Consider the following 57,144-nt stretch of genomic DNA (forward strand, 5'->3'; position numbering starts at 1 on the left):
CCACCACTGTACTGCGCATCCGTGATACCGCTTAGAAGCCAACTCGGTATCTTCTCGAAATAGTCCATGGCGGTATTTTGAACGGCGATTTAACGCTAGGCACAAGACCGAACATGACTCCTACTTCGCCAATCATTCGCTCGATTAAAGCATTTTGATTCGGCTTGCCTAAGCCGTCCCACCAGATCGGAGACGCGAACACATTCTCAAAATGGTCGAAGAAATAGGCGACAAGTTTAGTGGATAGGTCAACATCATCGATCTGCTCCAGGCTTTTGATCAACGCCATGCAGCATCTGTCATCTTCGACCATCCACGAAAAAACTATCTGCCCCTTCTCTCCCCCAAAGAAGGAAGTAACACTCATAAGCTCAGGCACTAGATCAACATCGGCCATATCCTGTAGCTGCCTTCCCCAAAAGTCCACGCTTGGCGCATAGGTGGCGCTGCACATCACCGGTGGTGCCTGGTCCAATTCGATTATGTATGAGCGGACTGAAGCATAATCTCCAGTGGTTAAGCATCGATCAAAGCGCGCCTTATGAATCTGAATATCACGTAAAGCTGCGTTAATTCCTGCGCCATGAAGGCGCGCAAACGTCTGAATTTCAACCTGGCGCTCTGGTGTACGCCCGCGGTCGAGATCCTTATAAAGTTCAGCCTGCTCCGCTGCAGCTCGCTTTGTATAAATCTCTCGGGCATAGGCGCGATACGCCAGCAGGAAGCACTGTTCCTGACTTCCGACAAAAACACTCTTCTCAACCGGCGCGAAGAGACTGTCGTCGTGCGTCGAGCAAAATCCGCTGAATGTAGAGGCGCGACGGACGCCCACCTTCTCGGGCTTTAAAGCGCCGTTGTGTTTGATAAGCCCCTCTAAAGACGGCATGAAAGACAGAACGTGCCCATCATCCGCAATTTGGTTCAGGCTTCCAGAACGAGGAACGGTATGTGCGGCAATGATTGAACCGGAGCACTGATCATGGAAAAGATCGGGAGCGGAGCACAGCTTCTTTGAGAAATGCTTCCGATGAGTAGCGCTAAGATCCCATGGCTTATGAGGCTCCGCCGACTCCCGAGCAAGGTGGCACTTTTTGTATTTTTTGCCTGAATCGCACCAACATTTTTCGTTTCTTCCGAGCTTTACCATTTTCCTTCCTAGCGAAATCGCGGAATTGAACGCATAAAAAAACCCCACCGCTCTATCGCGCGTGAGGTTTGCTAATCCGCAGCCTGCTTATTGCACCCATCCTGCACCCATGAACGGAAGAGGGAACTGCTAAACAAGGCTACGGCCCTTGATTTTATGGTGTCCCAGGGCAGGTTCGAACTGCCAACCTTCCCCTTAGGAGGGGGATGCTCTATCCAATTGAGCTACTGAGACACAGGATTGTCACGAGCAGACGCTGCGTGACGGACGGCCTGCATGTTAACGGCCAAGTCCTGATTTGTCATGTCATCCGTAGCCATATTAAGTGTAGGCATGCACACCGCAATACTGCGGGAAGTTTTACCGTGCATTTTGCACGCTCTTAAAACGCCACCAATGCAGATTGCAAGCCCTGCAAGTCCAAAAAAGCTCTCAAATCCTTGTTTTTAAAGGACTAAACAGCGGTTAGACTGTTGGCACGACGGCTGCTTTGTCTGTTCTATAGAAGAACAATCGGAGCGCCGCTCATGAATATCACCCTCTTACTTGCAAACACCGCCGCATTGGCGATTTTGGCCAGCTTTCACTTTATGTCTGAAAGCACCACCCAGAAATCGCTAGCCCAACGTATGCCGCATTACCTGCAAGTGCAGAGGCAACCCCAATTGGCAGTTCTTACCGATAAAGACAGCCTTGCTCCAAGAGCTGTCACCACCCGAGAGCAAGCCCAGCCCCTCCAAATGATCGACCGCCTGGTTTTTTGAAATATCTTCAGGAGTACAGCATGTCAAAGTCAGCCGCAGGATTTCTGATTCTTGCCGTTATGAGTGGCGTTATGCATTTTTCGCTGTTCGAAGACACCGTTATCACCCTGCCACTGCTTGCTTGCAGCGTGTTTTCGGTATTGTTTGTCCTGGCACTGATCGCCGGTCGCAAAATCAAGTTCGACCCGGTACTGCGTTAAACCGGATCACATCCAGCAATTGATTCACCGCGTCCGCCAAGTCGCCCGAATTGTCGATTACATGTACCGACTCATCGCTTGATCTTCTGTCCTTGAACAGGGCGTTGCGGCCAAGTCGGGCCTCTATCTGTTCAAGTGTCTCCCGACCTCGTCGAAGAAGACGCTCTCGCAAAACCTCGTCATTTACCGTCAATAGAACAGGGACCAGCGTCGGGTAGCGATCCAACGCTTGGCGAAGGTTTGCGCGGGAGCCGTTGACCAGCACATGTCGCCCCGCTGCCAACAAATGATTCATCTCAATCGGTATTCCATACGCAAGACCGTTAGCATGCCAAGCCAGCGAAAAATCGCCAGCGAGCTGACGATTCTCGAATTCCTCGGGCGTCACACCTACCGCATCCTCGCCCATCGACTCGGCTGATCGAGTAATAACCCGCCGCATGATCTCGCAGTTCATTGCCTGCAGTGGTTCACGTGCAGCGTCAATCAAACTGTCCTTGCCCGAACCGGACGGCCCCATCAAATAAATAAGCTTGCCATCCATCCTGAAAACGCCCTCCGGCAGGTGTCTGCCACTAGTAAATCGGCAATTTGCCACTATCCTGTACAGATAAGGAACAAGGATGCAGAACCCACATAGCATGCACGTTCTGATGCTTGCGGACATCAATTGATGTACCGCAGGAAGCGGCAAAGGATGTGGACAGAGGCGAAGATTTCCAACCAGTCCGCATTTCTGATAATTGGTGCTGGCATTACGCCTTTACCCAGCTCAATATTTGTCACAGAATTGACGCCAATGATCTGGCAATTTTGAGGCATGATGCGGGCCTCTTAACAATTCAGGTTGAACCATTTGGCGCGGATGCTTGTCCTACCACACATCCTGCGGCCAATCCCGAGAACCGCTCCCCTGAACTAACCGGTTAAATATATGCGCCCATTGAAACAGGCAATTTATTCCAGCCGTACGGCTGACAAGTTCGTCGTACGTCTGCCAGACGGAATGCGTGAACGCATTGCCGAGGTGGCTCGCAATCATCATCGCAGCATGAACTCCGAGATCATTGCGCGCCTTGAGCAGAGTCTTATTCAGGAAGGTGCACTGGGCGAAGAGCTGAGCATGCGCCTGGACAGCCCGGAACTTTCGCTGCATGAGCGTGAGCTCTTGCAACGTTTCCGTCAGCTTTCTCACCGCCAGCAGAACGCTCTGGTTTCCTTGATTGCCCATGACGCCGAAATGGCAGCAGACGCGTCCTGAGCCACACCGAACACCTCAAGCCAGCTTAACCGCTGGCTTTTTTTTGCGCGAATTTTGAGTTTTCGCAGACAAGAAAAAGCCCGCCAAAAGGCGGGCTGTTTCGATGCAGCAGATCAGAGCAGGAAGATTGTCGCCAGCCCGAGGAAGATGAAGAAACCGCCACTATCGGTCATCGCGGTAATCATCACACTCGCACCCATGGCCGGGTCGCGCCCCATTTTCGCCAGGGTCATCGGGATCAATACTCCCATCAACGCCGCCAACAGCAAGTTGAGCGTCATAGCCGCTGTCATTACCACACCCAACGACCAACTGCCGTAGAGAAGATAAGCAACTACACCAATCACACCGCCCCAGACCAGGCCATTGATCAGGCCTACCGCCAGCTCTTTGCGCATCAGGCGCGAAGTATTGCCGGTGCTTACCTGGTCGAGCGCCATGGCGCGAACGATCATGGTGATCGTCTGGTTACCGGAGTTGCCACCAATACCGGCCACGATCGGCATCAGCGCTGCCAGCGCTACCAGCTTCTCGATCGACCCCTCGAACAGACCGATCACTCGCGACGCGACAAACGCAGTGATCAAGTTGATCGCCAGCCATGCCCAACGGTTGCGTAAAGACTTCCAGACCGAGGCGAAGATGTCCTCCTCTTCACGCAGACCGGCCATGTTGAGAACTTCGTTCTCACTTTCTTCACGAATCAGGTCAACCATTTCGTCAATGGTCAGACGACCAATCAGCTTGCCGTTCTTGTCGACCACCGGAGCCGAGATCAAGTCGTAACGTTCGAACGCCTGAGCAGCGTCGTAGGCATCTTCGTCCGGATGGAAACTCACCGGATCGCTGGCCATCACCTCGGCAACTTGCTTGTCCGGATCATTGACCAGCAGGCGCTTGATCGGCAGCACACCTTTGAGCACCCCGTCGTAGTCGACGACGAACAGCTTGTCGGTATGACCCGGCAGCTCTTTGAGGCGACGCAGATAACGCAGAACAACTTCGAGGCTGACATCCTCACGGATGGTCACCATCTCGAAGTCCATCAATGCGCCGACCTGCTCCTCGTCGTAAGACAGGGCCGAACGGACGCGTTCACGTTGCTGGTTATCCAGGCTCTCCATCAACTCATGAACGACGTCTCGCGGCAGCTCGGAAGCCAAGTCAGCAAGTTCGTCGGCGTCCATGTCCTTGGCAGCAGCGAGGAGTTCGTGATCATCCATGTCGGCGATCAGCGTTTCACGAACGGAGTCGGATACCTCAAGAAGAATGTCGCCGTCGCGATCAGCCTTGACCAGTTGCCAGAGTGTCAGACGGTCGTCCAGCGGCAAGGCTTCAAGAATGTAGGCGACGTCGGCTGAGTGCAGATCATCGAGTTTGCGCTGCAACTCGACGAGATTTTGCCGGTGAACCAGATTTTCGACGCGGTCGTGATGCGCGCCTTCCTGGCGATGAGTCAGGTCTTCGACGACCCGCTGACGCTGCAGCAGCTCGACGACCTGAGCCAGGCGATCCTGCAGGCTTTCTTGTGTTTTCTTTACTTCGATTTCAGACATAGGCGAACTCCACTCCCAGCAGCGGGGCACGCCGGAAGGATCAATCAGTCAATTCATGATTGGTGAAACGGGGTACTGAGTAACTACTGGGTAAGTCCATGGAGGTTTTCCATAAGCCCCGGCGGGGCTGACGGGCGCAATGATACACCGCCTGACGGTTTAAAACGTTAAAAAATCACGGTCGAAACAAGCGCTTGCGAAACAAACCTGAGCACTGTCCTGATCCCTGCACATGCGACGACTCATCCTGAAAAGAAAACACACCAACACTCGAAAATGTAGCGTCTACCCTTGAGCGTAGATCGTCATGGAGGACGCCGAATGCCATTGAAACCATCCCACCTCGTACTCACTAGCCTGCTCTGCCTGCCGCCTACCGGAGCCGCCCTCACCCTCCATCGCTGCGAAGCCGCCGATGGCAGCATCACGTTCACCTCGATGAGCTGTGCACAAGGTGAGCAACGCTCAGCACAGGAAGTCCACCCCTACTCACCCGGATCAGTTGTAGCAGTGATGCCGGAACACAACCATGAAGAAATATCCGGCATGACAACCAAAGGCCGCGAACCAGGCATCGTTGGCCACACCGAAGACAAATGTGGAAATCTGATCGACGCCAGGCAACGGCGCGCAGCAATCATCAATCGGCGCGTCATTGCCGGCATGAACCAACAAGACGTCGAAAGCGCGCTAGGCAAACCGGACAAGGTGAATACTCGAACATCGACGACCAGCTATCGATACGACCTCAAGCGAGGCCGTAGTGCTCAAATAGATTTTGATGAGAGGGGATGCGTGAAGGCAAAAGCCAAATCCCGGACAGCAAAAAGCCCGCGATAAACGCGGGCTTTTCGGTATATGGTGCACTCGACAGGATTCGAACCTGTGACCGCTCGGTTCGTAGCCGAGTACTCTATCCAGCTGAGCTACGAGTGCATTTTGTGTTTTTAGCCCAGACCACAACTGGATGAAGCCAAGTTATCTGCATTGCTGCAACTAACTCTTAAATGGTGCACTCGACAGGATTCGAACCTGTGACCGCTCGGTTCGTAGCCGAGTACTCTATCCAGCTGAGCTACGAGTGCATTTGTGTTTTTAGACCAGATCACATCTGGTTGAAGCCGAGTTATTTACATCGCTGTAACTAACTCTTAAATGGTGCACTCGACAGGATTCGAACCTGTGACCGCTCGGTTCGTAGCCGAGTACTCTATCCAGCTGAGCTACGAGTGCATTTGTTGCGCCGCATTATAGCCCGTCTAATCTCTATTCCAACCACTTTTTCTATTAATTTCAACAACTTACAGAAAAAGCCAGATTACGACGTACTAAGCAAATAATGGCGGAGAACGGGGGATTCGAACCCCCGACACCCTTTTGAGGTGTACTCCCTTAGCAGGGGAGCGCCTTCGGCCACTCGGCCAGCTCTCCGCAACACGGGGCGTATCTTAACCAACCTTTTCCCCGTTTGCAAACATAAAAATCGATAAAAATTAATGGCTTGGTTCTTCGTCCTTCTCTTTCTTTATACGCAGGTAAATTTCCTCACGGTGCACAGCAACCTCTTTCGGGGCGTTGACGCCGATACGCACTTGGTTTCCTTTGACGCCGAGCACGGTCACGGTGATTTCGCCATCACCGATAATCAGGCTTTCTGCGCACCGACGAGTCAGAATCAGCATACCTTTCTCCTCACGCAATTCAGTTCAGGGACAACAGTCTGCAAAAAAAAGGCACCCGACCTACAACCGGAGCGATCGTAGCCCTACATGCCTGAGTATTGACCAGCGCGAGCAAAAGAACAGTTCAGGGCTCGCGCCATTCAAAAAATAAAGGGCGCGGTCAGACCGCGCCCTTCAAGAAACGGAATTACTCGCCTTGACGGGCCGGAGCATCCAGTTCGAAAGCCGTGTGCAGGGCGCGCACAGCCAGTTCCAGGTACTTCTCTTCGATAACCACGGAAACCTTGATTTCCGAAGTCGAGATCATCTGGATGTTGATGCTTTCCTTTGCCAGGGATTCGAACATGCGACTGGCCACGCCTGCGTGGGAACGCATGCCGACGCCGACGATCGAGACCTTGGCAATCTTGGTGTCGCCTACAACTTCACGGGCACCGATCTCGCGAGCGGTGTTTTCCAGCACGGTCTGTGCGGCCTGGTAGTCGTTGCGGTGCACAGTGAAGGTGAAGTCGGTGGTGTTATCGTGCGCGACGTTCTGCACGATCATGTCGACTTCGATGTTCGCGGCACTGATCGGGCCGAGAATCTTGAACGCCACGCCCGGGGTGTCTGGCACGCCACGGATGGTCAGCTTGGCTTCATCGCGGTTGAAAGCGATGCCGGAAATGATCGGCTGTTCCATGGTTTCCTCTTCATCAATAGTAATGAGGGTGCCCGGACCCTCCTTGAAGCTGTGCAGTACGCGCAGCGGAACGTTGTACTTGCCGGCGAATTCCACCGCACGGATCTGCAACACCTTGGAACCGAGGCTGGCCATTTCCAGCATCTCTTCGAAGGTGATCTTGTCCAGACGCTGAGCGACCGGCACAACGCGCGGATCGGTGGTGTAAACACCATCAACGTCGGTGTAGATCTGGCACTCGTCAGCCTTCAACGCAGCAGCCAGTGCCACGCCGGTGGTGTCGGAACCGCCACGACCGAGAGTGGTAATGTTGCCGTGCTCGTCGACGCCCTGGAAACCGGCGACAACTACCACGCGACCTGCTTTCAGATCACCACGAATCTTCTGGTCATCAATCTGCAAGATACGCGCTTTATTGTGCGCACTGTCGGTCAGGATCCGCACCTGATTACCGGTGTACGACACCGCCGGCACACCGCGCTTGATCAGCGCCATGGCCAACAGGGCAATCGTCACCTGCTCACCGGTGGAAACGATCACATCCAGTTCACGCGGAACCGGTTGGCCGTCGCCACTGATTTGCTTGGCCAGATCGATCAGACGGTTGGTTTCGCCGCTCATTGCAGACAGCACAACCACCAGGTCATCGCCGGCATCGCGGAATTTCTTAACCTTGTCGGCGACCTGCTCGATTCTCTCGACAGTACCGACCGAGGTGCCTCCAAATTTCTGTACGATCAAAGCCATTTCAAAGCCGCCTCTGCCCATGAAGGGCGCCCAATAATCACTCGAACAGCCGCCGGGCCCGCCACTAGACTGCGGGCCCGACGGACCGTCTTATAAACCCTGCTCGACGAATGGAACGGTCAGCGCCAATGCGCCATCCAGTGCGCCGGCATCAACACCGCCGCCCTGCGCCATGTCCGGACGACCACCGCCCTTCCCGCCCACTGCCGCAGCAGCCTGTTTCATCAAATCACCGGCTTTGAGTTGGCCAGTCAGGTCTTTGGTTACGCCTGCAACCAGAACGACCTTTTCCTCATGGACACTGCCGAGCAGGATCACTGCGCGGCCGAGTTTGTTCTTCAACTGATCAACCAGCGCCAGCAGCGCCTTGGCGTCCTGACCATCCAGACGTGCGGCCAGAACCTTCACGCCTTTGACGTCCAGAGCCGAGGACGACAGATCGTCGCCCGCAGCGCTGGCAGCCTTGGCTTGCAACTGCTCGAGCTGCTTCTCCAGTTGGCGGTTGCGCTCCAGCACAGCCGACAGCTTGTCGATCAGGTTGTCGCGGCTGCCCTTGACCAGGCTGGCCGCTTCCTTGAGTTGTTCTTCTGCCGCGTTCAAGTAGGCCAGTGCCGCAGCACCGGTCACTGCCTCGATACGACGCACGCCCGATGCCACACCGCCTTCGCTGATGATTTTCAGCAGGCCGATGTCGCCGGTACGGTTGGCGTGAATACCGCCGCACAGCTCGACGGAGAAATCGCCGCCCATGCTCAGCACGCGCACGTTGTCGCCGTACTTCTCGCCGAACAGCGCCATCGCGCCTTTGTTCTTGGCGGTCTCGATGTCGGTTTCTTCGGTTTCAACAGCGGAGTTCTTGCGGATCTCAGCGTTGACGATGTCCTCCAGCGCTTTGATCTGCTCAGGCTTGATCGCTTCAAAGTGGCTGAAGTCGAAACGCAGACGCTGGCTATCGACCAACGAACCTTTCTGCTGAACGTGCTCGCCCAGAACCTGACGCAGTGCAGCGTGCAGCAAGTGGGTGGCCGAGTGGTTCAGCGAAGTCGCGTGACGCACTTCGGCATCGACGTGGGTTTCCACTGGCGCGCCAATGGTCAGGCTGCCCGAATCCAGCACGCCGTGGTGCAGGAATGCGCCGCCAGTCTTGGTGGTGTCACGTACGTCGAAACGCGCGTTGCCCGCCTGAAGGAAGCCGCAGTCGCCGATCTGGCCGCCGGACTCAGCGTAAAACGGCGTCTGATTCAGAACGATCACCGCCTCTTCGCCTTCATTCAAGACGTCGACCGACTGGCCATCTTTATAGATAGCGACAATTTTTGCCGAACCGCTGGTGTCTTTGTAACCGGTGAACTCGGTGGCCACGTCAACCTTGACCAAGGTGTTGTAGTCCAGACCGAACGAGCTGGCCGAACGTGCGCGAACACGTTGGGCTTCCATCTCACGCTCGAAACCGGCTTCGTCGACAGTCAGGCTGCGCTCACGCGCGATGTCGGCGGTCAGGTCCATCGGGAAACCGTAGGTGTCGTAGAGTTTGAACACTACATCGCCCGGCACCACGGTGCCTTTGAGCTCCAGCAGATCCTGCTCGAGAATCTTCAGGCCGTGCTCCAGGGTCTTGGAGAACTGCTCCTCTTCAGCCTTGAGCACGCGCTCGATGTTGCTCTGCTGCTTCTTCAGTTCCGGGAAGGCTTCGCCCATCTCGGCAACCAGTGCAGCGACGATCTTGTAGAAGAAGCTGCCGGTGGCGCCCAGCTTGTTGCCGTGACGGCAGGCGCGACGGATGATCCGACGCAGCACATAGCCGCGACCTTCGTTGGACGGCAGCACGCCGTCGGCGATCAGGAAGCCGCACGAACGGATGTGGTCGGACACTACTTTCAGCGAGGACTGATCGCCGTTTTCGCAACCGATCGCTTCGGCCGAGGCCTTCAGCAGGTTCTTGAACAGGTCGATGTCGTAGTTGGAATTGACGTGCTGCATCACCGCACTGATCCGCTCCAGGCCCATGCCGGTGTCGACCGACGGTGCTGGCAACGGATGCAACACGCCGTCGGCGGTGCGGTTGAACTGCATGAACACGTTGTTCCAGATCTCGATGTAACGGTCGCCGTCTTCTTCCGGCGAGCCCGGTGGGCCGCCCCAGATATGGTCGCCGTGATCGTAGAAAATCTCGGTGCATGGACCGCACGGGCCTGTATCGCCCATGGTCCAGAAGTTGTCGGAGGCGTATGGCGCGCCTTTGTTGTCGCCGATGCGGATCATGCGCTCGACCGGCACACCGATTTCTTTGGTCCAGATGTCATACGCTTCGTCGTCGGAGGCGTAGACGGTGACCCAGAGTTTTTCCTTCGGCAGTTGCAGAACGCCGGTCAGGAAGGTCCACGCGTAGGTAATCGCGTCCTTCTTGAAATAGTCACCGAAGCTGAAGTTACCGAGCATTTCGAAGAACGTGTGGTGACGAGCGGTATAACCGACGTTTTCCAGGTCGCTGTTCTTGCCACCGGCACGCACGCACTTCTGGCTGCTGGTCGCACGGGTGTACGCACGTTTTTCCTGGCCCAGGAAGCAGTCCTTGAACTGGTTCATCCCCGCGTTAGTGAACAGCAGGGTTGGGTCGTTGCCCGGAATCAAAGAGCTGGAGGCTACACGGGTGTGGCCTTGCTCTTCGAAGAAGCGAAGGAAGGCTTCACGGATTTCTGCGCTTTTCATTAGGTTCTTCCACGGAGGCTGCGGCCAAAGGCCTGTTCGAAACGTCAACAGACGAAGCGACGGCAAAGGGCCGCATTATATCGGCCCTGCGCGCGGGGTACAGCGTGTTTATACGATAGAAACGGTCAATTGGACGGCTAACGCTGTCACTTGCGCGAAAACTCGACGAATGTCGCGATCACTTGCTCGATTTGCGAGCGATTGACGTCCATGTGCGTGACCATGCGCAGACGCGCAGCGGCGCTCAACTTGATCCCGCGTTCGCCGGCAAACGCCTTGATCGCTTCGGCTTTGTCGCCCATTTGCACATAAACCATGTTGGTTTGCACCGGTTCAACGATGAAACCTGCTTCACGCAGACCATCGGCCAAAAACCGAGCATTAGCGTGGTCATCCGCCAGACGCTCGACGTTGTGATCCAGCGCGTACAGCCCCGCTGCTGCCAGCAGTCCGGCCTGACGCATGCCGCCGCCGACCATTTTGCGCAAACGACGAGCCTTGCCGATCAACTCGACCGAACCGCACAACACCGAACCCACCGGCGCGCCGAGGCCTTTGGACAGGCACACCGACACCGAATCAAAGTACTGAGTGATTTCCCGTGCATCGACGCCTAGCTTGACCGCGGCGTTGTAGAGGCGCGCGCCGTCGAGGTGCAGTTGCAAGCCTTTATCCTGAGTGAAGCGGCGGGCGCGGGCCAGATACTCCAGCGGCAGCACTTTGCCCTGCATGGTGTTTTCCAGCGCCAGCAAACGGGTGCGGGCGAAATGGAAGTCGTCTGGTTTGATCGCTGCGGCGACCTGATCCAGATCCAGCGAACCGTCCGCCTGTACTTCCAACGGCTGCGGCTGGATCGAGCCCAGCACCGCTGCGCCGCCACCTTCGTACTTGTAGGTGTGCGCCTGCTGGCCAACGACGTATTCGTCGCCGCGCTCGCAGTGCGCCATCAAACCCAGCAGGTTGCTCATGGTGCCGGTCGGCACAAACAAAGCGGCGGCAAAACCCAATCGTTGGGCCAGTTCGGCCTCCAGGCGATTAACCGTTGGATCTTCGCCGTAAACGTCATCACCGGTGTCCGCCGCAGTCATCGCGTCGAGCATGGCCGGAGTCGGTTGGGTGACGGTGTCGCTGCGAAGATCGATAACACTCATGAACCTGGCCTCTAATCAGCAGGGGAAATCCCTTTACGAAGTGGGATTACTGCGGTCATGACGCGGATTAATCAACCCTTGCGCAAGGAAATTTCGTTTTGAGCCTACGAAAAATTCGATGGCAATCATCAGAAAGGCGCAATGCACAGACACACAATCTGTGTTAAAAACGCTGCGCCGCCCGAAAAAGGGCGGCAAAAACGTTCTCAGGGCGGGGTGCAATTCCCCACCGGCGGTAATTGCGCGCAATGCGTATAGCCCGCGAGCGCTTGGCGACGAACACGGCAAAGGCTGTGATCGGCGGCAAGGTCAGCAGACCCGGTGTGATTCCGGGGCCGACGGTCATAGTCCGGATGAAGAGAGAACGGGATTAACGCCAAAGGGCCGTCCGCGTGCATTCCTGCGTGCGTTCGTACCCTTGAATCCCTTTCGATTCATAACGCCCTGTTTTTCACACAAACAGGAGTCAGAACATGCAACCCACCGCTATCGACAGCAAAAGCAAACACCCTCATGGCGAGCGCGTCGCGTTCATCCAGGCCTGCTGGCACAAGGAAATCGTCGACCAGAGCCGTAAAGGCTTCGTTGCCGAAATGATTGCCCTGGGTTATCAGGAATCGGACATCGATATCTTCGAAGTCGGCGGCGCCTTTGAAATGCCCCTACACGCCAAGTTGCTGGCCAAGACCGGTCGTTATGCCGGCATCGTCGCCGCAGCCCTGGTCGTGGACGGCGGCATCTACCGTCACGAGTTCGTTGCCCAGTCGGTGGTCAGCGGCCTGATGCAAGTGCAACTGGAAACCGAAGTGCCGGTGTTCTCGGTGTCGCTGACGCCGCATCACTTCCATGCCGGTGAAGAACATCAGAAGTTCTTCTTTGAGCACTTTGTGCACAAGGGTCAGGAAGCGGCGCGGACTTGCGCGGATACGCTGCAGAAGGTTCGGGCGCTGCGTCGTACAGAGCCGCGTGCGCTAGCCGTGTAACACGAGGAGTGAGATCTCTGGTCTCACTCATTCCCCTGTGGGAGCGAGCTTGCTCGCGAAAGCGGACTGACAGCCAACTCAAAGGTTGAATGCCAGATTGCATTCGCGAGCAAGCTCGCTCCCACAGGGTTATATGTCAGACCGGAAATCGCTATCAGGCGAGGTTTTCGTCGGTGGTCGGGACGATCAGGATGCCCGCGCGCAAGCCGTTCTTGACCTTGGGATTAGGGAAGATGATCCGTGCGCCCTGCTCTTCGATGATCCAGCGAGTATTGGCCAGATCTTCGGCCAGCACGTAACCCACGTCCAACTCTGAAAAGTTTTCGATGTCCTGCGGCAGGTTCAAGCGGAACGCATCACTGTGCTTGATGATTTCCCGGGCGACACTGAACAGCTGCAAACCGTCCAGCTGCGCTTCAGCCATTTCCGGCTCGGTGCCTTCAATGATCTGCTTCAAACGGGTTTCCAGCAGCGAGACGTTAACCCCGTCGTTCTGCCCGAATGGCCGCGCCTTGCCCAGTTCCAGCGTGAAAGCCTCGGCACCGAGCTTGTCGTAGGTGTACGAGCTGAACACGATCGACGGTTTGTTCTGCAACAGCACCGCTTCCATGCCCGCAGCGCGCAGACGTGCCAGCTCAAGACGCGAATGCTGGCGACCTTCCTTCCACGGATACAAGGCAAACTGCTCGATCTTCGAACCGCGAATAGCGGTGTGCAGGTCGTAATGCAGACGCTGGCGATCCGGCTTGCTGAAAAAACTTGCCGCCAAACGCTCCAGCTCACAGGCACGCAGTGCTTCGCTGCCACTGCTTTGTTCATGACGGCCGTTGAACAGCCGATTGACGTCCTGCTCGACGAAGCGCTCGCCTTTGCGAATCGCTTCCGGATTGCCAAACAGGAACAGAATGCGTGCGCGCGGCTTCAGATCGCCGCGTGCGATGTCGTGCAGCAGCCGATCAAGCAATTCGATCGGTGCTGTTTCGTTGCCGTGGATACCTGCCGACAGCAGCAAGTCCAGGCCGTTGTCGCGCGCTTCCGGTGGCCGGACTTCCAGCGCACCTTCGCTCAACCAGCGCATACGCACGCCTTCGACAGTCAGTTGAGTTTTCTCCGCCGGTTCGCGGCCGGCGAGGGTCAGTTCAAGCAGTTTGCCGAGGGCGAGCATAGAGCGGCTTCCTTAGTGGTCGTGGTTGCAATCCGGGCCGTGCACGTGGTCTTCGTCGTCGCCGACGTCAGCCGGTTCCATCTCCAGTTGCAGACTTACCAGATTAGTCGCCAATGGGCGCAGCAGCAGGTTGGCGTACTCGGCATCACCTTCTTCAACGTCCACGCCGATCAGCAGTTGGCCACGGCCGTCCTGCTGGATCCACAGCTCTTTGCCTTGCCACATGACCGCAACGCGGGTGCAGGAAGTCTCCAGTTGCGTGCCGTCGGTGTCTTCAAGGATCAGCTGCAGGGAATCGCTCATGTTTTTACTCTCTTGGGAGACAAGCCGCGCGCCGCGTTCAGGCGACGCGCCGGCCATCAATTGATCTGGAATGGATAAACCGCGCCCAGTTTAAGGATTTGCGTCAGTTCATCCAGTGCCGTCCGGCATTCAAGCAGCAATTGCGGATCCGCCAGATCGGTTTCGCTCAAGCGGTCGCGGTAGTGCTTTTCAACCCATGCGGTCAACGAACCGTACAACGGTGGCGTCATGATAACCCCTGGGTTGACCGCCGCCAGTTCGGTTTCGTTAAGCGCGACGCGAAGACGCAGACACGCCGGGCCACCGCCGTTCTGCATGCTTTGCTTGAGGTCGAAGACTTTGACTTCGCGGATCAGACCGCCGGAGCTGGTCAGACTTTGCAGATATGCCCAGACACGCTCGTTGGCCTGGCACTCCTGCGGCACGATCAGCAACATCGAGCCATCGGGGCGCGACAGCAACTGGCTGTTGAACAGGTACGAACGCACCGCGTCATCCACGGTGACCGCCGAACGCGGCACACACACGGACTGGAAGTTGCCGCCAACCTTGGCGAGTTTGCTTTGCAGCTCGGCCAGCATCACCTCGGTGTCGAGGAAGGCATCCTCGTGATAGAACAGCACTTCACCGTTACCCACGGCGATCACGTCGTTGTGGAACACGCCCTGATCGATCACGTTCGGGTTCTGTTGGGCGTAGACCACGCCCTCATCACGCAGCCCGTGCAAACGGGCAACCGCTTGCGACGCTTCGAGGGTCTGACGGGCCGGGTACTTCTGCGGCGCCGGGAAACGGTTGTCGAACGCGCTGCGACCAAACACGAAGAACTCGACGCCCGCCTCACCATATTCACGGCAGAAACGTGTGTGGTTAGCCGCGCCTTCATCACCGAACTGCGCTACCGCCGGCAATGCCGCGTGATGAGCGAAGTGCTGCTGATTGGCGAACATCGCGCCGAGCACGCGGCTGGTGGTCGGGTGCTCGATGCTGCGGTGGTATTTGCAGTTGAGGTTGGCGGCGGTGAAATGCACGCGACCGTCAGCGGTGTCGGCGCTCGGGCTGACCGTGGCGGCGTTCGCTACCCACATGCTCGACGCCGAGCAGCTGGCGACCAGCAGCGGCATGGCTTCTTTGGCGGCGCGCTCGATCACCTGTGCGTCAGTGCCGCTGAAACCCAGACGGCGCAAAGCGGCCACGTCCGGACGTTCCTGCGGTGCCAGCACGCCTTGCTGAAAGCCCATTTCCATCAGCGCTTTCATCTTCGCCAGGCCTTGCAGCGCCGCTTCCTTCGGGTTCGAGGATTGCTGGCTGTTGCTCTGCGAGGCAACGTTGCCGTAGGACAGACCACCGTAGTTATGGGTCGGCCCCACTAGACCGTCAAAATTGACTTCATAGGATTTCATCAGCGAGGCTCCACGAGAATCTGTTGTTATAGGCTTCAGTAACTATTCTTTGCGACCGCGGCGCGACCTTCGCGAGCAAGCTCGCTCCCACATTGGAATGCGTTTTCCTGTGGGAGCGAGCTTGCTCGCGAATGGGCATCACGCCATCTTTACGCCAGGCGTCAGGGCCGATGGCAACACCAGGCTTGGAGTCTCCAGCGACGCCACCGGGTACGCGCAGTAATCCGCTGCGTAATAGGCGCTGGCGCGATGGTTACCCGAGGCACCCACACCGCCGAACGGCGCGCTGCTCGCAGCACCGGTCAGCTGTTTATTCCAATTGACGATCCCGGCGCGGCTTTCCAGCCAGAACTGCTGATAACGCGCTTCGGAATCGGACAACAAACCAGCGGCCAGACCATAAGCGGTGTCATTGGCTTCAGCGATTGCCGCTTCGAAATCGACGTAGCGAATCACTTGCAGCAACGGGCCGAACAGTTCTTCGTCCGGACGTTCTGCAACCGCCGTCACATCCACAATGCCCGGCGTCAACAACGCGGCTTGCGCCTGCGGCTGAGTCATCGCCAGCAGCGACACGGCGCCATTGGCCAGCAGATGTGTTTGAGCGTCCATCAGCGCTTTCGCCGCGCCGAGGGAAATCACTGAACCCATGAACGGCGCCGGTTGTTGATCGAATGCGCCGACCTCGATGGTCGAGCTGACTTCCACCAGACGCTTGAGCAGGCTGTCGCCCCACGCGCCTTGCGGCACCAGCAGACGGCGTGCACAGGTGCAACGCTGACCGGCAGAAATGAACGCCGACTGAATGATCGTGTAAACCGCTGCATCCAGATCCGCGACCTGATCAACCACCAATGGATTGTTGCCGCCCATTTCCAGCGCGAGGATCTTGTCCGGGCGCCCGGCGAATTGCTGGTGCAGATGATTGCCGGTGCGGCTCGAACCGGTGAAGAACAGACCGTCGATGCCCGGGTTCGCCGCCAACGCGATGCCGGTTTCGCGAGCGCCTTGCAGCAGGTTCAGAACTCCTGCCGGCAGACCGGCTTCGATCCAGCACTTGACCGTCAGCTCGGCGACTTTCGGGGTCAGTTCGCTTGGTTTGAACAGCACGCTGTTACCGGCCAGCAGCGCTGGAACAATGTGGCCGTTCGGCAAGTGCCCAGGGAAATTGTAAGGGCCGAATACCGCAACCACGCCGTGTGGCTTGTGGCGCAACACGGCGGTGGCGTCGCCCAGCGGGCCGCTCTTCTCGCCGGTACGTTCACGGTAGCTCTGCACCGAGATCGCGATCTTGTTGACCATGCTGGTGACTTCGGTCGCAGCTTCCCACAGCGGTTTACCGGTTTCCTCACCGATAGTGCGGGCCAGTTCGTCAGCGTGGTTTTTCAGCGCGGCGGCGAATGCCTCAAGCACAGTGATGCGCTCTTCCAGCGTACGACGCGCCCAGCCCGGGAACGCCTGACGCGCAGCTTGCACAGCCGACTCGACTTGAGCGGTGGTTGCGCCCTCCCCCGACCACAGCACTTGCTGGGTCACCGGGTTCAGCGATTGAAAAGCTTCGCCCTGACCGGCCAGCCACTCACCTGCAATGTATAGCGAATTCATTATTTCGACTCCCGTGCAGCGGACAACGCCACGGCGCGCACTTGATCGCCAGCGTTGAGTTGAAGACGTTTGGCGGTCTGCGGATCGACCACCAGGGTGCCGGCAGCGAGACGCGCGGGCGCAGCGGTGATGCGGCAGTCTTCGCGCTTGCGGTTATGGATGATGAATGGCGTCGCGTCGTCGCCCGGCGTGCCGACGGCCAGAACCAGCGCTTCGCTGTCACGCACTGCGCGGATCTTGCCGGTTTCGCATTCGATGGCCGGGCCGGCGTCGAAGATGTCGACGTAGCCCTGATAGCTGAAACCTTCGCCCTTGAGCATGGCCAAGGCCGGCTCGGTGTCCGGGTGAACCTGGCCGATTACGCTACGCGCGCCTTCGGACAGGAAGCAGGTGTACAGCGGGAATTTCGGCATCAGTTCAGCGATGAACGCCTTGTTGCCGACACCGGTGAGGTAATCGGCCTGGCTGAATTCCATTTTGAAGAAGTGCCGACCCAGACTTTCCCAGAACGGCGAACGGCCGGCGTCATCGGAGACACCGCGCATCTCGGCGATGATCTTGTTGCCGAACAATTCAGGGAATTCAGCGATGAACAGCATCCGCGCCTTGGACAGCATGCGGCCGTTGAGACCGCTGCGGTAATCGGCGTGCAGGAACAGCGAGCACAGCTCGGAGTTACCGGTCAGGTCGTTAGCCAGGAACAGCGTCGGAATCTCGCGATAGATGTTCAGCTCTTGCGAAGCGCTAACCGTCAGGCCGACACGGAAGTTGTACCAGGGCTCACGCATACCAACCGCGCCAGCGATGGCAGAAATCCCCACCACGCGACCGTCGTCGTCTTCGAGCACGAACAGGTAGTCCGCATCGCCACGGCCGGCTTCACCGCGAAAGGTCTTCTCGGCCCAACCAACCCGGTGGGCCAGACGTTCTTCGTTGGCCGGCAATGTGGTCAGGCCGGTGCCGGTGCTGCGTGCCAGGTCGATCAGCGCGGCTAAATCGCTGCTGCGTACGGGACGAACAATCATGCTATCTCCTCAAACGGGCCGCTTTCGCCACCCGTGAAACTCGCTAAGGCGTTAAACCGCCACCAGGCGCACGCTGGCACCTTCACCGACGCCCAGGGCTTCGGCCGCTTCCAGATCCAGAGTCACCGGTTTACCCGGCGCGTAATCCAGCTCCAGCAATACAGCGCGGTAATCCTGCAACTGCGCGTTGGCCACCAGATACTGGCGCCCGGCACCTTTGACCGGCTCGCCGATTTTCACCGGCACCACACGGCTCTGGGCGATCGAACGAATCCCCGAAACGCGCGCATGCAGGGTCGGGCCACCGTCGAAAATGTCGATGTAATGATCGGTCTCGAAGCCTTCGCGCATCAGGATGTCGAAGGTAATCTGCGCACGCGGATGCACCTGCCCCATCGCCTCTTGGGCGGAGTCCGGCAGCAGCGGCACGTAGATCGGATAATGCGGCATCAGCTCGGCGAGGAACGTGCGGCTTTTCAGCCCGCACAGACGCTCGGCTTCGGCGTAGTTGAGATCGAAGAAGTTGCGACCGATCGCGTCCCAGAATGGCGAGTCGCCGTTCTCGTCGCTGTAACCGACGATCTCGGTGACCACCGAATCAGCGAAACGCTCCGGGTGGCTGGCAACGAACAGCAGTCGGCCACGGGAGTTGAGTTCCGACCACGGCGAACCCACCAGCTCGCGCTGCACGTAGAAACTGGTCAGCAAGCTGTTGCCGGTCAGGTCGTGGCACTGCGAAAGTACGTGGATCTTGTTGTGGATCTTCAGCTCGCGGGAAGCGTGGACGAAGGTCTCATTGCGGAAGCTGTAGAACGGTTCCGAGTAACCGGCCGAAGCGACAATTGCCGAGCAGCCGACCAGCTTGCCGGTAGCGGAATCTTCGAGGACGAAGAAGTAGCTCTCTTCACCGTTGAAGCTCACTTCGGCGGCGAACGAAGCTTCGCTCGCGGCGATCTTGTCGCTCAGACGTTCCACGTCATCCGGCAAGGAAGTGACACCAATCGGGCTGTCCGCAGCCAGACGCTGTACCTCGCCCAGATCAGCCATTTGCGCGGGGCGCATCACCAGCATGGTGTCACTCCTTTTCTCTTATAAATTCACAGAAAAAAACACCGGGCACTGTGGGAGCGAGCCTGCTCGCGAAAGCGGTGTATCAGTCAGCATAGATGGCGACTGAAACTCCCTCTTCGCGAGCAAGCTCGCTCCCACAATGAATTTCACCGGCATCAAAAATTGGGTTCGACGCCTGAAAGACTCCAGGCGCCGAAGGGTCTATCAGGCTTGCGTCAGTGCTGCAGCCGCGCGCTCGAAACGATCCAGACCGGCATCGATATCAGCGTCTTCCACCACCAGGCTCGGGGCGAAACGGATCACGTCCGGGCCGGCTTGCAGAATCATCAGGCCTTCTTTTTCAGCGGCGTTGAAGATGTCTTTGGCCTTGCCTTTCCAGGCATCGCTCAGCACGCAACCGATCAGCAGACCGAGACCACGCACCTGAGTGAACAGGCCGTATTTCTCGCCGATCTGCTCAAGGCGCGCCTTGAACTTGTCGTGCTTGGCATTCACGCCGTTCAGCACTTCAGGGGTGTTGATCACGTCGATCACCGCTTCAGCGACCGCGCACGCCAGCGGGTTGCCGCCGTAAGTGGTGCCGTGAGTACCGACGACCAGATGTTTGGCCAGCGCTTCGGTAGTCAGCATCGCCGCGATCGGGAAACCGCCGCCCAGGCTCTTGGCGCTGGTCAGGATGTCCGGAGTCACGCCGTAATGCTGGTAGGCGAACAGCTTGCCGCTGCGGCCCATGCCGGTCTGCACTTCGTCGAACACCAGCAGCGCGTTGTTCGCGTCGCAGAGTTCGCGGGCACCTTGCAGGTAAGCCAGTTCAGCCGGCAGCACGCCGCCCTCACCCTGGATCGGTTCGAGCACGACTGCGCAGGTCTTGTCGGAAACCGCGGCTTTCAGCGCGGCCAGATCGTTGTAAGGAACGTGAGTGATGCCGGTGATTTTCGGGCCGAAACCGTCGGAGTACTTCGACTGGCCACCGACGTTGACGGTGAACAGGGTACGGCCGTGGAAGCTGTTCAGCGCCGCAATGATTTCGTATTTCTCAGTGCCGAAACGGTCGAACGCCACACGACGGGCCAGCTTGAACGCGGCCTCGTTGGCTTCAGCGCCCGAGTTGCAGAAGAACACGCGCTCGGCGAACGTGGCGTCGATCAGCTTGTGCGCCAGGCGCAGGGCTGGTTCGTTGGTGAACACGTTGGACACGTGCCACAGCTTGTTCGCTTGCTCGGTCAATGCACCGACCAGCGCCGGGTGCGCATGGCCCAATACGTTAACGGCAATCCCGCCGGCGAAGTCGATCAGCTCGCGGCCGGCCTGATCCCAGACACGGGAACCGGCGCCACGCACCGGAATGAAAGCGGCAGGCGCGTAGTTGGGAACCATTACCTGGTCGAAATCGGCGCGTTGTACCGCAGCGTGCTCAACGGACATCGGAGTCTCCTGATGAGGGCCACCCGCCTGAAACTGGCGAGCGATGGGGGGATTGTAAGGACAGTTTTCTGCCCGGCCTTGTCGCCAAGCGACAACTTCTTATAGCGCAAACCCCGGATTTTCCCGGGTTTACGGCAATGCGACATATAGCGTCGCAAAGGCGCAGTTTAACTGGCGCTGCCGATTTGCGGCAGGCTGCAGAGAATACCAACTCAACCTCGCAGCAAAGCTATAAATATGTACCGCACCTCGATCGCCACTTGCTGATTTGCTGGGCATTCCTTTCAACGCCCAAGGAATGGCCAATGAACTTGCCCGAAGGACAACAACCGGCATCCCCGCCCGACACCAACGATGCCCAACACCCCGACGATCATTACCTGCCGCTGAAGAATGCAATCCCCGATTGGCTGGGCAGTGCCTCAGTCGCTCGCCGCGAGGCACTCAAGCGTATTTCGCCGCAGCTCTCGGCCCCGGTGCAATCTGCGCCCGCCACGCAACACGTACAGATGAAAAGCCTCAATGCCGCCCACATGGCCGCCCAAAGTGAGGTCGATAAAAGCCTTGAACACCTGCAAGACGCCAGCGCCTTTGCCGAACCGTTGCTCCAGGCAGAGCTGAAAAAGTGTTTCGATCTGGATCTGGATGTCAGAACCACTTTTGTACGCCTGTACATTCCCGCCACCACGCCGTGGTTTCCGATAAGCACAGGCGCGCGCGTCTGGTCCGTCTCGCTGCTGGATGCCGCGCTGCATAACTTCGAGGAAAAGGAAACCTACGCAGCAGCCTTCGAAGCCGCGTCGACCTACACCACCCGCCCCTCCTCCACAGGCCAGTTCGAAGCGCTGCCGTCGATCAAAGCCAAACTGAGCATTTCAGCGTTCGTCCAGTTGTGCCGACGGCTGGATATCGGCGCGCAGTACAAGAAAAAACTCGAAGACACGCTGGGTTTTACCGATTCGACAGTGAAGGCAGCACTGCGAAAAAAAATAGACGCCAGTGCCAAAGCCTCCATGAAAGCCGCTCTGCAATGGGCGCGAATGAACCGGGACATATCGGAAAGTTACTTTCGTCTGGTTGAAGCGATGCTTGACGGGCTGGGCGGCCTCCATGTCAAGGAAGCGCCGGTACGCTGCCATGACATAACCGTGCTGGGTGCGTCGCTCACCGGTATTGTCGTGTTTGCCCCGGATCTGTATGTGTCTCGCAGCGCCGCCCGCGTGGTGGCCTACGTTCCGGATGATCCCGAGCATCCCTTCAAGGAATATGCCTCAGCGGCCGAAATGGTGGTTGAACTGACACGACAACTGCGCTCGAAGGATTACCAGCAATTCTTCAGCCGATTCGTCAACCACGATCAACGCGGGGCTTTCTTCAGCACGCTGAACAGTCGACTCACCCAGATCAAGTGGCACCCCCACGAGCCAGGCAACGCTCTGCCTACATGGCGTGAAGCGCCGGTCGAGCGCCCCGATCTGCAGTCGGGGCTCGAGCCGTTCGCCGACGATCTGTGGCAGCACCTCTACCAGACCCGACTGAACAAGATCCTCAATGACGCTCAGGTCATTGCTGTTCCCACCGCGGCGGTGGACCAGAAGGCACGCTGGGCTTTCTGGGATTCGGTGGTCAACATCATCACCACGATTGCGCAGACCGCCGCACTGGTGGTCGCGCCATTCGTGCCGGTTCTGGGCGAAGCGATGATGGCGTACATGGCCTATCAGTTTCTCGACGAAGCGTTCGAAGGCATCATCGAATGGGCGCAAGGGCGTAAAACCGAAGCGTTCGAACACCTGATGGGCACAGTCGAATCACTGGTCCAGCTCGGCACTTTCGCCGTCGGTGGTGCGATTGGCGCTGCCGAGTTTCGCAAGATATTGCCCAAGGAGATTGTCGCTTTCATCGACCGCTTCAAACCTGTGCGACTGGCCAACGAGCAAACCCGCTATTGGGACCCGAACCTCGACCGCTATCAACACACAAGCCTTCCTGATACCGGCTCAAAGGCCAATGAGCTTGGCCTGCATCAACATCAGGGCAAGCAATTGCTGCCTCTCGACGACGCACACTTCGCCGTCATCGAAAGCCCGGTCCCCGGCCAATACCGTATCGAACACCCAACCCGCGCCGACGCCTATCAACCCGTTGTGCGACACAACGGTGCCGGCGCCTGGCACACCGAACTCGAGCAACCACTGGAGTGGGACGGCGCCACCGCGTTGCAACGCATCGGGCCTTCCGTAGAGTCGTTTTCCCCCGCCGAGCGCGAGACGATTCTGCAAGTCAGCGGCGTCAACGACGATGCCTTGCGCAAAATGCATGCTGATCAGCAAACCCTGCCCCCGCTTCTGGCCGACAGCATCCAGCGCTTCAAGATCGATCAGGAGCTGCAACGCCTGAGCGACCAACTCGATAGCAGCGAGGCGCAAGAATACCTGCGCGTCGATCCCGTCACGCATCTGCAACTATTGACGGACCATGGTCGCTGGCCACGCAGCCAGCGCCTGCGTTTCATCGATCAACAGGGCGAGCTGATCTGGCAGTCCTCCGCTGACGAAACCCTGCCGCTGACCGAGCTTCGCCAGGAGCCCGACGGCGATGTGCTGAAGACGCTGCTTGGCGCCCTGGACGAGCAGCAAACCAAAAACCTGCTCGCAGAACCCTTCGGTGGGCCGACGCAATCCGTGCAGGTGCGCAGCCAAACGCTGCGCAAGCAACTGGCCCACCTCAGCAGACGCCATCGCACCACGCTGTTCGAATCGCGTTATCAGGCACTGCAACGCATCGACGATCCACTGGCACAGCAACTGGATCGACATCATCCCGGCTTGCCGGCCAGCGTCACCCGCGAACTGCTCGACACGGCCACCGGCGCTGAACTGCGTCAGATCAATGACGGGCAACTGCCGGCGCGCCAGCAGGAACTCATGCAACTGGCCAGCCAGGAAGTGCGCGTCACCCGGGCGTACGAAGGCCTGGAACTGAAAGCCATCAACAATCCCGATTCCGATTCCCTTGCGCTGCACAGCCTCAAGCTGTTGCCGGGCTGGAGCGGCGATGTGCGCCTGGAAATCCGCGACGGACGTTACGAGGGGTCGGTACTCGACAGCATCGGACGCGAAGATGCCCCCGCGCAGAAAGTACTGGTTCGCCAACAGGACGGCCGCTATCAACCTTACGACGACCGCGGCCAGGAGCTGCATTCGGCCACGGATTTCTACTCCAGCCTGTTGTACGCATTACCCGACGGCGAACGCCAGAATCTGAACGTGCAGATCGGCCAGAGCGACGCGCTGAAAGCCGCGATTCGTCAGCGAACACTTGAGCGCGACGAGCTGCGCACCGTGCTGCTCGATGCACCGATCAGCCAACCGCCTGTGGATACGCTGCGCCTGGCAGGCTTCGGCAATGATCGACGGAACGCACCCAGACGCCTCGAAGATGCCGATTTTTTTGAGGCGGGTGAACTCGGTGTGATCGGCATTGAAAACCAGCACGACCTGATCACCACAGGCCAGCGTATCGTTAGTCCCCGAGAGCGCGTGCAGGCGATCTATCGAGGCATGTCCGACGAAGAGGCGCGCAATTTCGTCGCGGTTTTTCAGAACAATACCGTTGAGTTCAACGCAGAGCTGGCCAGGCGCCGCAACGAATACTTCAAGCTCAGTGATGACCTGCGTACCTGGGAAATCGACGTCCCCGCCAATGACCCGGTCAGCGGTCTGCCGTTGACCTACATCGAACGCCGGGCAGCCCTGCAGAATCGCGCGCAGCTCCGAGAGTCGCTACTGCGTTGCTGGCGCAGACAAACCCGGGGGCCCGCCGGCTACATGTTGCAGATTGCGCAACCAATCCTGGGTGAGCTGCCCGTACTGGAAGCGGACTTCAGCCACGTTGTCATGCTGTCCATCAATGGCAGTACCAATACCGGGGCAGTCGATACCTTTATGCAACGCTTCAGGGGCCTGATGTATCTGGATGCGCAAAACCTCGACCTGCCGAGCCTGCCCCAGTCGTTTGCCGCAATGCCGAATCTGCGCCAATTGATCTTGCGCGACTGCGGCATCACCCACTCGGCTGCGAACCAGGCAGTACTTGCTTCGTTACCCAACCTTTCGCTGCTGGATTTGCGGGGCAATGCATTGGGCACGCCTCCCGATATCAGCGCGATGCCCTCGTTGCGTTACCTCAACCTCACGAAAACGGGCATCTCCACACTGCCGGATAACCTGCTCGATCACCCACGACTGATCACTGGCAGTTTCGATGGCAACCAGATCACCGACATACCGGACGCTTTTTTCAACCTGGCCAGCTCCCTCAGTGATGGTTTCGGTTTTGCCGACAACCCGCTGTCGACCGCCACACGAGAGAAAGTGAAAACGTTCTACAACCACACCGGCAAGCACTTCGGAGTTCGCCCCGAGTCGGCGGATATTCTGCGCACCACCACACTGTTTCCTGATCTGAATGTCGACCAGGCCAGTGAGCTGCTGTATCGGCTCCCCGGCACATTGGCAGAAGGCCGGGCTCAACTCGCCAACTGGGAAGCCGAGCTGACGACGCTGAAGACCGAACTTGGCGAATGGGTCAACCAGATCCCGGCGCTCGACCCCATATTCCGACGCCCCCTGACCCCGGATGAGCTAGCACTGGAACGCAATGCACGGGACGAATTCCGACAAAAACTGGAACAGTTCTGGCGCACCCGATCGGCCGCCCTCAGAGAGACCGATCTGGCAGCCACACTTGATTTCATGGGTGACCTGCCAGTCCTGAGTGCCAATTTCGGTCATGTCACCCGACTGACGCTGACAGGCAATAAAAACCTCACTGCAGTCCTGCCGTTCATTCAACGCTTTGCGAATCTGACCACACTGGAGCTGCACGCCTTCGACCTCGAACCGATCGCGCTTTCGCAGATCAGGATGCCTCGCCTCAGCGTGTTGGAACTCAACGATTGCGGCGTGGTGCTGACGCCTGAAAATCAAGCGACACTGGTGTCCCTCAACAACCTGCATACGCTGGACCTTAGCAACAATCCGCTAGGGACTTTCCCCGACGTAAACGCCCTCCCCGAACTCACCTACCTCGACCTGTCCAACTGCGGCCTCAACGTGACACCTGACGGGTTGGCCAGTCATCCGAATCTGCGCACAGCGATTATCAGCAGTAACCGCATCAGCGAAATCCCCGACGCGGTGTTTGAGCTGTCGGCCAATCAAAGTGATGGCTTCGACTTTTCCGGTAACCCGCTGTCGGTTGCCACACGCAACAAGGTGAAAACCTACTACCGACGCACCGGACAAGACTTCGATGTACGTGCAGACAGCAGCGACATCGCCCTTATGCGAGATCTGTTTCCATCTCTGGACGAGCAAGAGGCCAGCGATGTGATTTACGACTTGCCCGGAACCCTGGCCGATAGCAGAACTCAGCTCGTCAGGTGGAGGGCCGAGCTTACTCAGCTGACTTCGGACCTGACCACTTGGGCGCCGCAAGTTCCCAGCGTTCATCCCGTGACGGGTCAGGTTCTGACGGCCATTGAACTGTTTGACCAGTACGCTGCCCGCTCCGAATTTGGCCAACAGCTGGAACGGTTCTGGCGCCACCGCTCGGTCGAGTCAGGCATGCGTGCGGATTTTTTTGAGTCCGACTTGAGGTTCATCGGTGACCTGCCGCAACTGACAACCGACTTGACTCATGTCGCCGGTGTAAAGCTCAGGGGCAATGCTGCCATTGGCGCCCCCGACGCGTTCATCGATTTGTTCGTCAACGCGAGCGAGCTGGACCTGCAACAGTTTCCACTGGGTGAAATACCGCAGTCGGTGATCCGCCTGCCGAAGCTCACGGAACTGACACTGAGAGACTGCGGTGTGACGCTCAGCCCCGCTGACCAGACCACACTCGCCACGCTGGGTAATCTTGAACTCTTGGACCTGAGTCACAATCCGCTAGTGGCGATACCTGACCTTCAGCCGCTGCCCGTCCTGCGCGATCTACTGCTGTCCAACAGTGGCATTACGGCCCTGCCGAATGGATTCGCCGAACACCCGAACCTGAAAAACGCTCTGTTGAACGGCAACCGTATTACCGACCTGCCCGATGCTTTTTTCAGCCTGGATCTGGACCTCGCCGACGGCACCAACCTGGCCAGCAACCCACTGTCCCTGCCCACTCGCGAACGCATTAAAACCTTCTACGTCGAGCATGGCCGCCATTTTGACGTAATGCCGGATGTAGGCGATCTGGCCAGCGCACAAAGGTTGTATCCATGGATGGACATCGACGACGCCAGTCACATGATCTATCACTTGCCCGGCACGCTGCAGGCGGGTACGGCGCAACTGCTGCGCTGGGAAGCGGAAATCAGCCAGATGATCGGCGAGCTGCGCAGCTGGTCCGAACGCATACCGTTGCGCAGCCCCAGGACCGGCGAAATCTGGAGCACAGCTGAACGTGTGGAAGAACAATTCAGGAGGAGAGAGTTCAGTAAAAATCTGGAACAGTTCTGGCGCGGCAGAAATACCGACAAGCCCGAGTTGAGGCTCAACACGCTAGATCTCACTGCTCAATTTGCGGGGGAACTGCCGTCGCTGTCTGCCGACTTCAGCCACGTCGTGCGCTTGTCCATCCAGGGTAATGAATCACTGAATGCCCCGGACAGTTTCCTGACGTGCTTCAAAGGACTGCAGGCGATCGAGCTGCGCGGTTTCACGCTGGGCCGCATGCCACGGGCGCTGGCACTCATGCCGTCCCTCGAAACGCTGGCGCTGAACAGTTGCGGTGTTGTATTCGACGCCATGGGGCAGGTCACGCTTAGCGCGATGAGTCGGTTGAGAGGACTGGACTTGTACAACAACCCCTTGGGCACAGCTCCGGATATCAGTGCATTGCGGACGCTGTCGGCACTGGATCTTTCCCGTACCGGTATCACACAGGTTCCCGTCGGCGTGGGGCAGCTGCCGCGGCTGCGCGAGACATTTCTCAGCGAAAACGCCATTGTGGATTTGCCGGAAGACTTGCAAGGTTTTGGCGCAAGCGGGGTCGTCCTGAGAGCCAATCCGCTGTCCGCTGCCACAAGAGAACGGATAAAGCGCTACTACCAGTTCTCTTCTCACAATCTCGGCGTTGCGGCCGACCAGGCTGACATTGCCCTGGCGCGAGGCCTGTATACCGGCCTCAGTGAAGCCGACGCCAATCAACTGGTCTATGGTCTGCCCGGAACAATGGCCGAGGGACGCATCGAGTTGCTGCGTCGCCAGAGCAACCTCGCCACGCTATTGAGCGAGCTCGAGGTGTGGGCGCGAGAGGTTCCACGTGATCCGGTTACAGGCGTCGACATGGACGACGAAGCGCTACGCCAGGAAAACGCCAGACGTACCTGGTTCAGGGAGGGTCTGGAACAACACTTGCGCGTTGCGCCGGTCGGCCTGGCCTCTTCCGAGGTCGCCCTTGATCTGTCTTTCCATGGCGAACTGCCGATACTGAGCGGCCGTTTCGAGCAGACCAGCAAACTGACACTGACGAGTACTGCCAGCGTGCATCCCAGGGTTGACCGTTTGCTCGAGCTGTTTCCGACACTGGAGAAACTCGATATCCGCGCCTATCAGCTCAACGAGATTCCCGTCTCAATCTTGCGCATGAACAATCTGACCAGCCTGGAACTGCCCCATTGCCGCATCGTACTGACTGAACAAACCGTGAATGATCTGGCGGCGATGGAAAACCTGCAGATTCTCGACTTGAGCCACAATCCGTTGGGGCTGACACCGGATCTGAGAAACCTCAACGCGTGTCGCTCTCTGCAATTGAGCAACACGGGACTGACCGACACACCGGCCGGCCTTTTTGCCATGCCACAACTGACGTATGCAGATCTTTCCGCCAACGCCATCATCGAACTCCCCGACCCACTGCCCTCTCCTGCTGACGGCAAAGGTCCCACCTATGACTTCAGTAACAATCCACTTAGCCTGGAGAGTCAGCAGCGTTTGAGGATTTACAATGCGGCCAATGAAACGCGACTGCTGGAGGAGCGAGAGAGGCTGGCCAGCACTTACCAAGCGCTGGAAGACTTCAGGGATATCTCGTTTTCCGATTGATCCCGGCGCTCGGCGAGGTCTAACCGCGCTCGGGCGGCACTGACGACAATTCGAACGGGCTGCTGCTGCGCCGCTGGTTGCGATCTTCCCGCGGCGTGGCACCGAAGAAATTGCGATAGGCGCTGGAGAAGTGCGGCCCCGAAGAGAAGCCACAGGACAGGCCGATCTGGATGATCGACTTGCTGGTTTGCATCAACATCTGCCGGGCCTTGTTCAGGCGCAGTTCCAGGTAGTACTGGCTCGGCACACGGTTGAGGTATTGCTTGAAGATCCGCTCCAGTTGACGACGGGACACGCACACGTGCTGGGCGATTTCGTCGGTGGTCAGTGGTTCTTCGATGTTGGCTTCCATCAGCAACACCGCTTGGGTGAGCTTCGGATGACTGGAGCCGAGACGGTTCTGCAAGGGGATGCGCTGACGCTCGCCGCCTTCGCGGATGCGTTCGACCACCAGTTCTTCCGAGACGGCGCCGGCCAGTTCTGCACCATGATCGCGGGCCAGTACTGCCAGGAGCAGATCGAGCACGGACATGCCACCGCACGCGGTCAGGCGATCGCGATCCCAGTCGAACAGATGACTGGTGGCGATGACTTTCGGGAAACGCTCGGCGAAATCGTCCTGCCAGCGCCAGTGCACGGCGGCGCGATAACCGTCGAGCAAACCGAGTTGCGCCAGCGGGTACACGCCAGCGGACAGACCGCCGATGACCGTACCGGCACGTACCAGTTGCTTGAGCGCACTGCTGAGTGCCGGCGCCAAAGTGGTCGGCGGCTCATCAGCGAGCAGGAACAGTTTCTGGAAGTTTTCGAGCTTGCCGGTCCAGGGCTCACCGGGCAATTGCCAGGCGCCCTCGGCACCGGCTCCTGTAACGGCTTCGGCCTGCAAGAACGACAGTTCGTAAACCACGTCCGGGTGCACACGCTGAGCAACACGCAAGGCTTCCTCCGCCAGCGCCAGCGTCAACGCTTTAGTGCTGGGCCAAATCAGGAAACCAATTCGATGGGCAGTCATGGGCGGGCAATCCGAAACGAGGAACAGTGATGAAGGCATGGGCCAATGCTAGCCCGTAAATGAACACAAATCTTGAAACCAACCGAGATCCAGGCAGAGATCCAACTGTGGGAGCGAGCCTGCTCGCGAAAGCGGTGGATCAGTCGACACCTGTGCTGGATGTCACACCGCATTCGCGAGCAGGCTCGCTCCCACAGAGATTGCGGGTCGGCCTACTGGCTGCGAAGCATGCACTATCACGGTGCACAACGGCAGCCCTGAATTATTTCAAGCTGCCCGAGAGGAATTGTTGCAGACGTTCCGATTGCGGATTGACCAGCACTTCACGCGGGTTGCCGCTCTCTTCAACAACACCTTTGTGCAGGAACACCAACTGGTTCGACACTTCACGGGCAAAACCCATTTCGTGGGTCACCACAACCATGGTGCGACCTTCCTGAGCCAGCGCTTGCATGACTTTCAGCACGTCGCCCACCAGTTCCGGGTCGAGGGCCGAAGTCGGTTCGTCGAACAGCATCACTTCCGGTTCCATCGCCAGCGCACGGGCAATCGCCACACGCTGCTGCTCGCCACCGGACATGTGCCCAGGGAAAGCGTCTTTGCGATGGGCCACGCCGACCTTGTTCAGGTAGTGCTCGGCTTTCTCACGGGCTTCAGCCTTGGATACACCGAGTACATGCACCGGCGCTTCCATGATGTTTTCCAGCGCGGTCATATGCGACCACAGGTTGAAATGCTGGAACACCATCGACAGGCGCGAACGCATGCGTTGCAGCTGCTTGGGATCAGCGGCTTTCAGCGCGCCGTCCTTGTTCGCCACCAGTTTCAGCTCTTCGTTGTTGAGCAGAATCTTGCCCGCGTGCGGCTGCTCGAGCAGGTTGATGCAGCGCAGGAAAGTACTTTTGCCGGAGCCACTGGAGCCGATGATGCTGATCACATCGCCGGCTGCCGCTTTCAGGGACACGCCCTTGAGCACTTCGTGACTGCCATAGCGTTTATGCAGGTCTTGGACTTCAAGTTTGTACATGCGGTCGGTTCTCACAAAAACAGTCAGTCAGTCGTTGAGCAAGCGCCCGTGACGCAGCGCTTCGCGCCCCGCCACCTTGGCCAGCCAGAAACCGGGTTGGGCATAACGCAGCCGTTCAATGGCAAACAGCACCCCGGAGGTACCAGCACACACCGTGCTGACCCGATCGGACAGAGGATCAATCACTTCAAAAATCTCATCGCCCGCCTCGACCCACTCGCCGGGCTTGCGCAGAAAACTCACAACGCCCGAATGCGGCGCGAACAGCAACTCGGTGCCTTCGAACGGCATGCCTTCACAGGCTTCGTGCGCCGGGTTCGGCCACTCGCCAGTGATCAAGCCTTGCTCGGCGAGGAACGCGAGAATGCCTTCAGCATACGCCTGCGCTTCGGCGCGACCGGTGTCGGCCTGACCGCCCAGCTCAATGGTCGTCGCCAGACAGGCCAGCGGAATCTGCGCATCGGGGAACTGCCGCGACAGACGCAACCAAGGCAACGAGCAGGCTTCATCGAACGAGCTGCCGCCGGAATCTTCCGCCAGCAATCCGACCTTCACATTCAGATGCGCCGCCAGCGAACGCCACTGCGGCCAGTGCTGCGGCAGCGCATACATGTGCAGCGCGGCTTCGGCATCGCAATGCAAATCGAGCACTACATCAGCGGTGCAAGCGTGGCTGAGCAACACGCGCTGCATGCCTTGCAACTGGCTGCTTGCCTCGGGCAATGCCGCCAGGTGATCGGCCATGGCCTGACGAATCAGGCGCACATTGGCGTGCGGATCATCACCGAGGCTGTCGGCCAGCGCTGCCGCAACCGGCGCGCTCAGTTCGACGAAGTCACGGTTGAAATTCTTGCCGCTGCCGGCCTCGAAACGGCCCTGGTGATTGCCTTGCAGCAATTGCCCAAGACCCAACGGGTTAGCGACCGGCACCAGTTCGATAACACCGTTGAGCAAGCCTTTGGCTTCGAGTTCGCCGAGACGCTTTTTCAGCTCCCAGGCTGTGCGCATACCCGGCAATTCATCAGCGTGCAGGCTGGCCTGAATGTAGGCCTTGCGCTCGCCGTGGCCAAAGCGGAACACGGAAATCTTGCGCTCGCTGCCCAAGTGGCTCCACGGCAAAACGTGGTCGATGCGTTCCATATCAGTGCTTCCGCGGGGCCAGGTAGCTCAACCAGCGACGCTCGGCCAGTTTGAACAGTTTGACCAGAATGAACGTCAGGCACAGGTAGAACACGCCAGCGGTGATGTACGCTTCGAACGGCAGATAGAACTGCGCGTTGACCGTGCGCGCCGCGCCGGTGATGTCGATCAAGGTCACGATGGAAGCCAGACTGGTGGTCTGCAACATCATGATCACTTCGTTGCTGTACTGCGGCAGTGCCCGGCGCAGGGCCGATGGCAGCAGGATGCGTTTGTACAGTTTGAAGCGCGACATGCCCATGGCCTTGGCTGCTTCGATCTCACCGTTCGGCGTGGCCTTGAGGCTGCCGGCAATGATCTCAGCGGTGTAGGCGCTGGTGTTGACCGCGAAGGCCAGACACGCGCAGAACGTTGCGCTGGACAGCCACGGCCAGAGGAAGCTTTCGCGTACCGCTTCGAACTGCGCCAGACCGTAGTAGATCAGGAATAGTTGCACCAGCATCGGCGTGCCACGAATCACGTAGGTGTAAAGCCACGCGGCGCCGTTGACGATCGGGTTCTTCGAGACGCGCATCAGCCCCAGCGGCAGAGCCGCGAGCAGACCGAAAAACAGCGACAGCGCGAGCAGTTTGAGGGTGGTCAGCAGGCCGCCGAGGTACAGCGGCATGGCCTCCCAAATGACGTTGTAGTCGAAGATCATAGATCAGCCGCCCTTACGCCTACCGAGTAGCGCTTCTCAAGGTGACGCAATGCCAGCAACGAGACACTGGTGATCACCAGGTACATCGCCGCCACTGCGAGGAAGAAGGTGAAAGGCTCGCGAGTGGCATCTGCCGCCTGCTTGGCCTTGAACATCATGTCTTGCAGACCGACCACGGAAATCAGCGCGGTGGCCTTGGTGAGTACCAGCCAGTTGTTGGTGAAGCCCGGAATCGCCAGGCGAATCATCTGCGGCACCATCACCCGGAAGAACACCTGAAAACTGCTCATGCCATACGCCATGCCCGCTTCGGCCTGACCTTTGGGAATGGCCATGAACGCGCCACGGAAGGTTTCCGACAGGTACGCACCGAAGATGAAACCGAGGGTGCCGATACCGGCGGCCAATGGATTCAAATCGATGTAGTCGTCGTAGCCGAGCATCGGTGCGACGCGGTTAAGCAAATCCTGGCCGCCGTAGAAGATCAGCAAGATCAGCACCAGATCGGGAATCCCGCGGATCACCGTGGAATACAGATCGCCCAGCCAGGCCAGCCAGCGCACCGGCGACAGGCGCAACGCGACACCGATCAGCCCGAGAACGATGGCCAGAGCCATGGACGACAAGGCGAGCTGAAGCGTCAGCCATGCGCCATCGAGGATGACAGCCCCGTAGCCTTTCAACATGATTCAGGTCCTCGAAAGTTGGGATGAAAAAATGGCGCAAACCGCAGAGATCCTGTTGCTTGCGCCATTTCGGACTTGTCGCAGAGACGTGTTACTTGCCGTAGATATCGAAGGCGAAGTACTTGTCCTGGATTGTTTTGTATTTGCCGTTTTCGCGGATGGCCGCGATGGCAGCGTTGATCTTGTCTTTCAGGGCGTCGCCCTTGCGCACTGCGATGCCTACGCCGTCGCCGAAGTATTTGACGTCGGTGAATGCAGGACCAACAAACGCGAAGCCTTTACCGGCGTCGGTTTTCAGGAAACCGTCGTCCAGCAGGGTTGCGTCAGCCACGGTACCGTCGAGACGGCCAGCAGCCACGTCGAGGTAGATTTCGTTCTGCGAGCCGTACGGCTTGATCTCGGCACCCAGTGGCGCCAGAACTTCGCGGGCGAAACGCTCGTGGATCGAACCACGTTGTACGCCGATGTTCTTGCCCTTCAGCTCGCTCAGGTTCTCGCTGACCTGAGTACCGGCCTTCATCACCAGACGTGCAGGGGTGTTGTAGTACTTGTTGGTGAAGTCGACCGACTTCTTGCGGTCTTCAGTGATCGACATCGACGACAGGATCGCGTCGATCTTGCGCACTTTCAGCGCCGGGATCAGGCCGTCGAACTCTTGCTCGACCCATACACACTTGACCTGCATCTGCTCGCACAGAGCGTTGCCGATGTCGTAGTCGAAACCGACGATGCTGCCATCCGGCGCTTTCGAAGCGAACGGAGGGTAAGCCGCTTCGATACCGATCTTCAGAGGTTTTTCGTCAGCGAAGGCGTTCATCGACAGCACGGACAGTGCCAGGGCGCCAAGCAGCACAAGTTTCTTCATCTTGGGACTCCATCGGTAAAGGGCAAAAACGGCAGAGTGAGCGACAGCCCAATATGCGAATGGGTGAATCGGGAAATCGGTTGCTGCATCGTTGGGAAATTTCCCATTGAAACCGTCGGAGGTTTCAACGTCAGCCACGATGAGCGAGTGATCGGCATTCTAACGACAGGCCCGAAGCCGATATTTCTTCAATGCGACAACTAATTACAGATGCACAGAGAAAGCGACTTTGGCACATTGACAGCCTTGCAATTTCATGCAAGAGCGAAAGACAGTGAACCGATCTATGCTGCAAATTGCGGGCCTATTATTCGCAAACCCTTCTAATCCGGCAAGCGCAGCGTTGTGTCTTATTTTTCACTGGGGGTTTCGAGGCTCTAAAACGGGGCGATGCGTTTCCCTTTGCCCCGTCGCGGGGCGGGCGGTTACACATTCGGTTACGTGGAAGGTGTTGGGTAACAGCGTGAAATGTCGTACGGGGGAGATCGATAATTATTGGTTGGGTGAGACCGCGCTCCGACAGCGGACTACCCCGGCGTCTTACAAATTGCCTTCGCGAGCAGGCTCGCTCCCACAGGAATCTGCATTTTGCCTGAAGGTACTCGGTCAAACTGTGGGAGCGAGCCTGCTCGCGAAGAGGCCCGCCCAACCACCACAAAACCTCCAGACACAAAAAAGCCCCGCTCGGAATACACCGGACGGGGCTTTCTTTTTTTCAGACCTGCTACTTACGCAACATTCATCGTCTTGTGCGTATCAATCAAATGCTGCACCACACCCGGATCCGCCAGCGTCGAGATATCCCCCAACCCATCGTATTCCGCCGTAGCAATCTTGCGCAGAATGCGGCGCATGATCTTGCCCGACCGCGTCTTCGGCAGCCCCGGTGCCCACTGGATCACGTCCGGCGAAGCAATCGGCCCGATCTCCTTGCGCACCCAGTTCTTCAGTTCCAGACGCAGCTGCTCGGTCGGCTCCTCGCCATTCTTCAACGTGACATAGACATAAATGCCCTGCCCCTTGATGTCATGCGGTACACCCACCACCGCCGCCTCAGCGACTTTCGGATGCGCAACCATCGCGCTCTCGATCTCGGCCGTGCCCATACGGTGACCCGACACGTTGAGCACGTCATCGACACGCCCGGTGATCCAGTAGTAACCATCGGCATCACGACGCGCGCCGTCACCGGTGAAATACATGCCACGGAACGTCTTGAAGTAGGTATCGACGAAACGATCATGATCGCCATACAGCGTGCGCGCCTGACCTGGCCACGAATCGAGAATCACCAGATTGCCCTCAGCCTCGCCCTCGATGATGTTACCGAGGTTGTCGACCAGCGCCGGCACCACACCGAAGAACGGACGCGCCGCCGAACCCGGCTTCAGCGCGTGAGCCCCCGGCAACGGACTCATCATGTTGCCGCCCGTTTCGGTCTGCCACCAGGTATCAACGATCGGGCAACGCGACTTGCCGACATTCTTGTAGTACCAATCCCAGGCTTCCGGGTTGATCGGCTCACCGACCGAACCGAGCAGACGCAGACTGCTGCCATCCGCGCCTTCAACCGCAGCTTGACCCGAGGCCATCATCGCGCGGATCGCGGTCGGTGCGGTGTAGAGGATGTTGACCTTGTGCTTGTCGACGATCTTCGCCACCCGGGTGATGTCCGGATAGTTCGGCACGCCTTCGAACAGCAGCGTGGTCGCGCCATTGGCCAGCGGGCCGTAGACAATGTAGCTGTGGCCGGTGACCCAACCGACGTCGGCGGTGCACCAGTAGACTTCGCCCGGACGGTAGTCGAACACGCGCTCGTGGGTCATCGCCGCGTACAGCAGATAACCGCCGGTGGTGTGCTGCACGCCCTTCGGCTTGCCGGTCGAGCCGGAAGTATAAAGGATGAACAGCGCTTCTTCCGCGCCCATCTCTTTCGGCGCGCAGACGGTGCCCGCCACTTTCATCAGGTCTTCGTACCAGATGTCGCGATGCTGGTTCCACTTGATGTCGCCACCGGTGCGCTTGCACACGATGACTTTCTGGATGCTGCTGGTTTCCGGGTTGGTCAGCGCGTCATCGACGTTGGCCTTGAGGGAAATCTTCTTGCCGGCGCGAATACCCTCGTCAGCGGTGATCACCACTTTCGATTTGCAGTCGATGATGCGACCGGCCAGGGCTTCCGGCGAGAAACCGCCGAACACCACCGAGTGAATCGCGCCGATCCGGGTGCAGGCCAGCATGGCGACCACGGCTTCGGGAATCATCGGCATATAAATGGTCACCACGTCGCCGCGGTGCACGTCCTGACCACGCAGGGCGTTGGCGAGCTTGCAGACTTGCTCGTGCAGTTCGCGGTAGGTGATGTTGCGGCTCTCGGAAGGATCGTCGCCTTCCCAGATGATCGCGACTTGATCGCCTCGCTCGGCCAGATGACGGTCGAGGCAGTTGTAGGAAACGTTCAGGGTGCCGTCGGCAAACCACTTGATGTCGACATGGTGATCGTCGAACGACGTCTGCTTCACCGTGGTGAAAGGCTTGATCCAGTCGAGACGCTTGGCTTGCTCGCGCCAGAAACCGTCAGGGTTGACGACCGACTGCTGGTACATGGCTTTGTAGGTTGCCTCGTCAGTCAGCGTGTTAGCCAGAACCTCGGGACGAACGGGATACAGAGAAGCCGCACTCATCTTTCCTACCTCGGTGTAATAGTTGTTTTTGTATGACCCTGTTGTAACGGGGCGGGGGCCATAGAACCATTCGACGATGGTAGTAACAAGCCCCTACAAATCCTCCACCTACCCCGCACGCAGATCTCCCAAACACCCCCAATCCCCTGTGGGAGCTTGCCTGCAAGCGATTCAGTCACCTCGGTATCCCAGACAAATCACGCACCCAGCAATCCAGTCACCACCCCATCTCAAGGGATTGTTACCAAATCTGCCAAAGGTGTTTATCAAAACCCGCTCTGTTTACCCCCGCCCCATCTCCCTAAAATTCACCTCGCCAACAAGGCAAACGCGATTAACAACGATACAGCCCCCACGAAGGCCGTTAATCCAGCTCTCAAGTAATAACTGCAAACGATGAAGTTACACACGCAACCCCATAAAGGTTGCGTGACCCCACTCGACCTCAAAAAGGTAAATCTGAAATGAAAGCTTTATTGGTTCTGGCCCTCAGCAGTCTGTGCGCAACCGCCATGGCAGATGAGGCCCCGACTGATGTCGCACAGCAACAACCGGTGATCGAGGAATACACTTACTCCACTCACCTGGACATCGCCAACGTTGTATCGATGAGTGAAATTCCCAACGTCTGCGAAGTAGTACCGGCAAAAATGGAGTACGACGACTCCAAAGGCCAGCGCCACATCCTGCGTTACAGCGTCATGGGCAACGGCTGCACCAATTGATGATTCGAGACTGCACCGAATTGGATCTCTCAGCGCTTCATTGAGGGTCGATTCCAGCCCGACTTCGGTCGGGCTCAGTTGTGTTTGAAGTCATCAAAAATGCTTGCAAACCACTAGATGTAGTGAAAAACCGATTTTTTTGTTCGTTTTTTGAGCAAATTCACAATGGCGAGATTTTTACGAAAAAAAATCTATCCCCGGCAAAGCCCTGTAAACCCTCACTCTCGTCGAAAAACCACCCTCCTCGACCGCTCCATGCGCGGATTCGCTTCAGCACAGCCGTGTTTTTTTCCCTATAATGCCGCCCCATACGGGTCAGCAATATTCCCTTACAGGGAGCAAAAGCCATTCTGAAGCCCCGCAGCAGCGTTCAACGCTGATTGCGCCCATCAGAGGCTCTCGGAACCCGTCAAAATTTCTGTTTATTTGCCTGCGTGCATCGCTGCAAAAAACGACATCCAACGCGGTCTGTACGACCGTGTGAAAAACCAACCAATCAGGTTTCACACGGGCACAGGCCCTCACGCAGGAGACGACACGTCATGCTGAGCTGGGACGAATTCGACAAAGAAGACAGTGAAGTAGCAACCGTGAAAGGCGCCAACGCCGGCCACGCTACTGAAGCCAACATGGACCGCCTCGACAACGCCGGCGGCGCCGCAGCGCTGGAAGCCCGCGCCGTGACCGCCGACGACTCCGCCGCTGTTGCCCGCGCCAAGGCTGCACTGAACTCCCTCGACGTCGCCGAAGGCCTCGCCGAACTCGAAGGCGCCTCCGCCCGTGTCGCCGTTGACGAAAAGCGCATGATCAACTGCCGCGCCGACCTCAACCAACTCGTACCTTTCAAGTACGACTGGGCCTGGCAGAAGTACCTGGACGGTTGCGCAAACCACTGGATGCCGCAAGAAGTCAACATGACCGCCGACATCGCCCTCTGGAAAAACCCGGAAGGCCTGACCGACGACGAGCGCCGCATCGTCATGCGCAACCTCGGCTTCTTCTCCACCGCCGACTCCCTGGTTGCCAACAACCTGGTACTGGCCGTGTACCGCCTGATCACCAACCCGGAATGCCGCCAGTACATCCTGCGCCAGGCCTTCGAAGAGGCGATCCACACCCACGCCTACCAGTACTGCATCGAATCGCTGGCCATGGATGAAGGCGAAATCTTCAACATGTACCACGAGATCCCATCGGTCGCTAAAAAAGCCGCTTGGGGCCTGAAGTACACCCGCTCGATCTCCGATCCGAAGTTCGAAACCGGCACCCCGGACACCGACAAAGAACTGCTGCGCAACCTGATCGCCTACTACTGCGTTCTGGAAGGCATCTTCTTCTACTGCGGCTTCACCCAAATCCTCTCCATGGGCCGCCGCAACAAAATGACCGGCGTCGCCGAGCAGTTCCAATACATCCTGCGCGACGAATCCATGCACCTGAACTTCGGCATCGACGTGATCAACCAGATCAAAATCGAAAACCCGCACTTGTGGGATGCCGAAATGAAGGAAGAAGCGACCCAGATGATTCTGCAGGGTACGCAGCTGGAGATCGAATACGCGCGTGACACCATGCCTCGCGGGGTGTTGGGTATGAATGCGGCGATGATGGAGGACTACCTGAAGTTCATCGCTAACCGTCGTTTGTCGCAGATCGGTTTGAAGGAAGAGTATCCGGGGACTACGAATCCGTTCCCTTGGATGAGCGAGATTATGGACTTGAAGAAAGAGAAGAATTTCTTTGAGACTCGCGTGATCGAATACCAAACTGGTGGTGCGTTGAGCTGGGACTAATAGTCTCGCTCGGCATGATTTGACGATTGCGGTTTGAGTCGGCGAGTCGAGAAAGCAAAAAGCCCCGATCAGATCGGGGCTTTTTTATGGGCGATAGGTAAACCTTTTTTGCGCCTACGCCACAGCGTTCAATCTCCTACAGCACTTACAGTCACTTCCCATTGAAGCTTGCTGCGAGCGCTACTAAGCTCTATCGCAGGTGCCTAAGAAACGCCCAACGTGGAAAGCTTGGTCAGTGACACAGACGTGTAATTCGTCGGTGGTAACTGCTCTGCTCGTTGGGATTTCTTAAGTCCGCTCTACGTTGGGGTCAGGCCCTCTCAAAATCTAAAACGTAGAGGTCATAGATATGTCTGATCCATGCTCGGTAACAGTCTTCTCTCGCCACAATCTTTCTCTACATGCCCTTCTACTCGAAAACCAGCCATGGTTCTCCGCCCGGGATGTTGGCCGTTTGATGGGCTTCCATCTGAATGATCGGGTGGTCAATAAGCTAGACAGCGATCAGCGCCGTGTCATGTGGATTGAGTACTTTCGAGAACCCGAACAGCAGTTGATGCTCAGTGAGTCTGGGGTGTATGCGCTGTTGGTGTATCACTACGTTCCGGGGAATCGGTTGTTGCGTGAGTGGCTGACCAATGAGGTAGTGCCGACCTTGCGCGATGCGCAGGATTCGGGAAATTCAAATCGGCCAATGTTGAGTTTGTTGGATTGGCCGGAGATGTCTTTGAGTTTGTTGCATTGGCAGGATGAGGGATGGATTCGGCTCAGGGATATGCCTTATCTGTTAAATGATCAGCAGCAGCGGAGAGCAACTACGATTCGAACTTGGTGGCGACGAGTTGTTCAGGCGTTCCAATCCTCGAGGCGCTATATGGCTAGGTGACGTGTTTATAGGAGCTTGCGAGCCGCACGACTCTTCACAAGGAGTTCATGACAGCCATTCAATATCGACCGAGGGTTGGCACCCTCGGCGATCGTATGGGTGCGAAAAAGAACAACCGTGATTGGAATACTCAACCTTCAATTGCTTCCAACCGAAGCTTCAATCTCTGATTCACCAATGCGCCATGCACCCCAGAGTGAATTTCCCGGTGACAACTTGGACATACAGCTGCCACATAACGTGGGTGGTCTAAACCACCATCGGAGAGCCTATTCACATGATGCGGTTCTAAATAGGGTGTGCCATCTTTCTTCAAGAACGGAGCTGGCAGTTCACAGCTTTCACATATTCCCTGAGCACGCATCAATACGTAGTACGAGACCTTCTGGCTACGCTGATAAATCTTACGCGGGGCGGATTGCCCGACTCCATCACTGGCAAGCTTACAAGCAGCGAGCGCCACCAGCCGCGCAGCAGCCAGAGACTCGGGAAGGTCAGCCTTATGCTCGTCCTCTTCACCAATCTCAATCGTTCCGCCAGAATTACCAACTGGGACTAGTCGAAACACAATAGCCGCACGATCCTGGCCACTTACATCCGGCTGAGTCCGCGTGAACATATCAGCACAAGAAAACTCACCCACATAAGCGCAGCCTTTACTTTTGCCGAGTGACTTAAACAAATGCAGTGCTCGGCCATCCACAGCATGCTCAGCAATAGCGCGGTTGCCACGAGTCAAAGTCATCGCCCCTCGTCGACCTTCACCGGTGTAAAAATAGACGCCATCTTCACAACGGTCGGCATAACCATATTGCTCACCGCTATCGCCAGTGAACAAAAAAATCACGGGATAGATAGCTGACGCTGCTATGCCGCTTTGTCGACTACCACCGAACGGCCCATTGATTTCGGTTTTTCGGTCATAAACAGCCCCTGGCGTGAACTGCAACACAAGCTCACCTTCTTCACGAGGTAACTCCACAATAGTGAAGCCTCGCTTCTTAAGGTAACTGTTGGTCGGATGCCCACCCGAAAACTCGCCTACCGCAATGCCAGTCGCCAAAGAGACAATTTTCTTCGCTGGATACAGGACCCCACCCGCGTTAATGGCATAACGATGCGATTGGTTTTTTTCCCAGCTTTGCCACTCAGGCCTACTCCGAAATTTGTGATCAAACTCCAGCATCGCGCTGCCTATTCGTTCCTTCGAGACCGCTTTGATCACCACGAGTGCCGCCCTTTGTAGTCTATGGCTGTAGGAAAATTCCTATAGTCGCCAAACTCCAAAAGGGTTTCAATACATGACAGAGCAATGAGCCACTATTTCTAGGCGTTGCCTTTAATATCGGCGTGCTCCCCCTAACTCGTTTACTCGTCTTAACGCGCCATCTTCTCCTCAAGGATCCGAGCCCCACCATGAAATTCGATCTCGCCTACTGCCTCAGCCTCGACGACAAGTTGTCGATCTATGATGTTCGCGATCTCAATTTCGATGAGACGGTTGCCTTCGACTCCGCGAAGGAACACTTCCAGTGCCCCAACGATGCCTGTCGTTCGGCGTTCGAGGCTTCCAACGAGTTGGGTACGTTCAACGCCAAGAATGTGAATTACGTGCGCACGCCGCACTTCAAGAATCTGCCTACCACGCAGCATGTGGCGGGCTGTCCGTATGTGAGTTTGAAGGCTTCAGCGTCTGGCGTTGAGACGGCGGATGGCGAGGTGGATGACGGGCGTGAGGAGCACTTCCCATCGGAGTTGTTGCTGACCCGGCGTGAGTATGTGCGCAAGCCTGTCCCGCCAGCGGGGGTGGCGGATGTGTTGCGCGATGATCCGGTGCGGGTGGCGGTGGACAGTGGTAAAGAGTCGGCGAGTCGTGAGTCGGCGCCGGACAAGACCAGTGTGTTTGCGCATCCGGTGGAGTGTTTTGTTTCGAACTTCGCGGACAAGGAGTTGCTTAAGCGGATGCCGTTGAAGGTCGGTGAGCATTCGGCGCCGTACAGTTCGTTCTTCAAGAAGATCGAGTATCTGACGGACAACAAGGGGCTGATTTACTGGGGGCGGATCAAGAAGATCGAGGACTTCCACAGTGCCAGTTTTCGCATCGATTTCGAGGACAAGGTCTGGTTCAAGAAGCCCGAGGACAGTAAGAAGAAGCCGTATCCGGTCAGCGTTTATCTGAACAAGAAGCTGATCGACAACTACCGCAAGCGCAAGGCGTTTCTGGAAGAGATCAAGCACGCGGTGGATAGCGACAAGGCGTTGTTCTGTTTCTTCTATGGGGTGACGCCGGAGTTGAAGCAGGTGCCGGGCAAGAAGAACCCCGAAAAGCCTTTCGAGGTCTTCAATGCCAATATAGAGAATCTGGATCACTTCATTATTCGTGAAGCGCCGGGGCTGGAGTGACGGTTAACCCTGGGGCAGTTGCAGGTTGACGGCGCCGGGGTGTTGTTTGACGAGTGAGTACGGCAGGATCGACCAGTCGGGTGAATCGCAGGCTCGCTCGACGCGGGCGAAATACGCGCCGATGTACAAACCTTTTTCGGTGAAGTGCCAGTTGGAATAGCTCCAGTTATCTTCATTGGTGAAGTCGCAACTGTCTTCATCTCCGCCTGCCGGTTTCTTCATTTCATCCGGATACAGCGCGGTGAGTTGTTTGATCAGCCACGGCTTGAAGACTTCGCTTTGGTACTTTGAGCGTGCTGCGTCTTCGGCCTCGGTCAATGGCTGGTCACCACCTCGGTAGCGATCAGCGTGAAGGATTGGCTGACCCTCGCCCACCCAGAGCACGTCTTCGAGCGACAACGGATGGCCGGTTTTCACATCGATGTTAAGTGGTGAATCGCCGAAGTCCGGGTGCGCACCGCCGCAGTCGTAGCTGGTGGAGATGTTCAGGCTGATGACGCTGGGCGAGATAAATGTCGGGGTGACGTCCTGAAGGAATTCGGCGTAACCGCGACCTCGCAACTGGCAACCGTAGTAACTGATGGCCTCGTCCCACAAGCGCCCGAGCAACTGCTGGTTAACCCGTTGCAGATCTTCTTTTGGCATCCCGGATTCGATGCTGAACATGGACATCTTGGTATCAGGCTCTTCCCACCATTGCAGGGAGTAGCCCATGAAGTCCTGCTTTTTACCAGGTTTGAGTTTCAATCCCTGAAGCCGTAGATATTCGTAGGGCTCGCTCTTGGGCAACTTGGCGATGTAGGGCAATGCATTCGCCGGCACTTCGGGAAGTGGCGTATCAGTGACGAGTACGGGCAACTTTTTGCCCTTGGGGTTTTGCCATTCGCCCTTCCAGCCGCCATCAATCTGTTGCAGTTTCAGCGTGGGTAACGGCTTGCTCGGCTCCATACGATCACTGCCCTCTGTGAGCAGCAATATGTCATTTTGATAGGTGCCGTTAAGCTCTAGATCGCGGTGAAACTTCTCATAGAAGTAGCGACCGGTGACTTGCCCCGGGTCACTAATATCGACTTCGAAGACGATCGGCATTTTGCCCAACGTGCCGGTGAACACCATCCGGTTGTCTTCAGCGTGTGCGGTGGATTGCAGCGAGAACAGCACAGCGGCGCAGGTTGCCAGGCGCATCAGTCCCTTGAGCATTGATCGTTCCTTGAAAGAGGCGGAGGCCGCGCCGGCATTGGAGGGCCGGCGCGGATAAATTCGCGGCGATTATGGCGGGGTTACGCATGGTAATCGAGAGTCTGCGCTTGAAAGATAACGCCACCTCAAGGCAGTTGCAGTGCAATCCCGCCCGGATGTTGTTTGACGATTGTGTACGGCAGAACGCTCCAGTCCACGAATCCGCAGACCGCCGCGACGTGGGCAAATGATGGCTCGAGCTTGATGCCCTGTTCCGTGAAGTACCAACCCGGATAATGCCAGGGATAATCCTCGTCGTAGCCGCAATCGTTTTCACCCTCGGGGGTGACGGTCATTTCGTTTGGGTAGAGTTTCAGCAACTGTGCGACCAACCAAGGTGCCAGTTCAGTGTTGCGGTAGTTCGACCACGCTGTCGAAGAGCCGGGTGAGCCCGCGGCGAAATCTTCATATTCCTCGTAGTGCAACGGCTTGCCCTGCCCCACCCACAAAACATCATCAAGGGTCAGAAGCTTGCCTGTCTTGGTATCGATGTTGAGCGCGTCGTGGCTTTGATCCGGATAGGCACCGCCACAGTAATAGTCCGATGAAATCCGCACACTCATCACTGTGGGCGACATCCACAGTGGCTGGCTCCACTGCGCATAACTTCCAGAACAGCCATAAGACGACAACACTTCGCCCCACAAACGCGCCATCAATTGTTGGTTGATACGTCGACGCTCTTCGAGGGAGTAACCGGTCACCACTTCGAACAGAGAAGTGTCTGTCTTCGGCTCGGTCCACCACTGCAGCGTGTAGCCCATGAAGGTGTCGGTCTTGCCTTTTTTGAGGGTGACGCCCTGCAGTCGCAGATATTCGTAAGGGTACTTGTCGTGAAGAGTGGTGAAAAAGGGCAAGGCATCGTCGGGTACATCGGGGATGACGGCTGGTTCTAACTCGACCTTCAGGATTTTCCCAGCGGTACTCGTCCACTCGCCATACCAACCATGAGTTGTCGGCTGCAGACGAAGGGTCGGGCGCGAATCTTCCATCCGCGAACCTTCTTCCAGCATCAGTGTTTCCCCGTCCAGGGCACCGTCGAGTGGCAGATCCTTGCGATACTTCTTATAGAAGTAACGACCGTCTCCAGTGCGAGTGTTTATTTCGAGGACGATGGCCGCTTTACCCAAGGTGCCGGTGTACACCTGCGCGCCGTTGTCGGCCCACGTTGCAGTCGAGACAAACAACCCCATCAGAAAAAGAACAGCGAAAAGGCGTAACAATCCTCGGAACATCACTTCATCCTTGAATAAACGAGCAACTGCCCGCCAAAAGAAGCTGCGGATTATGTCGAGGTTGCGCGAGGGAATCGAGCGCTGTTGCTTTCAACTCAAGCACATGCTGATCATCACCATCAGCAACAGCCCGATGTACACACGCGCATGCACCCGATCCGGGATCCGCCCAATCCATGGTGCGGCCAATCGAATCCCGATGAGCGAGCCGACCGTCAGCACCGCAAACGCCAGCAGATCCACATACCCGATAAACCACGCCCCCAGTTCTGCCTGACTGAACCCGGCCAACGCCATGTACGTCAGCGTCCCGGCCAATGCCACCGGCACACTTAAAGGATTGGCCATGGACGTCGCTTGCGACATGCTCAATCCACAACGGCGCAACAGCGGCACGGTCATGACGCTGCCTCCTACACCGAGAAACGTCGCGATGGCGCCAATGCCTACGCCACCTACAGAATTTTCCATAACACCAAGTCGGCGTGGGATGACATCTGCATTTTGAGTGAGGAATCCGCGTCGTAACAGGCAATCGATAATGGTCACGCCGAGGTAGCCGATGAACGCATAGCGAATCACGTCGCCGCTAACCCACGCCGCCGCTATTGCACCCACGACCGCACCCACTCCGATGAACCCTCCCAACGGCCACAGGTAATGGCGGATGAGATTGCCAGCGCGACGATGTTTGTCGGTGGCGATCAGTGCGTTGAAGATCATCACGCAGGTCGAGGTGGCGACGGCGATGTGCATCGCCGATTGGCCGATCGGATCGTCGGCGCCGTGGCTGGCGGTGAGCAGGCGATACAGCAGCGGCACCACGACGAAGCCGCCGCCGAAGCCGAACAGGACTGCAGTGATGCCGGTCAGGCAGCCGAAGAGGGTCAGCAGTAAATAGAACATGTCGAGGCGTCCGTAATGGGAGAGCGGTCGACGATAGAGCGGTGGCGCTTGGCCTGCTTCAGCAAGTCAGCCAATAATGTTTGCGTTTACGCCAACCACTGGGAAACGCCTGATGCGCAATGTTTCGATCAATCTGCTGGATGACACGCCGCGCGCGGTGGTGGCGATCGGTACGGATTATTCCCACGGTCAGTTGTTGCCATTTCATACACATCGACGGGCGCAATTGTTGTACGGCGCGACCGGTGTGATGCAAGTCAGCACCCATGACGGCAACTGGGTGGTACCGCCGCAGCGGGCGGTGTGGATTCCGTCGGGGGTGGCGCATGAGGTGTTGATGCTTGGGGTCAGCACTCGCAGCTTGTACATCGACCCCGCTGCAGTGGATTTGGGGGAGCGCTGTCAGGTGATCAGTGTGTCGCCGTTGATGCGGCATTTGCTGATGGAGGCGGTGGAGTTACCGCTGACCTATGACTTGGGCGGACGCGATGGCGTGTTGATTGACCTGTTGTTGCATGAGCTGACGCGCAGTGCGCCGCTGCCGTTGCACATTCCGCTACCGACTGACGGAAAGCTCCTGTCTCTGTGTCAGAACTTTCTGCATCAGCCGTACGCCCATCAATCTCCACAGCATTGGGCCGAGCAGTTACACATAAGCTTGCGCACCTTCAACAGGATGTTTCGGCAACAGACCGGATTGAGCTTCAGGCAATGGCGGCAGCAGGCGTGTGTAGTTCTGGCGCTGGCGCGACTGGCCTCCGGTGAAGCGGTGACGCGTATCGCGCTGGACTTCGGTTACGAGAGCCCGGCGGCGTTCTCGACGATGTTCCGGCGGATCCTCGGGCAGGCACCGTCCGTCTGGTTGGAGGCGGCGAATTAGCGCAAATCAAAAAATGCGTTTGATCCCGGCCGAAAACAACTGTACAAAAACACAGTACATTTTCAATCAGCACTCTTGAGCCCGGAGCACACCATGGCCTCTCTTGCGATGAACCACATCCTCGAACGCATTGCCCTTTTCCAGTTCACCCCGACGCACTGCGTCCAGGCCCGAGCGATGCTGGGCTGGAGCGTGGAACAGCTATCGCGGGAGGCTGAGGTTTCGGTTGAAGACATTCAACGGTTTGAAGCGCAGCAGGATGTAGCGGATGCGGCGCGACTGGCGTTGGCGTATAGGTTCGAGGCGCGGGGGCTGGTGTTCTTTCCCGGGTTTGCGCCGGGGCGTAGTGCGAGTGTTCAGGGCGTGTCGTCGGAAGCGATGGGGCGTGGGGATTTTGCGATGGCTGAGTAAGACAATCGCCCCCGAAGGGGCGAACTGGGCGAGCTATCAGACGCTCTGCACCACCGCCTCACTCTCCCCTTCAACCGCCAACCACCACGCCTCACCGCGTTGCGGCTGAGTGATGTTAAACGCCTCACCCATCTGTGGCGTGGTAATGGAAATACTGCGTTCCCACGCCAGTGCCAGAATGCGGTCAAACGGTTCGTGCCAGGCGTGCATCGCGAGGTCGAAGGTGCCGTTGTGGATCGGGAAGAGCCAGCGGCCCTTGAGGTCGATGTGCGCTTGCAGGGTTTCTTCGGGCTGCATGTGCACGTGCGGCCATTCGACGTTGTAGGCGCCGGTTTCCATCAGGGTCAGGTCGAATGGGCCGTACTGTTCGCCGATGCGTTTAAAGCCATCGAAGTAGCCGCTGTCGCCGCTGAAGAAGATCCGTGTATCGCCGTCGATCATCACCCACGATGCCCACAGGGTGCTGTTGCCGTCGAACAGACCACGGCCGGAAAAGTGCTGTGACGGTGTGGCGACGAAGCGGATGCCGGCAATCTCTGCGCCCTGCCACCAGTCGTATTGGCGGACTTTGCTGGCTTCGATGCCCCATTTGATCAGGGTATCGCCGACGCCCAGCGGGGTCAGGAACAGGTTGGTCTTGGCAGCCAGTCTGAGCACGGCATGGTAATCGAGGTGGTCGTAATGGTTGTGCGACAGGATTACCGCTTCGATCGGTGGCAAATGGTCGATGCTGATCGGTGGCTGGTGGAAACGTTTCGGGCCGGCCCACTGCACCGGCGATGCGCGCTCGGCGAAGACCGGGTCGGTGATGAAAAATTTGTCGCGCAGCTTCAGCAGCAAGGTCGAGTGACCGAGGCGATAGACGCTGTGGTTGGGCGCTGCCAACAGCTCTTCCCGAGTCAATGCTTGCACCGGGATCGGCGCTGCGGGCCGAGTGTTGCGCGGTTTGTGGAAAATCATGTTCCACATGATCCGCAGCATTTTGCGCACACCTTCGCGCTGTACGGGCGCATGGTTGCGAAACAGCCCCTGATTCTGCCGCGAGGCTTCAGGCGTGGATGTGTTATCCGGGATCGAAACTGGATTGGCCATGACTGAATGACTCCAGAAAAACCGCGCAATTCACGGTTTTTCCACGGTGGGACGATAAATGGCCAAAGCTGCACGCAAAGGCCGAACTTCTGTTTTTTAAGTTGCGAGGATTAACGCAACATTACACTGCTCGGTGTAGTTTCTAGGTTGCATCAAAGCGGATGACAAGTAAACTGCCAAGTGTAATTTCATCTTTTCCCTGCCGAAGCGTACTCATGACAGCTCCACAGCGCCTCACCGACCGTAAACGCGAAGCCATTATTCAGGCGGCGATTGCCGAATTCCGTGCCCACGGTTTCGAGATCACCAGCATGGACAAAATCGCGGCTACTGCCGGTGTGTCGAAGCGCACGGTGTACAACCATTTCCCCAGCAAAGAGGAGTTGTTCGCCGAAATTCTCAACCAGTTGTGGGCACGAATCAGCGCCGAGCAAGCAGTGACCTACAGCCGCGATCAGCCGTTGCGCGAGCAATTACGGCAGATGCTGCAGGCCAAGGTGCAGTTGATGGCTGACGAAAATTTTCTGACCCTGGCCCGGGTGGCGATTGCCGCCACCATTCATTCGCCGGAGCGCGCGCAGAATATGGTGGAGCGAATGGGCGAGCGTGAGGAAGGCCTGACCGTGTGGATTCGCGCCGCGCAGGCGGACGGTAGGCTGAAAGCGGTCGATCCGGAGTTCGCCGCGCATCAGGTCCAAGGGTTGCTCAAAACCTTTGGTTTCTGGCCACAGATGTCGATGGGCCGAGCCGCCCTCGATGTCGAGATGCAGAACACCGTAGCCGAATCGGCACTGGAAATGTTTCTCGCCTGCTATCAACTCTAATCCGCCCTTCTCCTGTAACCCGCTCTGCGTGACCCTGCCAGTTGCCGCTGCATGAGGCCTGGAGGGTTGATGGCGCGATGGGTCAACCATTGAATTCATGCTGTCATCCGCAGGTGCCAGAGTTGCGAGTGGGCCTTAGTATCGGTTTGGCTCGCCATCAATTCTTGTACAAGGATGCCCTCGATTGGCTGGACGATGCCGATAAAGCGCTCTACACCGCTAAACACAAGGGCCTCAACACCATCAGCGTTACCCTGAGCAGGACTGCGACGGACAACGCCAACCCCCAAAAAGTTATACAAAATTACAAACAATTACTTTCTTGTATAAGTTTATGAATTTTTGTATAAGTAGCCATCTGCCAGCTAAGGAATACTGGCACTGAGCAGTCATTGCCGAATGCCGCCCGCGCATTCGGTCTGCCGGCGCGGAAATAGGGACTGAATCCTCGATCCTCCCCAATTCCAGAGTAGTGCGAACATGTTCTTCAATCGCCACAAATCCGTCATCGATGACCTTCAGCGCATCCTCACTGAACAAGCCGGCCTGCTTGATGCGATCAATCGCTCGATGGCGGTGATCGAGTTCGACCTCGATGGCGTGGTGCTGCGCGCCAATGACAACTTTCTCAAGACCATGGATTACACCGCCGAACAAGCGATCGGCCAACCGCATCGGCGTTTTTGCACACCGGAATTCGGCCGCAGTGCTCAATACACGGATTTGTGGTCACGCCTGAAAAACGGCCAGTTCCAGTCCGGTACGTTTGAACGGGTCGACAGCAAGGGCCAGCCGATCTGGCTCGAAGCCAGTTACAACCCGATCAAAGATGCGTCGGGACGCGTTGTGAAAGTGGTCAAGTACGCCATGGACGTGACCGCCAAGGTGCAGCAGGAAAGTGAGGCCAATGCCAAGTTGCAAGCGATTGACCGAGCAATGGCGGTCATCGAGTTCAATCTCGACGGCAGTATTCTCACAGCCAATCAGAATTTTCTGACGCGCATGGGTTACACCCTCGCCGAGCTGAAAGGTAAACATCACCGTTTGTTCTGCACACCGGCACTGGTCAACAGCAGCGCCTATGAGGATTTCTGGCGGCGTTTGAATCAGGGCGAGCTTTTCCAGGGTCAGTTCGAACGCGTGGATAAACGCGGGCAAACGGTGTGGCTCGAAGCCAACTACAACCCGGTCTACGACGCTGCCGGACGCTTGTGCAAAGTAGTGAAATTCGCCTCAGACGTGACTTCCCGCGTCGAGCAACACGAGCAGGACGCGCGCAGTGCCAGCGCGGCGTATCACATCTCGGTAGCGACGCGAAAAGTCGCCGAGCAAGGTACGCAGGTGATCCAGCAAGCCGCCAGCGAAATGCGCGAGATCGCCGAAGACATTGCCGAATCCTCAACGCTGATTGCACAACTGGGTGAACGCTCCGAGCAGATCACCGCCATCGTCAACACCATACGCGCGATTGCCGACCAGACCAATCTGCTGGCGCTCAACGCCGCGATTGAAGCCGCGCGCGCCGGTGAACAGGGGCGCGGGTTTGCCGTGGTCGCTGACGAAGTGCGGCAATTGGCGGCTCGAACCAGTGGTTCGACGGCAGAGATCTCCAACATGATCGGTTTGATCCAGAACGAGACCCGGCAGGCCATCAAGAGCATGGAAGGCACCCGGGGTCGCGCGGCTGAAGGGGTCGAGTTGGCGAATCAGGCGGGCACGGTGATTCTGCAGATTCGTGATGGCGCCAGTGAGGCGGTGGATGCGGTGAGTATGTTTGCCAATGAGCGGGTGCCGGGGTAATCGATGCAGGGTCAGTAGACCGAGGCGCGACCTTCGCGAGCAGGCTCGCTCCCACAGAGATTGAGTCGACCACCATTTTTGTGTGCCGACTGCTGATCCTGTGGGAGCGAGCTTGCTCGCGAAGGGTCCGGTCGCCACAACGCAGGGCTATAGTGACTAAACGCCCCACGCCCTGCCGAGTGCATCATGACCACTGAAAAACCCGCAACACCTGAAGCAGTCCCCGTCGATCACCTGCGCTTCCACCGCCGCCATGCCCACCTCAACACCACCTTCGGCAACGACACGTTCGCCCTGCGCGCCGAGGCGTTTGCGCGGTTCTTCGGTACGCCGATGTTCCTCGGTGCGCAAACCCTGATTGTGCTGTTGTGGGTCTGCCTCAATGTGTTTGGCGTGACCACCTTCGACGTTTACCCGTTCATCCTGTTGAACCTCGCCTTCAGCCTGCAATCGGCCTACGCCGCGCCGCTGATTTTGCTCGCGCAAACACGCCAGGCCGCGCGCGACAAGGCACAAGCTGATGCCGACGCGCAACATCGTGAAGCGCTGGCACAGGCCAATACCGAGCGTCAGGCCCAAGCGGCGAAGAACACTGCGCAGTTGCTTGAGCTGCTGGAGCAGAACACCCGCCTCACCGAGATGACCAAAAAGCTCACCGAACGCATCGCCAGCCTGACCAGCGAGCTGCACGATCACATGCGCCAGAACCCGCAGCGCTGATCACGGCAAACGCAGCGCTCGCCCCAACTCATCGAACAACGTCACCACCGAACGCAACGCCCGGCAATCCGGGCGGGTCAGCAGCCACAGCGCGGTGTCGTAACCGTGCAGCGGCTCGCTTAACGCCTGCACACCCTCGGTAATCAGAAAGTCCGGTAATGCTGCAACGCCGAGGCCCGCGCGAACCAGCTCCGTCACCGACAACATGCTGTTGCAGCGATAACCCGGGGTGACGCCGGGCAGGTGTTGGCGACGCCACGCAATCGTCGGGTGATCGGGTAGAAAGTCGTCCGGGGCGATCCACGTCAGCGCCGCCAGATCCGCCGCATCGACATTTTGCAGATAACGCGAACTGGCGCAGACCCGGTAGGAAATCTTCGCCAGTTGCCGTCCGACCAGATGCTCGGGCGGTGTACGCGTCAGGCGCAGGGCGATGTCGGCATCGCGGCGACTGAGGTTGGCGAAATCGTTGGAGGTGCTTAGCTCAATGGTCAGTGCCGGGTAATTGGGCATGAACTGCGCCAGCGCCGGCAGCAGCAAGCCTTGCAACACCGAATCGGTGCAGGTCAGGCGCACTGTGCCGCTGACCACTTCGCCGCCCTGCTCTACACCAATACGCGCGGCGTCCAGTGCCTGTTCGGCGCGTTCGGCTTGCTCGGCCAGTGTTTGTGCGAGAGTTGTCGGTAAATAGCCGGCGCGGCTTTTTTCAAACAGTTGCTGGCCCAGTGCGGCTTCGAGACGGCGCACGGCGCGGAACACTGTCGACACATCGACCTTCAGCAACTGCGAGGCCCGGGCCAGAGAGCCGCCGCGCACCAAGGCAAGAATCAGGGCCAGATCGGGATAATCGAGCTGATAGTGCGTCGCTGCATTGATCACTTGGGTAAACGCCCATATTGAGTGCGTGAACGCCAATCTATAGTGAGTGCCATCAATCAACAAGCGCAGGGAATTCCCATGGAAAACAGCGCCGTCCGTATCGCCCTGATCGGCGACTACGACCCGCAAGTCACCGCTCACCAAGCCATTCCCGTCGCCCTCGGGCTGGTCGCCGAACACCTCAACCGGGACGTGCAATTCGAATGGTTGTCCACCGTGCAGATCCACGCCGATACACCGCTCGATCGGTTCGACGGTTTCTGGTGCGTCCCCGCCAGTCCCTACAAAAGTGAAGCCGGCGCACTGCGCGCGATCCGCTTTGCCCGCGAACAGCAGCGCCCTTTCCTCGGCACCTGCGGCGGTTTTCAGCATGCGGTGCTGGAATTTTCCCGCAACGTAATGGGCTGGGTCGATGCGGAACATGGTGAAACATCGCCCGACTCCGAGCGCGCGGTACTCACGCCGTTGACCTGTTCGCTGGTCGAGGCGGTGGACAGTATTCACCTGGTGCCCGGTTCGTTGATCGCCAAAGCGTACGAAACGTCTGAGATTCGTGAAGGTTATCGCTGCCGCTTCGGTGTGAATCCGCTGTTCGAACGGGAACTATTGAACGATCGGCTACACGCCGTGGGTCATGATTCGTCGGGAGATTTGCGCGCGATTGAACTCAAGGATCAGCGGTTCTTTGTCGCGACGTTGTTTCAGCCGGAACGTGCCGCGCTCAAAGGGCAGATGCCGCCGCTGGTGCGCGCGTTTGTTGAAGCTTGTGGGGAGGCACGTTGATGACTGCCTGCTTTGCAGTGATTTTTACGTCGACTCGCACCGAGGGTGACAATGGGTATGCCGAGGCGGCTGAGCGCATGGCTGCGTTGGTCAGTGAGCAGCCGGGGTTTCTTGGTGTGGAGTCGGTTCGGGGGGCGGATGGCGCCGGGATTACGGTGTCGTATTGGGAGAGCGAAGCGGCGATTCTGGCGTGGCGGCAGCATCCTGAGCATCGGGTGATTCAGGAGCGTGGGCGCTCCGAATGGTATTCGGCGTTTCATACGCGAGTGTGTCGCGTTGAGCGTGAGTATCGGTTCAGCCAGTAATTGCAGGGTCATATTTTCGGCCGCCTTCGCGAGCAAGCTCGCTCCCACAGTAGATTTGTGATCGACGCAGATCCAATGTGGGAGCGAGCCTGCTCGCGAAGAGGCCCGCACTGTCACAAATAATCTCAGCCGCGCACTAGACTCCGCACCGCCTCAATCTCCGGCACTTCAACCTTGCTCATATACACCCGCAACGGCTCGGTGATGTTGATCCGGTCATCGATATGCTGATCCAGCAACAACTGAATCAACTCGCGTTTAAGCGTCATGGTCTGCGCTGTCGCCGGCGCCCAGACGAATTCATTCACAGGAATAATGCCGTCATCGGCCACGTCCATGCCGAACGAATCTTCGCTGAAGCGCACGATGTACTGACCGGTTTTGCGGTTGAGGCCGACAAACCCCTTGAGATCGTCGGCAGCCTGGCAGATGAGTTGGGAGGTGATGCGCATGGTAAACCTCACGAAAGATGATCGATGGTTTACACGCAGGGCAACTGAGCGGCGCGCCCTCTGCCGGAGCGTCTGCCGTGGGCAAGCGTACTGCAAACAGCGCCACAAAAGTGCAGGAAAAAATCGCTTTTAATACGTTTATGTCGGTCCTGCGATAGCACGCAATCGATTCAGTTGCTAAAAGATACGTCTTTGAAAATGCCCTGCGAAAGGAACTCGAACATGCCCGCTACTTTCACCAAAAGCGCCCTGGTCCTGAGCCTGCTGCTCGGCCTCGGTCAGGCGCACGCCGCCAGCCACAGCGATCCCGATGCGGTCGCTGCCGCCAACGGCATCCCGCACCCGGCGGTGATCGCTCACCGTGGCGCGTCTTTCGATGCACCCGAATCCACGGCGGCGTCCTACAAACTGGCTCGCGACTTGGGCGCCGATTACCTGGAAATGGACTTGCAGCGCAGCAAGGACGGCGTGTTGTTCGCCCTGCACGACGACAATCTGCAACGCACCACCGACGTCGCCAGCAAGTTTCCGGAGCGCAAGGACGCCTCGGCCACCGCGTTCACCATGGCCGAACTGAAAACCCTCGACGCCGGCAGCTGGTTCAACACCAAGTACCCGGATCGCGCGCGCCCGTCCTACGTCGGGCTGAAAATTCTGACCCTCGATGAAATCATCGACATCGCCCAGGCCAATCCGCAACACAAGCCTGGCCTGTACATCGAGACCAAAGAGCCGCAACTGTTTCCCGGGATCGAGAAAGACCTCAAGGAAAAACTGCAGGATCGTGGCTGGCTGAGCCCGGCCGGTTCGAAACTAGCGAAGAGCGCACTGGGCGTTGGTCAGGGCAAAGGCAAAGTGATTCTGCAAACGTTCGAGAAAAACAGCCTCGAACTGCTGCAAAAAGAAATGCCGCAAGTACCGAAGATTCTCCTGTTGTGGGTCGGTGAGGGCAGCATCGAGCCGAAATCGAAAGTGACTTTTGCCGAATCCGGCGAGAAAGACAAAAACGTTTTCTACGGTAAACAAGAGCCGAAGTCTGAAGCCGAATTCAAGCAATGGGTGGATTACGCCAAGGCCCAAGGTGCAATCGGCACCGGCCCTTCGGCGAAGTTGACCAAGGGCGGCGACCAGAGCTATTCGGATCTGGTGCAACCATGGATGAACCAGTACACCCACGACCAGGGCATGCTGGTGCACGTCTACACCGTCGACGAGCCGGTGGACTTCGAGAAAGTCATGGCGGCCGGTGTCGACGGCATCTTCACCAACCGTGCCAGCGAACTGTTGAAGTTCTACAAACGCCCGGCGGCTGGCACTGTTGATCAGGTGTTGAAGAACAACGGTTTCTGATCTGAATCATCGCGGGCAAGCCACGCTCCCACAGGATCTGTGCAGGTGCATGGCTTGCCCGTTTTGTTTGGGTTCGGGGTTTTAAGGGTGAGTTAAGTTGCGCCGGTTAATCTGAGGCCACTTAAACGAATCACCCCAAGGAACGAACAGATGAAAACTTTGACTGCCCTGTTTACTGCCGCTGCCCTGACTCTTACCGCTGGCTTGGCCCAGGCTGATGTTCGCGTTGACCAGATTCCTGAACTGGTCAAGTCGGGCAAGATCAAGTCGCTGGAATCGATGAACGCAGAAGCGCTGAAACTGCACCCGGGTGCGACTATTACTGACACCGACCTGGATAACCACTTCAATGGTTATGAGTATGAAGTAGAACTGCGTTTGGCCGATGGCACTGAATGGGATGTCGACTTCGACGCCACCACTGGCAAGGTGTTGAGCAACAAGCAAGACACTTGATTGAACGCACTATCAAAAGCCGCACGATTGAAAGATCGTGCGGCTTTTTTGTGTCTGGTGTTTGGCTTGATTGATGTGTTGTCAGTGAGATTTTCTCCCCCTCACCCCAGCCCTCTCCCCCAGGGGGGGCGAGGGGGAAAGGGAGCAGATCGGGGGCTATTCAAGGCCTGAGTTCGACTCGCAATCTTGCAGCCGACAAGGAAACACCAAAGACCTGAGTGCACCTCGATATTTCAGGTCGGCGTAGCTCAAATAGTCACCACGGTCAGTCCCCTCTCCCTCTGGGAGAGGGCTAGGGTGAGGGGAAAGGGAGCCGATCGGGGGTTATTCAAGACCTGAGTTCGACTCGCAATCTTGCAGCCGACAAGAAAACACCAAAGACCTGAGTGCGCCTCGATATTTCAGGTCGGCGTAACTCGAATAGTCACCACGGTCAGTCCCCTCTCCCTTTGGGAGAGGGTTAGGGTGAGGGAAAAGGCATCACGCCGAGGTGCTGACCAGCGAACCCGAGGTGCTCGAGTCAGAATCCTGCAAGGCCTGCAACAGCGAGGCTGTGGCGGTAGACAGGGAAGCCGAGGTAGCGGTGATCTGCGCCTGTGCGGCGGCTACTTCGGCAGCCTTGGCATCAGAACTTTCCTGCTTCGCCTGCGCCGCTTGCAGCGCTTGCTGCTCCTCCTGCAATTGCTTCTGCAACTCGGCAATCTGCTTGCGCAGTTCCTTCACCGAATCCGATTCTTCACTGCTGGAATCGCTGTCACCCGCCGGTGCCGCACCACCGCCCGCAGCCACTTTGCTGGTGTCCGCTTTCACGCCAGTGCTGGCGGCTGCCGTGCTTGAGGTATCGTCACCGACGTCGCTGATTGCGGTTTTGCTGGTGGGTGTCGTGACGGTCTGATTAATCGAAACA

At 57.7% G+C, this 57,144-nt stretch carries 47 protein-coding genes, 5 tRNA genes, 2 pseudogenes and 1 riboswitch (1 of these 55 only partly in view); of the genes and pseudogenes, 20 read left to right on the forward strand and 34 right to left on the reverse strand.

Annotated elements, in window-relative coordinates; all coding sequences use genetic code 11:
- Window positions 1-31: 31 nt before the first annotated feature.
- Both F8N44_RS24235 and F8N44_RS24240 read right to left on the reverse strand, forming a co-directional pair.
- A complete protein-coding gene (locus tag F8N44_RS24235) occupies window positions 32-1,147 on the reverse strand; it encodes a YecA family protein (RefSeq protein ID WP_150652065.1) in 1,116 nt (371 codons plus the stop codon).
- Window positions 1,148-1,304: 157 nt separating this feature from the next.
- A tRNA-Arg gene (locus tag F8N44_RS24240) sits at window positions 1,305-1,381 on the reverse strand.
- A gap of 293 nt (window positions 1,382-1,674) precedes the next feature.
- On the opposite strand from F8N44_RS24240, the gene F8N44_RS24245 reads away from it, so the two are divergent.
- Both F8N44_RS24245 and F8N44_RS24250 read left to right on the forward strand, forming a co-directional pair.
- Window positions 1,675-1,911 carry a hypothetical protein gene (locus tag F8N44_RS24245; RefSeq protein WP_150652066.1) on the forward strand — a complete coding sequence of 79 codons (237 nt, stop codon included), beginning with the start codon at window positions 1,675-1,677 and terminating at the stop codon, window positions 1,909-1,911.
- Window positions 1,912-1,931: 20 nt separating this feature from the next.
- Window positions 1,932-2,111, forward strand: coding sequence for a PA3371 family protein (locus F8N44_RS24250; RefSeq protein WP_150652067.1), 180 nt, complete (start codon window positions 1,932-1,934; stop codon window positions 2,109-2,111).
- On the opposite strand, the gene phnN is transcribed toward F8N44_RS24250, so the two are convergent.
- Window positions 2,086-2,655: a phosphonate metabolism protein/1,5-bisphosphokinase (PRPP-forming) PhnN gene (gene phnN, locus F8N44_RS24255; RefSeq protein ID WP_150652068.1), complete on the reverse strand. Its 570-nt coding sequence runs from the start codon at window positions 2,653-2,655 to the stop codon at window positions 2,086-2,088. The two genes, F8N44_RS24250 and phnN, sit on opposite strands and share 26 nt — an antisense overlap.
- Window positions 2,656-3,045: 390 nt before the next feature.
- Between phnN and F8N44_RS24260 the strand changes: the two genes are divergently transcribed.
- Complete coding sequence (locus F8N44_RS24260) at window positions 3,046-3,372, forward strand: Arc family DNA-binding protein (protein WP_003178899.1); 327 nt, start codon at window positions 3,046-3,048, stop codon at window positions 3,370-3,372.
- Window positions 3,373-3,485: 113 nt separating this feature from the next.
- Here the strand turns inward: F8N44_RS24260 and mgtE are convergent, their stop codons facing one another.
- Window positions 3,486-4,928 carry a magnesium transporter gene (mgtE, locus tag F8N44_RS24265; protein ID WP_007919330.1) on the reverse strand — a complete coding sequence of 481 codons (1,443 nt, stop codon included), beginning with the start codon at window positions 4,926-4,928 and terminating at the stop codon, window positions 3,486-3,488.
- A gap of 321 nt (window positions 4,929-5,249) precedes the next feature.
- Here mgtE and F8N44_RS24270 point away from each other — a divergent pair, with 321 nt between their 5' ends.
- The gene (locus F8N44_RS24270; RefSeq protein ID WP_150652069.1) at window positions 5,250-5,768 is read left to right on the forward strand and encodes a cell envelope protein SmpA; all 519 of its coding nucleotides are present in this window, start codon (window positions 5,250-5,252) and stop codon (window positions 5,766-5,768) included.
- A gap of 19 nt (window positions 5,769-5,787) precedes the next feature.
- On the opposite strand, the gene F8N44_RS24275 is transcribed toward F8N44_RS24270, so the two are convergent.
- The 8 genes from F8N44_RS24275 to ltaE form a co-directional block, all read right to left on the reverse strand.
- A tRNA-Arg gene (locus F8N44_RS24275) sits at window positions 5,788-5,864 on the reverse strand.
- 72 nt (window positions 5,865-5,936) lie between these two features.
- A tRNA-Arg gene (locus tag F8N44_RS24280) sits at window positions 5,937-6,013 on the reverse strand.
- A 71-nt stretch (window positions 6,014-6,084) separates the two neighbouring features.
- Window positions 6,085-6,161, reverse strand: a tRNA-Arg gene (locus F8N44_RS24285).
- A 107-nt stretch (window positions 6,162-6,268) separates the two neighbouring features.
- Window positions 6,269-6,359, reverse strand: a tRNA-Ser gene (locus F8N44_RS24290).
- 62 nt (window positions 6,360-6,421) lie between these two features.
- A complete protein-coding gene (csrA, locus tag F8N44_RS24295; RefSeq protein ID WP_002554426.1) occupies window positions 6,422-6,610 on the reverse strand; it encodes a carbon storage regulator CsrA in 189 nt (62 codons plus the stop codon).
- A 187-nt stretch (window positions 6,611-6,797) separates the two neighbouring features.
- Window positions 6,798-8,039 carry an aspartate kinase gene (locus F8N44_RS24300; RefSeq protein ID WP_008086083.1) on the reverse strand — a complete coding sequence of 414 codons (1,242 nt, stop codon included), beginning with the start codon at window positions 8,037-8,039 and terminating at the stop codon, window positions 6,798-6,800.
- Between the two features lie 90 nt (window positions 8,040-8,129).
- A complete protein-coding gene (alaS, locus tag F8N44_RS24305; protein ID WP_134176805.1) occupies window positions 8,130-10,748 on the reverse strand; it encodes an alanine--tRNA ligase in 2,619 nt (872 codons plus the stop codon).
- Window positions 10,749-10,894: 146 nt separating this feature from the next.
- On the reverse strand, window positions 10,895-11,899 hold the full coding sequence (gene ltaE, locus F8N44_RS24310) for a low-specificity L-threonine aldolase (RefSeq protein ID WP_150652070.1): 1,005 nt from the start codon (window positions 11,897-11,899) through the stop codon (window positions 10,895-10,897).
- Window positions 11,900-12,097: 198 nt separating this feature from the next.
- Window positions 12,098-12,269, forward strand: a riboswitch (FMN riboswitch).
- A gap of 103 nt (window positions 12,270-12,372) precedes the next feature.
- On the opposite strand from ltaE, the gene F8N44_RS24315 reads away from it, so the two are divergent.
- Window positions 12,373-12,882: a 6,7-dimethyl-8-ribityllumazine synthase gene (locus tag F8N44_RS24315; RefSeq protein ID WP_150652071.1), complete on the forward strand. Its 510-nt coding sequence runs from the start codon at window positions 12,373-12,375 to the stop codon at window positions 12,880-12,882.
- Between the two features lie 154 nt (window positions 12,883-13,036).
- On the opposite strand, the gene astE is transcribed toward F8N44_RS24315, so the two are convergent.
- The 7 genes from astE to F8N44_RS24350 form a co-directional block, all read right to left on the reverse strand.
- Window positions 13,037-14,047, reverse strand: a complete 1,011-nt coding sequence (gene astE / locus F8N44_RS24320; protein ID WP_150652072.1) for a succinylglutamate desuccinylase — start codon at window positions 14,045-14,047, stop codon at window positions 13,037-13,039.
- Window positions 14,048-14,059: 12 nt separating this feature from the next.
- A complete protein-coding gene (locus F8N44_RS24325) occupies window positions 14,060-14,350 on the reverse strand; it encodes a hypothetical protein (RefSeq protein ID WP_007919345.1) in 291 nt (96 codons plus the stop codon).
- A gap of 56 nt (window positions 14,351-14,406) precedes the next feature.
- Window positions 14,407-15,753 (reverse strand): N-succinylarginine dihydrolase, encoded by a 1,347-nt coding sequence (gene astB / locus F8N44_RS24330; RefSeq protein ID WP_150652073.1) that lies wholly within the window; start codon window positions 15,751-15,753, stop codon window positions 14,407-14,409.
- 138 nt (window positions 15,754-15,891) lie between these two features.
- Window positions 15,892-17,361, reverse strand: coding sequence for a succinylglutamate-semialdehyde dehydrogenase (gene astD, locus F8N44_RS24335; protein WP_191630946.1), 1,470 nt, complete (start codon window positions 17,359-17,361; stop codon window positions 15,892-15,894).
- Window positions 17,358-18,383 (reverse strand): arginine N-succinyltransferase, encoded by a 1,026-nt coding sequence (astA, locus tag F8N44_RS24340; RefSeq protein WP_008077921.1) that lies wholly within the window; start codon window positions 18,381-18,383, stop codon window positions 17,358-17,360. Before astA ends, astD begins: the two co-directional genes overlap by 4 nt.
- Before the next feature lie 51 nt (window positions 18,384-18,434).
- Window positions 18,435-19,454, reverse strand: coding sequence for an arginine/ornithine succinyltransferase subunit alpha (gene aruF, locus F8N44_RS24345; protein WP_016983955.1), 1,020 nt, complete (start codon window positions 19,452-19,454; stop codon window positions 18,435-18,437).
- Between the two features lie 204 nt (window positions 19,455-19,658).
- A complete protein-coding gene (locus F8N44_RS24350) occupies window positions 19,659-20,879 on the reverse strand; it encodes an aspartate aminotransferase family protein (protein ID WP_008077923.1) in 1,221 nt (406 codons plus the stop codon).
- 305 nt (window positions 20,880-21,184) lie between these two features.
- Between F8N44_RS24350 and F8N44_RS24355 the strand changes: the two genes are divergently transcribed.
- A complete protein-coding gene (locus tag F8N44_RS24355) occupies window positions 21,185-28,984 on the forward strand; it encodes a dermonecrotic toxin domain-containing protein (protein ID WP_150652075.1) in 7,800 nt (2,599 codons plus the stop codon).
- 19 nt (window positions 28,985-29,003) lie between these two features.
- On the opposite strand, the gene F8N44_RS24360 is transcribed toward F8N44_RS24355, so the two are convergent.
- The 7 genes from F8N44_RS24360 to acs all read right to left on the reverse strand — a co-directional run bounded on the left by F8N44_RS24360 (window position 29,004) and on the right by acs (window position 37,098).
- Complete coding sequence (locus tag F8N44_RS24360) at window positions 29,004-29,996, reverse strand: GlxA family transcriptional regulator (protein WP_174245078.1); 993 nt, start codon at window positions 29,994-29,996, stop codon at window positions 29,004-29,006.
- Between the two features lie 262 nt (window positions 29,997-30,258).
- Window positions 30,259-31,023 carry an ABC transporter ATP-binding protein gene (locus F8N44_RS24370; RefSeq protein WP_003227281.1) on the reverse strand — a complete coding sequence of 255 codons (765 nt, stop codon included), beginning with the start codon at window positions 31,021-31,023 and terminating at the stop codon, window positions 30,259-30,261.
- Window positions 31,024-31,050: 27 nt separating this feature from the next.
- Window positions 31,051-32,163 (reverse strand): M14 family metallopeptidase, encoded by a 1,113-nt coding sequence (locus tag F8N44_RS24375; protein WP_150652077.1) that lies wholly within the window; start codon window positions 32,161-32,163, stop codon window positions 31,051-31,053.
- Between the two features lies 1 nt (window position 32,164).
- Window positions 32,165-32,863: an ABC transporter permease gene (locus tag F8N44_RS24380; RefSeq protein ID WP_150652078.1), complete on the reverse strand. Its 699-nt coding sequence runs from the start codon at window positions 32,861-32,863 to the stop codon at window positions 32,165-32,167.
- Window positions 32,860-33,549 (reverse strand): ABC transporter permease, encoded by a 690-nt coding sequence (locus F8N44_RS24385; RefSeq protein WP_016773583.1) that lies wholly within the window; start codon window positions 33,547-33,549, stop codon window positions 32,860-32,862. Before F8N44_RS24385 ends, F8N44_RS24380 begins: the two co-directional genes overlap by 4 nt.
- A gap of 91 nt (window positions 33,550-33,640) precedes the next feature.
- Window positions 33,641-34,414: an ABC transporter substrate-binding protein gene (locus F8N44_RS24390; protein WP_150652079.1), complete on the reverse strand. Its 774-nt coding sequence runs from the start codon at window positions 34,412-34,414 to the stop codon at window positions 33,641-33,643.
- A 728-nt stretch (window positions 34,415-35,142) separates the two neighbouring features.
- Window positions 35,143-37,098, reverse strand: a complete 1,956-nt coding sequence (gene acs, locus F8N44_RS24395) for an acetate--CoA ligase (protein WP_007912698.1) — start codon at window positions 37,096-37,098, stop codon at window positions 35,143-35,145.
- Window positions 37,099-37,562: 464 nt separating this feature from the next.
- Here acs and F8N44_RS24400 point away from each other — a divergent pair, with 464 nt between their 5' ends.
- The 3 genes from F8N44_RS24400 (at window position 37,563) to F8N44_RS24410 (ending at window position 40,502) form a co-directional block, all read left to right on the forward strand.
- A complete protein-coding gene (locus F8N44_RS24400) occupies window positions 37,563-37,823 on the forward strand; it encodes a DUF2790 domain-containing protein (protein ID WP_150652080.1) in 261 nt (86 codons plus the stop codon).
- Window positions 37,824-38,365: 542 nt separating this feature from the next.
- On the forward strand, window positions 38,366-39,616 hold the full coding sequence (locus F8N44_RS24405; protein ID WP_150652081.1) for a ribonucleotide-diphosphate reductase subunit beta: 1,251 nt from the start codon (window positions 38,366-38,368) through the stop codon (window positions 39,614-39,616).
- Between the two features lie 349 nt (window positions 39,617-39,965).
- A complete protein-coding gene (locus F8N44_RS24410) occupies window positions 39,966-40,502 on the forward strand; it encodes a Bro-N domain-containing protein (RefSeq protein ID WP_150652082.1) in 537 nt (178 codons plus the stop codon).
- A 130-nt stretch (window positions 40,503-40,632) separates the two neighbouring features.
- Here the strand turns inward: F8N44_RS24410 and F8N44_RS24415 are convergent, their stop codons facing one another.
- Window positions 40,633-41,730, reverse strand: coding sequence for an HNH endonuclease signature motif containing protein (locus tag F8N44_RS24415; protein WP_150652083.1), 1,098 nt, complete (start codon window positions 41,728-41,730; stop codon window positions 40,633-40,635).
- A gap of 188 nt (window positions 41,731-41,918) precedes the next feature.
- Between F8N44_RS24415 and F8N44_RS24420 the strand changes: the two genes are divergently transcribed.
- Window positions 41,919-42,905 (forward strand): hypothetical protein, encoded by a 987-nt coding sequence (locus F8N44_RS24420; protein ID WP_150652084.1) that lies wholly within the window; start codon window positions 41,919-41,921, stop codon window positions 42,903-42,905.
- Window positions 42,906-42,908: 3 nt separating this feature from the next.
- Here the strand turns inward: F8N44_RS24420 and F8N44_RS24425 are convergent, their stop codons facing one another.
- The 3 genes from F8N44_RS24425 to F8N44_RS24435 form a co-directional block, all read right to left on the reverse strand.
- Window positions 42,909-44,105 (reverse strand): hypothetical protein, encoded by a 1,197-nt coding sequence (locus tag F8N44_RS24425; RefSeq protein WP_150652085.1) that lies wholly within the window; start codon window positions 44,103-44,105, stop codon window positions 42,909-42,911.
- Window positions 44,106-44,230: 125 nt separating this feature from the next.
- The gene (locus tag F8N44_RS24430) at window positions 44,231-45,379 is read right to left on the reverse strand and encodes a hypothetical protein (RefSeq protein ID WP_150652086.1); all 1,149 of its coding nucleotides are present in this window, start codon (window positions 45,377-45,379) and stop codon (window positions 44,231-44,233) included.
- Between the two features lie 90 nt (window positions 45,380-45,469).
- Window positions 45,470-46,285 carry a sulfite exporter TauE/SafE family protein gene (locus tag F8N44_RS24435; RefSeq protein ID WP_150652087.1) on the reverse strand — a complete coding sequence of 272 codons (816 nt, stop codon included), beginning with the start codon at window positions 46,283-46,285 and terminating at the stop codon, window positions 45,470-45,472.
- A gap of 112 nt (window positions 46,286-46,397) precedes the next feature.
- Between F8N44_RS24435 and F8N44_RS24440 the strand changes: the two genes are divergently transcribed.
- Window positions 46,398-47,165, forward strand: a complete 768-nt coding sequence (locus F8N44_RS24440) for an AraC family transcriptional regulator (protein ID WP_150652088.1) — start codon at window positions 46,398-46,400, stop codon at window positions 47,163-47,165.
- Window positions 47,166-47,258: 93 nt separating this feature from the next.
- Window positions 47,259-47,576, forward strand: coding sequence for an XRE family transcriptional regulator (locus F8N44_RS24445; RefSeq protein WP_150652089.1), 318 nt, complete (start codon window positions 47,259-47,261; stop codon window positions 47,574-47,576).
- A 36-nt stretch (window positions 47,577-47,612) separates the two neighbouring features.
- Here the strand turns inward: F8N44_RS24445 and F8N44_RS24450 are convergent, their stop codons facing one another.
- Window positions 47,613-48,668 carry an MBL fold metallo-hydrolase gene (locus F8N44_RS24450; protein WP_150652090.1) on the reverse strand — a complete coding sequence of 352 codons (1,056 nt, stop codon included), beginning with the start codon at window positions 48,666-48,668 and terminating at the stop codon, window positions 47,613-47,615.
- Between the two features lie 215 nt (window positions 48,669-48,883).
- On the opposite strand from F8N44_RS24450, the gene F8N44_RS24455 reads away from it, so the two are divergent.
- The 4 genes and pseudogenes from F8N44_RS24455 to F8N44_RS24470 all read left to right on the forward strand — a co-directional run bounded on the left by F8N44_RS24455 (window position 48,884) and on the right by F8N44_RS24470 (window position 52,012).
- Window positions 48,884-49,492, forward strand: a complete 609-nt coding sequence (locus tag F8N44_RS24455) for a TetR/AcrR family transcriptional regulator (RefSeq protein ID WP_150652091.1) — start codon at window positions 48,884-48,886, stop codon at window positions 49,490-49,492.
- A gap of 570 nt (window positions 49,493-50,062) precedes the next feature.
- Window positions 50,063-50,746, forward strand: a pseudogene (locus tag F8N44_RS32300) (PAS domain-containing protein); the annotation flags it as partial.
- Window positions 50,747-50,854: 108 nt separating this feature from the next.
- Window positions 50,855-51,292: pseudogene (locus F8N44_RS32305) on the forward strand (methyl-accepting chemotaxis protein); the annotation flags it as partial.
- 186 nt (window positions 51,293-51,478) lie between these two features.
- Complete coding sequence (locus F8N44_RS24470; RefSeq protein WP_150652093.1) at window positions 51,479-52,012, forward strand: DUF1003 domain-containing protein; 534 nt, start codon at window positions 51,479-51,481, stop codon at window positions 52,010-52,012.
- Here F8N44_RS24470 and F8N44_RS24475 read toward each other — a convergent pair whose 3' ends face one another.
- Window positions 52,013-52,954 (reverse strand): LysR family transcriptional regulator, encoded by a 942-nt coding sequence (locus F8N44_RS24475; protein ID WP_150652094.1) that lies wholly within the window; start codon window positions 52,952-52,954, stop codon window positions 52,013-52,015. It abuts the gene before it with no gap.
- 15 nt (window positions 52,955-52,969) lie between these two features.
- Between F8N44_RS24475 and F8N44_RS24480 the strand changes: the two genes are divergently transcribed.
- A complete protein-coding gene (locus F8N44_RS24480; RefSeq protein ID WP_150652095.1) occupies window positions 52,970-53,674 on the forward strand; it encodes a CTP synthase in 705 nt (234 codons plus the stop codon).
- Window positions 53,674-53,979, forward strand: a complete 306-nt coding sequence (locus tag F8N44_RS24485; protein WP_150652096.1) for an antibiotic biosynthesis monooxygenase family protein — start codon at window positions 53,674-53,676, stop codon at window positions 53,977-53,979. Before F8N44_RS24480 ends, F8N44_RS24485 begins: the two co-directional genes overlap by 1 nt.
- A 125-nt stretch (window positions 53,980-54,104) precedes the next feature.
- Here the strand turns inward: F8N44_RS24485 and F8N44_RS24490 are convergent, their stop codons facing one another.
- Entirely contained in the window at window positions 54,105-54,431 is a 327-nt protein-coding gene (locus tag F8N44_RS24490) for a DUF2025 family protein (protein ID WP_150652097.1), read from the reverse strand.
- 222 nt (window positions 54,432-54,653) lie between these two features.
- Between F8N44_RS24490 and F8N44_RS24495 the strand changes: the two genes are divergently transcribed.
- The gene (locus F8N44_RS24495; protein WP_150652098.1) at window positions 54,654-55,781 is read left to right on the forward strand and encodes a glycerophosphodiester phosphodiesterase; all 1,128 of its coding nucleotides are present in this window, start codon (window positions 54,654-54,656) and stop codon (window positions 55,779-55,781) included.
- Window positions 55,782-55,931: 150 nt separating this feature from the next.
- Window positions 55,932-56,237, forward strand: a complete 306-nt coding sequence (locus F8N44_RS24500) for a PepSY domain-containing protein (protein ID WP_150652099.1) — start codon at window positions 55,932-55,934, stop codon at window positions 56,235-56,237.
- A gap of 480 nt (window positions 56,238-56,717) precedes the next feature.
- Here F8N44_RS24500 and F8N44_RS24505 read toward each other — a convergent pair whose 3' ends face one another.
- Window positions 56,718-57,144 carry the 3' portion of a hypothetical protein gene (locus F8N44_RS24505; RefSeq protein WP_150652100.1) on the reverse strand. 17 nt of this gene lie beyond the right edge of the window, so the window shows 427 of its 444 coding nt (coding positions 18-444); the start codon falls outside the window, past its right edge; it ends in the stop codon at window positions 56,718-56,720.

It is taken from the genome of Pseudomonas fluorescens, assembly GCF_902497745.1.
Classification (GTDB): domain Bacteria; phylum Pseudomonadota; class Gammaproteobacteria; order Pseudomonadales; family Pseudomonadaceae; genus Aquipseudomonas; species Aquipseudomonas fluorescens_BM.

What these genes read in the sequence shown, in the direction of transcription:
- F8N44_RS24235 (WP_150652065.1), bottom strand. Translation starts at nt 1,147, where the DNA reads ATGGTAAAGCTCGGAAGAAACGAAAAATGTTGGTGCGATTCAGGCAAA.
- F8N44_RS24245 (WP_150652066.1), top strand. Translation starts at nt 1,675, where the DNA reads ATGAATATCACCCTCTTACTTGCAAACACCGCCGCATTGGCGATTTTG.
- F8N44_RS24250 (WP_150652067.1), top strand. Translation starts at nt 1,932, where the DNA reads ATGTCAAAGTCAGCCGCAGGATTTCTGATTCTTGCCGTTATGAGTGGC.
- phnN (WP_150652068.1), bottom strand. Translation starts at nt 2,655, where the DNA reads ATGGATGGCAAGCTTATTTATTTGATGGGGCCGTCCGGTTCGGGCAAG.
- F8N44_RS24260 (WP_003178899.1), top strand. Translation starts at nt 3,046, where the DNA reads ATGCGCCCATTGAAACAGGCAATTTATTCCAGCCGTACGGCTGACAAG.
- mgtE (WP_007919330.1), bottom strand. Translation starts at nt 4,928, where the DNA reads ATGTCTGAAATCGAAGTAAAGAAAACACAAGAAAGCCTGCAGGATCGC.
- F8N44_RS24270 (WP_150652069.1), top strand. Translation starts at nt 5,250, where the DNA reads ATGCCATTGAAACCATCCCACCTCGTACTCACTAGCCTGCTCTGCCTG.
- csrA (WP_002554426.1), bottom strand. Translation starts at nt 6,610, where the DNA reads ATGCTGATTCTGACTCGTCGGTGCGCAGAAAGCCTGATTATCGGTGAT.
- F8N44_RS24300 (WP_008086083.1), bottom strand. Translation starts at nt 8,039, where the DNA reads ATGGCTTTGATCGTACAGAAATTTGGAGGCACCTCGGTCGGTACTGTC.
- alaS (WP_134176805.1), bottom strand. Translation starts at nt 10,748, where the DNA reads ATGAAAAGCGCAGAAATCCGTGAAGCCTTCCTTCGCTTCTTCGAAGAG.
- ltaE (WP_150652070.1), bottom strand. Translation starts at nt 11,899, where the DNA reads ATGAGTGTTATCGATCTTCGCAGCGACACCGTCACCCAACCGACTCCG.
- F8N44_RS24315 (WP_150652071.1), top strand. Translation starts at nt 12,373, where the DNA reads ATGCAACCCACCGCTATCGACAGCAAAAGCAAACACCCTCATGGCGAG.
- astE (WP_150652072.1), bottom strand. Translation starts at nt 14,047, where the DNA reads ATGCTCGCCCTCGGCAAACTGCTTGAACTGACCCTCGCCGGCCGCGAA.
- F8N44_RS24325 (WP_007919345.1), bottom strand. Translation starts at nt 14,350, where the DNA reads ATGAGCGATTCCCTGCAGCTGATCCTTGAAGACACCGACGGCACGCAA.
- astB (WP_150652073.1), bottom strand. Translation starts at nt 15,753, where the DNA reads ATGAAATCCTATGAAGTCAATTTTGACGGTCTAGTGGGGCCGACCCAT.
- astA (WP_008077921.1), bottom strand. Translation starts at nt 18,383, where the DNA reads ATGATTGTTCGTCCCGTACGCAGCAGCGATTTAGCCGCGCTGATCGAC.
- aruF (WP_016983955.1), bottom strand. Translation starts at nt 19,454, where the DNA reads ATGCTGGTGATGCGCCCCGCGCAAATGGCTGATCTGGGCGAGGTACAG.
- F8N44_RS24350 (WP_008077923.1), bottom strand. Translation starts at nt 20,879, where the DNA reads ATGTCCGTTGAGCACGCTGCGGTACAACGCGCCGATTTCGACCAGGTA.
- F8N44_RS24355 (WP_150652075.1), top strand. Translation starts at nt 21,185, where the DNA reads ATGAACTTGCCCGAAGGACAACAACCGGCATCCCCGCCCGACACCAAC.
- F8N44_RS24360 (WP_174245078.1), bottom strand. Translation starts at nt 29,996, where the DNA reads ATGACTGCCCATCGAATTGGTTTCCTGATTTGGCCCAGCACTAAAGCG.
- F8N44_RS24370 (WP_003227281.1), bottom strand. Translation starts at nt 31,023, where the DNA reads ATGTACAAACTTGAAGTCCAAGACCTGCATAAACGCTATGGCAGTCAC.
- F8N44_RS24375 (WP_150652077.1), bottom strand. Translation starts at nt 32,163, where the DNA reads ATGGAACGCATCGACCACGTTTTGCCGTGGAGCCACTTGGGCAGCGAG.
- F8N44_RS24380 (WP_150652078.1), bottom strand. Translation starts at nt 32,863, where the DNA reads ATGATCTTCGACTACAACGTCATTTGGGAGGCCATGCCGCTGTACCTC.
- F8N44_RS24385 (WP_016773583.1), bottom strand. Translation starts at nt 33,549, where the DNA reads ATGTTGAAAGGCTACGGGGCTGTCATCCTCGATGGCGCATGGCTGACG.
- F8N44_RS24390 (WP_150652079.1), bottom strand. Translation starts at nt 34,414, where the DNA reads ATGAAGAAACTTGTGCTGCTTGGCGCCCTGGCACTGTCCGTGCTGTCG.
- acs (WP_007912698.1), bottom strand. Translation starts at nt 37,098, where the DNA reads ATGAGTGCGGCTTCTCTGTATCCCGTTCGTCCCGAGGTTCTGGCTAAC.
- F8N44_RS24400 (WP_150652080.1), top strand. Translation starts at nt 37,563, where the DNA reads ATGAAAGCTTTATTGGTTCTGGCCCTCAGCAGTCTGTGCGCAACCGCC.
- F8N44_RS24405 (WP_150652081.1), top strand. Translation starts at nt 38,366, where the DNA reads ATGCTGAGCTGGGACGAATTCGACAAAGAAGACAGTGAAGTAGCAACC.
- F8N44_RS24410 (WP_150652082.1), top strand. Translation starts at nt 39,966, where the DNA reads ATGTCTGATCCATGCTCGGTAACAGTCTTCTCTCGCCACAATCTTTCT.
- F8N44_RS24420 (WP_150652084.1), top strand. Translation starts at nt 41,919, where the DNA reads ATGAAATTCGATCTCGCCTACTGCCTCAGCCTCGACGACAAGTTGTCG.
- F8N44_RS24425 (WP_150652085.1), bottom strand. Translation starts at nt 44,105, where the DNA reads ATGCTCAAGGGACTGATGCGCCTGGCAACCTGCGCCGCTGTGCTGTTC.
- F8N44_RS24430 (WP_150652086.1), bottom strand. Translation starts at nt 45,379, where the DNA reads ATGTTCCGAGGATTGTTACGCCTTTTCGCTGTTCTTTTTCTGATGGGG.
- F8N44_RS24435 (WP_150652087.1), bottom strand. Translation starts at nt 46,285, where the DNA reads ATGTTCTATTTACTGCTGACCCTCTTCGGCTGCCTGACCGGCATCACT.
- F8N44_RS24440 (WP_150652088.1), top strand. Translation starts at nt 46,398, where the DNA reads ATGCGCAATGTTTCGATCAATCTGCTGGATGACACGCCGCGCGCGGTG.
- F8N44_RS24445 (WP_150652089.1), top strand. Translation starts at nt 47,259, where the DNA reads ATGGCCTCTCTTGCGATGAACCACATCCTCGAACGCATTGCCCTTTTC.
- F8N44_RS24450 (WP_150652090.1), bottom strand. Translation starts at nt 48,668, where the DNA reads ATGGCCAATCCAGTTTCGATCCCGGATAACACATCCACGCCTGAAGCC.
- F8N44_RS24455 (WP_150652091.1), top strand. Translation starts at nt 48,884, where the DNA reads ATGACAGCTCCACAGCGCCTCACCGACCGTAAACGCGAAGCCATTATT.
- F8N44_RS24470 (WP_150652093.1), top strand. Translation starts at nt 51,479, where the DNA reads ATGACCACTGAAAAACCCGCAACACCTGAAGCAGTCCCCGTCGATCAC.
- F8N44_RS24480 (WP_150652095.1), top strand. Translation starts at nt 52,970, where the DNA reads ATGGAAAACAGCGCCGTCCGTATCGCCCTGATCGGCGACTACGACCCG.
- F8N44_RS24485 (WP_150652096.1), top strand. Translation starts at nt 53,674, where the DNA reads ATGACTGCCTGCTTTGCAGTGATTTTTACGTCGACTCGCACCGAGGGT.
- F8N44_RS24490 (WP_150652097.1), bottom strand. Translation starts at nt 54,431, where the DNA reads ATGCGCATCACCTCCCAACTCATCTGCCAGGCTGCCGACGATCTCAAG.
- F8N44_RS24495 (WP_150652098.1), top strand. Translation starts at nt 54,654, where the DNA reads ATGCCCGCTACTTTCACCAAAAGCGCCCTGGTCCTGAGCCTGCTGCTC.
- F8N44_RS24500 (WP_150652099.1), top strand. Translation starts at nt 55,932, where the DNA reads ATGAAAACTTTGACTGCCCTGTTTACTGCCGCTGCCCTGACTCTTACC.